General features: G+C 65.4%; 38 protein-coding genes and 1 riboswitch. Of the genes, 14 read left to right on the top strand and 24 right to left on the bottom strand.

Going from position 1 to position 40782, the window contains the following annotated elements; translation table 11 throughout:
- The 9 genes from VFW84_RS03660 to rfbB all read right to left on the bottom strand — a co-directional run.
- Positions 1–344: biotin/lipoyl-binding protein (locus tag VFW84_RS03660; protein WP_329679077.1), on the bottom strand; the 344-nt coding region annotated here is incomplete at its 3' end.
- A complete protein-coding gene (locus VFW84_RS03655) occupies positions 341–2470 on the bottom strand; it encodes a type I secretion system permease/ATPase (protein WP_329679076.1) in 2130 nt (709 codons plus the stop codon). The genes VFW84_RS03655 and VFW84_RS03660, both read right to left, overlap by 4 nt.
- Positions 2467–3267 (bottom strand): PEP-CTERM sorting domain-containing protein, encoded by an 801-nt coding sequence (locus VFW84_RS03650; RefSeq protein ID WP_329679075.1) that lies wholly within the window; start codon positions 3265–3267, stop codon positions 2467–2469. Before VFW84_RS03650 ends, VFW84_RS03655 begins: the two co-directional genes overlap by 4 nt.
- Positions 3268–3296: 29 nt before the next feature.
- Positions 3297–5243, bottom strand: a complete 1947-nt coding sequence (locus tag VFW84_RS03645; protein ID WP_329679074.1) for an SdrD B-like domain-containing protein — start codon at positions 5241–5243, stop codon at positions 3297–3299.
- 157 nt (positions 5244–5400) lie between these two features.
- The gene (rfbC, locus tag VFW84_RS03640) at positions 5401–5964 is read right to left on the bottom strand and encodes a dTDP-4-dehydrorhamnose 3,5-epimerase (RefSeq protein ID WP_329679073.1); all 564 of its coding nucleotides are present in this window, start codon (positions 5962–5964) and stop codon (positions 5401–5403) included.
- 30 nt (positions 5965–5994) lie between these two features.
- Positions 5995–6603 carry a PEP-CTERM sorting domain-containing protein gene (locus VFW84_RS03635; RefSeq protein ID WP_329679072.1) on the bottom strand — a complete coding sequence of 203 codons (609 nt, stop codon included), beginning with the start codon at positions 6601–6603 and terminating at the stop codon, positions 5995–5997.
- 164 nt (positions 6604–6767) lie between these two features.
- Positions 6768–7655 (bottom strand): glucose-1-phosphate thymidylyltransferase RfbA, encoded by an 888-nt coding sequence (gene rfbA / locus VFW84_RS03630; protein ID WP_329679071.1) that lies wholly within the window; start codon positions 7653–7655, stop codon positions 6768–6770.
- Positions 7652–8548, bottom strand: a complete 897-nt coding sequence (rfbD, locus tag VFW84_RS03625; protein ID WP_329679070.1) for a dTDP-4-dehydrorhamnose reductase — start codon at positions 8546–8548, stop codon at positions 7652–7654. The genes rfbA and rfbD overlap by 4 nt, the downstream gene beginning before the upstream one ends.
- A gap of 3 nt (positions 8549–8551) precedes the next feature.
- Positions 8552–9637: a dTDP-glucose 4,6-dehydratase gene (gene rfbB / locus VFW84_RS03620; RefSeq protein ID WP_329679069.1), complete on the bottom strand. Its 1086-nt coding sequence runs from the start codon at positions 9635–9637 to the stop codon at positions 8552–8554.
- 242 nt (positions 9638–9879) lie between these two features.
- On the opposite strand from rfbB, the gene VFW84_RS03615 reads away from it, so the two are divergent.
- Entirely contained in the window at positions 9880–10971 is a 1092-nt protein-coding gene (locus tag VFW84_RS03615) for an NDP-sugar synthase (protein WP_329679068.1), read from the top strand.
- Here VFW84_RS03615 and VFW84_RS03610 read toward each other — a convergent pair whose 3' ends face one another.
- Positions 10972–11631 (bottom strand): NTP transferase domain-containing protein, encoded by a 660-nt coding sequence (locus VFW84_RS03610; RefSeq protein WP_329679067.1) that lies wholly within the window; start codon positions 11629–11631, stop codon positions 10972–10974. It lies immediately after the preceding gene.
- A 153-nt stretch (positions 11632–11784) separates the two neighbouring features.
- On the opposite strand from VFW84_RS03610, the gene pdxH reads away from it, so the two are divergent.
- Positions 11785–12435, top strand: coding sequence for a pyridoxamine 5'-phosphate oxidase (gene pdxH, locus VFW84_RS03605; protein ID WP_329679066.1), 651 nt, complete (start codon positions 11785–11787; stop codon positions 12433–12435).
- 15 nt (positions 12436–12450) lie between these two features.
- Here pdxH and VFW84_RS03600 read toward each other — a convergent pair whose 3' ends face one another.
- The 7 genes from VFW84_RS03600 to VFW84_RS03570 all read right to left on the bottom strand — a co-directional run bounded on the left by VFW84_RS03600 (position 12451) and on the right by VFW84_RS03570 (position 19678).
- Positions 12451–12993, bottom strand: coding sequence for a hypothetical protein (locus VFW84_RS03600; RefSeq protein WP_329679065.1), 543 nt, complete (start codon positions 12991–12993; stop codon positions 12451–12453).
- A 16-nt stretch (positions 12994–13009) separates the two neighbouring features.
- Complete coding sequence (locus VFW84_RS03595; RefSeq protein ID WP_329679064.1) at positions 13010–14263, bottom strand: FtsX-like permease family protein; 1254 nt, start codon at positions 14261–14263, stop codon at positions 13010–13012.
- Entirely contained in the window at positions 14260–14934 is a 675-nt protein-coding gene (locus VFW84_RS03590; protein WP_329679063.1) for an ABC transporter ATP-binding protein, read from the bottom strand. The genes VFW84_RS03595 and VFW84_RS03590 overlap by 4 nt, the downstream gene beginning before the upstream one ends.
- Positions 14931–15485 carry a peptide-methionine (S)-S-oxide reductase MsrA gene (gene msrA, locus VFW84_RS03585; protein ID WP_329679062.1) on the bottom strand — a complete coding sequence of 185 codons (555 nt, stop codon included), beginning with the start codon at positions 15483–15485 and terminating at the stop codon, positions 14931–14933. Before msrA ends, VFW84_RS03590 begins: the two co-directional genes overlap by 4 nt.
- A gap of 38 nt (positions 15486–15523) precedes the next feature.
- Entirely contained in the window at positions 15524–16663 is a 1140-nt protein-coding gene (locus VFW84_RS03580) for a diguanylate cyclase (protein ID WP_329679061.1), read from the bottom strand.
- Positions 16660–17805 carry a GGDEF domain-containing protein gene (locus VFW84_RS03575; protein ID WP_329679060.1) on the bottom strand — a complete coding sequence of 382 codons (1146 nt, stop codon included), beginning with the start codon at positions 17803–17805 and terminating at the stop codon, positions 16660–16662. The genes VFW84_RS03580 and VFW84_RS03575 overlap by 4 nt, the downstream gene beginning before the upstream one ends.
- Before the next feature lie 280 nt (positions 17806–18085).
- Entirely contained in the window at positions 18086–19678 is a 1593-nt protein-coding gene (locus VFW84_RS03570; RefSeq protein ID WP_329679059.1) for a UbiD family decarboxylase, read from the bottom strand.
- A 325-nt stretch (positions 19679–20003) separates the two neighbouring features.
- On the opposite strand from VFW84_RS03570, the gene VFW84_RS03565 reads away from it, so the two are divergent.
- The 4 genes from VFW84_RS03565 (at position 20004) to VFW84_RS03550 (ending at position 24520) form a co-directional block, all read left to right on the top strand.
- Positions 20004–20957 (top strand): lytic transglycosylase domain-containing protein, encoded by a 954-nt coding sequence (locus VFW84_RS03565; RefSeq protein WP_329679058.1) that lies wholly within the window; start codon positions 20004–20006, stop codon positions 20955–20957.
- Between the two features lie 25 nt (positions 20958–20982).
- A riboswitch (ZMP/ZTP riboswitch) is annotated at positions 20983–21117 on the top strand.
- Between the two features lie 36 nt (positions 21118–21153).
- Positions 21154–22404: a serine hydroxymethyltransferase gene (gene glyA / locus VFW84_RS03560; RefSeq protein ID WP_329679057.1), complete on the top strand. Its 1251-nt coding sequence runs from the start codon at positions 21154–21156 to the stop codon at positions 22402–22404.
- 3 nt (positions 22405–22407) lie between these two features.
- Positions 22408–22863, top strand: a complete 456-nt coding sequence (nrdR, locus tag VFW84_RS03555) for a transcriptional regulator NrdR (RefSeq protein WP_329679056.1) — start codon at positions 22408–22410, stop codon at positions 22861–22863.
- Positions 22864–23071: 208 nt separating this feature from the next.
- Positions 23072–24520, top strand: coding sequence for a PEP-CTERM sorting domain-containing protein (locus VFW84_RS03550; protein WP_329679055.1), 1449 nt, complete (start codon positions 23072–23074; stop codon positions 24518–24520).
- A 63-nt stretch (positions 24521–24583) separates the two neighbouring features.
- Here VFW84_RS03550 and VFW84_RS03545 read toward each other — a convergent pair whose 3' ends face one another.
- Genes VFW84_RS03545 through VFW84_RS03520 form a run of 6 tightly spaced genes read right to left on the bottom strand, consistent with a single transcriptional unit; the run spans position 24584 to position 31665 of the window.
- Complete coding sequence (locus VFW84_RS03545; protein WP_329679054.1) at positions 24584–25042, bottom strand: type IV pilin protein; 459 nt, start codon at positions 25040–25042, stop codon at positions 24584–24586.
- Positions 25043–25054: 12 nt separating this feature from the next.
- Positions 25055–28855 carry a pilus assembly protein gene (locus tag VFW84_RS03540; protein ID WP_329679053.1) on the bottom strand — a complete coding sequence of 1267 codons (3801 nt, stop codon included), beginning with the start codon at positions 28853–28855 and terminating at the stop codon, positions 25055–25057.
- An 18-nt stretch (positions 28856–28873) separates the two neighbouring features.
- On the bottom strand, positions 28874–29458 hold the full coding sequence (locus VFW84_RS03535) for a hypothetical protein (protein ID WP_329679052.1): 585 nt from the start codon (positions 29456–29458) through the stop codon (positions 28874–28876).
- A gap of 16 nt (positions 29459–29474) precedes the next feature.
- Positions 29475–30509 (bottom strand): PilW family protein, encoded by a 1035-nt coding sequence (locus VFW84_RS03530; protein ID WP_329679051.1) that lies wholly within the window; start codon positions 30507–30509, stop codon positions 29475–29477.
- The gene (gene pilV / locus VFW84_RS03525) at positions 30506–31087 is read right to left on the bottom strand and encodes a type IV pilus modification protein PilV (protein WP_329679050.1); all 582 of its coding nucleotides are present in this window, start codon (positions 31085–31087) and stop codon (positions 30506–30508) included. The genes VFW84_RS03530 and pilV overlap by 4 nt, the downstream gene beginning before the upstream one ends.
- An 8-nt stretch (positions 31088–31095) precedes the next feature.
- Positions 31096–31665: a GspH/FimT family pseudopilin gene (locus tag VFW84_RS03520; protein ID WP_329679049.1), complete on the bottom strand. Its 570-nt coding sequence runs from the start codon at positions 31663–31665 to the stop codon at positions 31096–31098.
- Positions 31666–31831: 166 nt separating this feature from the next.
- On the opposite strand from VFW84_RS03520, the gene ribD reads away from it, so the two are divergent.
- The 7 genes from ribD to VFW84_RS03485 all read left to right on the top strand — a co-directional run bounded on the left by ribD (position 31832) and on the right by VFW84_RS03485 (position 37971).
- The gene (gene ribD / locus VFW84_RS03515) at positions 31832–32977 is read left to right on the top strand and encodes a bifunctional diaminohydroxyphosphoribosylaminopyrimidine deaminase/5-amino-6-(5-phosphoribosylamino)uracil reductase RibD (protein ID WP_329679048.1); all 1146 of its coding nucleotides are present in this window, start codon (positions 31832–31834) and stop codon (positions 32975–32977) included.
- A gap of 19 nt (positions 32978–32996) precedes the next feature.
- On the top strand, positions 32997–33632 hold the full coding sequence (locus VFW84_RS03510) for a riboflavin synthase (RefSeq protein ID WP_329679047.1): 636 nt from the start codon (positions 32997–32999) through the stop codon (positions 33630–33632).
- An 81-nt stretch (positions 33633–33713) separates the two neighbouring features.
- A complete protein-coding gene (gene ribBA / locus VFW84_RS03505) occupies positions 33714–34841 on the top strand; it encodes a bifunctional 3,4-dihydroxy-2-butanone-4-phosphate synthase/GTP cyclohydrolase II (protein WP_329679046.1) in 1128 nt (375 codons plus the stop codon).
- Between the two features lie 52 nt (positions 34842–34893).
- Positions 34894–35358 carry a 6,7-dimethyl-8-ribityllumazine synthase gene (gene ribH / locus VFW84_RS03500; RefSeq protein ID WP_329679045.1) on the top strand — a complete coding sequence of 155 codons (465 nt, stop codon included), beginning with the start codon at positions 34894–34896 and terminating at the stop codon, positions 35356–35358.
- On the top strand, positions 35355–35858 hold the full coding sequence (nusB, locus tag VFW84_RS03495) for a transcription antitermination factor NusB (protein WP_414638883.1): 504 nt from the start codon (positions 35355–35357) through the stop codon (positions 35856–35858). Before ribH ends, nusB begins: the two co-directional genes overlap by 4 nt.
- Positions 35859–35901: 43 nt before the next feature.
- Positions 35902–37533 carry a serine/threonine-protein kinase gene (locus VFW84_RS03490; RefSeq protein ID WP_329679043.1) on the top strand — a complete coding sequence of 544 codons (1632 nt, stop codon included), beginning with the start codon at positions 35902–35904 and terminating at the stop codon, positions 37531–37533.
- Positions 37534–37536: 3 nt separating this feature from the next.
- Entirely contained in the window at positions 37537–37971 is a 435-nt protein-coding gene (locus VFW84_RS03485) for a TssQ family T6SS-associated lipoprotein (protein ID WP_329679042.1), read from the top strand.
- 12 nt (positions 37972–37983) lie between these two features.
- Here VFW84_RS03485 and ppx read toward each other — a convergent pair whose 3' ends face one another.
- A complete protein-coding gene (gene ppx, locus VFW84_RS03480) occupies positions 37984–39510 on the bottom strand; it encodes an exopolyphosphatase (RefSeq protein ID WP_329679041.1) in 1527 nt (508 codons plus the stop codon).
- A 595-nt stretch (positions 39511–40105) separates the two neighbouring features.
- Here ppx and VFW84_RS03475 point away from each other — a divergent pair.
- The coding region (locus tag VFW84_RS03475; RefSeq protein ID WP_329679040.1) for a ZIP family metal transporter at positions 40106–40782 on the top strand (677 nt) is incomplete at its 3' end.

Raw genomic sequence — 40782 nt, 5'->3', positions numbered from 1 at the left:
TCGATGCGGGCCAGGGCGGCCACGGCGGCCAGCCAGTTCTGGCGGCCTTCGCCCAGCTCGGCCTGGTACTGGGCCGTGTCCAGCCGCACCAGCACCTGGCCGGTGGTGACACGCTGGCCGGCCTGCACGGCCAGTTCGCGCACGATGCCGCCTTCCAGGCTTTGCACCTCCTGCACGCTGGAGGGCGCGACGATCTTGCCCCGGGCGCTGACGGACACGTCCACCGTGCCGACGATGGCCCAGATGATGGCCACCACGCCAAAGGCCACAAGCAGCAGCACCATGACCTGGGCTGCGCGGCGAGGGCCGCGGTCGGGATCGGGGTGGTGCTGGATGGCGCTCATGCCTTGCCCCCGGATGTGGCGGGCTTGCCTTGTTGGGCCAGGGCCTTGAGCACGGCGTCGCGCGGGCCGTCGGCCACGATGCGGCCCTGGTCGAGCACGACCAGGCGGTCCACCAGAGCCAGCATGGCCATGCGGTGGGTGACGAGCAGGATGGTCATGCCCTTCAGAGCGCGCAAGCGCTCGATGAGCTGGTGTTCGGTGGCCGGGTCCATCATGCTGCTGGGCTCATCGAGCAGCAGCACGCTGGGCTGGGTCAGCAGGGCGCGGGCAATGGCCACTGCCTGGCGCTGGCCGCCCGACAGGCGCTCTCCGCGTTCACCCACGGGGGTGGCCAGACCGGCGGGCAATTGGGCGATGACCTCGTCCAGGCAGGCGTTGCGCACGGCCTGCAGCAGGGCCTGGTCGTTGGGCTGGGTGCGTCCGAGCTCGATGTTCTCGCGCACGGTGCCGTGGAACAGGGTGAGGTCTTGCGGCACATAGCCGATCTGGCGACGCAGGCTCAGCGGTTCGAGTTGCGTGGTGACGAGCTTGTCGACCAGCACGCTGCCGCTTTGTGGGCTGTACTGGTTGAGCAGCAGTCGCAGCAAGGTGGTCTTGCCCGAGCCGAGCTTGCCGATGAAGGCCACGCGCTCACCAGGCTGGATGCTGAGCTTGAAGCCATCGAGCACGGGCGGGCTGTTGGGGTAGGCAAAGGTGACGTCGCGGAACTCGATGGCACCCGACAGGGGGGGCGCTTGCACGCTGCCCTGGGCATTGTCGGTGGGGGCGGCCATGACCTGGTTGAGCGCCTCGAAGGACATCTTGGTCTGCTGCCAGCGCACGGCCAGGCCGGTGAGCTGGGTGATGGGCAGCAGGGCCCGCGAGGTGAGCATGGTGACCGCGATGAGTTGGCCCACGGACAGGGCCTGCTCGCCGATCATCCAGGCGCCCGCGGCCAGCAGGATCACGCCTTCCAGCGTGACGATGGCGGCGCTGACGGTGTTGGCGCGGGACAGCAGCTCGCGCGTGCGCATGCTGTTGTCGGTGATGGCCAGGGTGAGGCTTTCCCACTTGCGGCGGCTCCAGGCCTCGATGCCCAGGGCCTTGACGGTGTCCAGCCCGTTCATGGTTTCAAACAGGTGGGCGGTGCGCTGGGCACTTTGTTGCATGCCGGCGTTGACGCTGCGCTGCAGGTCACGGTGCGTGAGCCAGGCCATGAGCACCAGCACGGGGATGGTGACCAGGGGCACCAGCACGATGGGCCCGCCGATGATGCCCACCAGGATCAGAAAGAGCAGCACAAAGGGCAGATCGCCCACCACGGTGAGGGTGCTGGAGGCAAAGAACTCGCGCACGGCTTCGAAGTCGCGCACGACATTGGCCAGCGTGCCGCCCGAGGCGGGGCGGTTGGCGGTGCGCAGGCGCAGGCAGTGGGCAAAGATCTGGCTGGACAGGGCCACGTCCATGCGGCGCGCGGCCGATTCGATCAGGTAGCCGCGCACCAGGCGCATGGCCGTGTCAAAGCCGATGACCACCACGGCGGCCACGGTGAGCACCCACAGGCTGTCGAGCGCGTTGTTGGGGATGACGCGGTCGTAGATGGCGGTGGAAAAGAAGGGGATGATGGCCGCGAAGACGTTCATGGCCAGGCTGCCCAGCAGGGCCCAGCGGAAGATCCAGCGGTTGCGTCCGAAGACATCCCAGAACCAGCGGCTGGGCTGGGGCAGGGTGTAGAGCAGGCTGCGCTGATCCAGGAACAGCGTGGGCCGCACGGCCAGCCAGCGGGCATCGGGGCAGTGGGCGTCGATGTCGGCGCGCTGCAGCCAGACGCTGCCGGCCACGCCGGGTTGGTGGCATTCGTAGCGCTGACCCTGGCGGGCCAGCACCACCAGCACACTGCCCGAGGGGCTGATCAGCAGGGCGGGCAGCAGCGTGGATTTGACGGCGGCCCCGGCGGCCACGTCCAGCGGCGTGGCGACCAGATGGGCCTGGATCAGCAGCTCGTCGAGAACGGCGCTGGCGGACTGATCCTGGCGCGCCCCCAGCACGCCTTGCAGCACATCGGCTGGCAGGGCTTGCCCATGCCATTGCCCCAGGAAGAGGACGGCATCGAGCAGTTCAGAGTGTGGCGGGGGCGTGAGGCTCAAGCGGCTTGGGTCAGGCGACGGCGTTGAGCGAAGGCTACAACACCCAGACCGGCGGCAATCAGTGCATAAGTGGAGGGTTCAGGGATCACACCGGAATTCGAGATCATGGCCTGCGAGTTGGCAGAGTTCCAGACAAGGGTCTGACGTTGAATGCCGCCCACAACCATGTTGTTGGGGTCACCGCCCAACGCCAGCGGGTTGGCTACGTCAGCCAGCATCTGGTTGGCCAGAGCCTTGATGGTGCCATTGATGCCCGAACTGCCGAACGCCTTGAAGGTGCCGCTGTCCATGGAGTAGTCACCAGCGTCTGTGACCAGGTTCCAGATGGCCAATTGCATGGCCGCGCCATATTCGCGTCCTGTTGTGGTGGACGCGGGATCGTAGAGATTGCGATCCAGACTCAGACTGACGCGCCATCCCCACAGATCGAACAGGCGTTGCACTTCAGGGTTCACGCCGGAGGTGGTGGATGTGTAAGTTTCGGTGGTGACACCAAAGTCATTGCCAGCCGCAGCTGACAGCGGGGTCAGCGGTTGCAGGCAGAAGGCCAGGAAGCTGCGTTGAACGGTGTAGTCCTTGACGGTGTACACACCCGCACCTGCGCGAAATGGATTGCTGACAGGGTTGTAGGTACCGATCAACCAGGGAATGGCGGCTTCGTAGGTGCCGCCGTAATTGGTGTCCGCCGTGGCAAAGCTGGTGCCGCCGGTGTAGCGGAAAACTTCCACTTCGTCAGCGTGAGCCACGCTGGTGGAGAGCGCGGCGGCCAGGGCCAGCAGGGCAGGGGTGAATTTCATGATGCGTTCTCTCTGAAGGGGTGTGTGGATCAGCAGGCGGTCAGGCGACGCAGTTCTTCGTCGCAGTTGTAGCTGTACTGCGTGGAGCTGCAAGAATCATTGCTGCTGGTCTGCGAGCCGAAATAGCAGTCCAGCACGTTGTCGACGCACAGCAGATCGCTGAGGCTGGGGCCGCACCAGGATGACGAGGCCTTGACGATGCCGACATCCACGTTCTGGTTGCTCTGGCCCACGCCCAGGTGGATCACATTGCTCAGGCCCAGGCTGTTGACGTCGGAGTCACAGGCGTCGTTGCCGCCACGGTCTTGACCGGTGAACACATAGCCGGAGGGCAGGTTGCCCACATGGACCACATACTGACCAGCTGCCAGATTGCTGAAGCCGTACTGGCCCTGCCAGTTGGTGGTGGTGCAGGCCGTGGTGTCGTCGGCCGTGCCGAACTGGCCGTCCCAGCCCGCGCCCAGCAGGGTGACCTTGACGCCGCTGACACCGCTTTCAAACCAGTCTTGCTGGCCATCGGCGTCGCTGTCCTTCCAGACGCGGTTGCCGATGCAGCCCAGCGGCACGCACTTGATGCCGGCATCCACGGTGTTGTTGTTCTCACCCGCAGCCAGGGTGATGGTGCTGGTCTGGCCCATGCTGTTGGCGTCGGAGTCGCAGGCGTCGTTGCTGCCTGCATCCTGGCGGGTGTAGGCATAACCGGCGCGCAGGGCGCCGAACTGGACCTGGTATTGGCCTGCCGCGAGGTTGCTGAACAGGTAGTTGCCGTTGCTGTTGGTGACCGTGGTGGCGGTGGTGTCATCGGCGGTGCCGAACACGCCGTCCACGCCAGCGCCGCGCAAGGTGACTTGCAGGCAGGCCACGCCCACTTCGCAGCTGTCTTGCAGGCCGTCGCAGTCGCTGTCCTTCCAGACGCGGTTGCCGATGCTGCCGGTGGCTTGTTGCTGCAGGCCGATGTCGACCGAGCTGTTGTGCTCACCCACGCCCAGGGCGATGGTGTCGCTCAGGCCGCTGCTGTTGACGTCCGAGTCAGTGGCGTCGTTGCCGCCAGCATCCTGCCCCGTGAAGTTGTAGCCAGCCAGGGCACCCGCCTGCACGCGGTACAGGCCCGACACGAGTTGGTTGAAGAGGTAATCACCCGATGCGTTGGTGGTGGTGCTGGTGCTGGTGTCGTCAGCGGTGCCGAAGGTGTTGTCCAGGCCTGCACCGATGAGGGTGACGGACACGCCAGCCAGGCCAGATTCGGTGCCGTCCTGCACGCCGTTGCCATTGGCGTCCAGCCAGACGCGGTCGCCCAGGCTGGAGGTGGGGATGCTGAAGGTGATGGTGTTGGGTGTGGCGTCCAGATCGGCGGCATTGCAGCCGGCCAGACCACCGTCGTCACGCACCTGGAAGCCAAAGGACACCTGACCAGAGCTGCCCACGGCGGGCTGGAAGCTGAGCTTGCCGGCGGCGATGTCGGCGGCGCTGACTTCGGTGGGGGTGGTCAGGGCCACGCCGTTGAGCAGCAATGCGCCGGTGGTGGGCAGCGTGGAGATCAGCACGGACTGCAGGTGGTGGCCGTCGATGGCGTCGGTGAAGCCGAAGCTGCTTTCGGTGAGCACGTAGGGCGAGCCGTCGACCAGGGCGATGCTGGCATCGGCGCCCGAGGGGGCGTCATTGACGGGGTCGACAACGACCTGCAGGTTCAGCGTGACGACGTTGAAGCCCGTGTCGATGATCAGGGTGAGGGTGTCGAAGCTGCCGTTGTAGTTGGCCACGGCCGCGGCCGTGACTTCAACGGAGTCGGTGCCCACGGTGCGAAAGAGGGCCGTGGGGGCCTCGACCGGTTCACCGTTCTCAATGACGAAGGCGCCCAGCAATTCGATGGGCTGAACGGGGTAGTAGCCCGCCTGGTTGAGAAGGTCGACCAGCTTGAAGGTCTGGTTGGTGTCTTCACAAACGTGGACAACCGACTGGACGGTGATATCTGACATGGGCGGGCTCCCGGAGGGCGTGACGGTTCGATGTGTTTGGAATGCTCACGAGATCGGGGATTTCGTGACATATGCATCGAACTGTAACCACACCTGTTACAAGGCAGAACACCTGAAACAGGGGGGAACCCTGAAAAACTAGGGGGGACCCAGTGGCTCAGAAGACCTGAGCGTTTTGTAATGTGGGAGCCTGGGCGTCTTTGGGGGCCAGGTTGGGCGTGAGCTTGCCCAGGGGCCACCGGATGCCGATGGCCGGGTCGTTCCACAGCACCGAGCCTTCACACTCTTTGGCGTAGAAGTCGGTGGTCTTGTAGAGGAAGTGGGTGTTGTCTTCCAGCGCCAGGAAACCATGGGCAAAGCCCTCGGGGATCCACAGTTGGCGGTGGTTGGTGGCGCTCAGCTCGACACCCACCCATTGCCCGAAGGTGGGCGAGCCCCGGCGGATGTCGACCGCCACGTCAAAGGCCGAGCCGTGGCTGACGCGCACGAGCTTGCCCTGCGCATGCGGGGGGAGCTGAAAGTGCAGGCCACGCAGCACGCCTGCCATGGAGCAGGAGTGGTTGTCTTGCACAAAGGGTTTGGGGGCGGGCAAGCCGAGCTTGTCGAGCGCGTCAGCAAAGCGCCGCTCGTTGAAGCTTTCCATGAACCAGCCCCGCTCGTCGCCATAGACAGCAGGTTCGACGACCACGACGCCGGGCAGGGTGGTAGGAGTGAGTTGCATGGCCGCATTTTAATACAGCCATGAGCGATGTCAGGCGTGCATCTTGCGGCGCAGGGAGAAGCCGATCACACCCAGGCCAGCCAGGACCATGGCATAGGTTTGAGCTTCAGGCACGGCCACCACGGGTGGGGCGTCGAACGACAGGCTCTGGATCTTCAGCGAATCGGCCGAGCTGATGCGGAAGGTGGTGTCGGCGGGCAGGGCCAGGCCAGAGAAAGCCGTGGCCACATTGGCGCCAATGGTGTAGGCAATGGGCGTGACCGAGCTGCCGATGTACAGCGACACTGCATTGGTGGCTTCGTTGGCGTCTTTGGCGCCACCAGGGCCGGTATCCACGGTATCAAACAGGGAGAAGCCGGTCAGCAACACAGCCTGGTTGAAGGTGAAGACCAGGGACTCGCCGTGATTGAGGCTGTCGTTCATGTTGGCACCGTGCACACCCAGACCACCGGTGGTGGCAGAGACGTTGGAGCCGTTGCCGGTCACCGTCAGGGTGTAGGCACCTTCCGTGAACACCTTGCTGGCAGCCGTGGCGCTGGCGGTGTTGAACGTGATGGTGGCCGCCTGGGCTGCACCCAGAGAGGCCAGGGTGAGCGCCACCGAGGTGGCGACGGTGCGGAGGAGACTGGAGCTGGACATGAACTACATCCTGTAAGGATTCGAGACAGCTTCAGTCTACGGTTACAGAATGTATCTGTGTTCCCTTGCCTGGGGGGGAACCCGACCTTCTTGCCCCCCTCGCCTTGCACAGAGGCCCCCCTTTCACGGGGGTGGCGCAGGAAGATTCCAGTGGACGAAATGTATTAATACACCTTGTCGTTGAGCACCTTGAGCAGGTACTGGCCGTAGCCGTTCTTAAGCATGGGCTGGGCGAGTTTTTGCACTTGTTCGGCGCTGATCCAGCCGGAGCGGTAGGCGATTTCTTCCAGGCAGGCCACTTTGAGGCCCTGGCGCTTTTCCAGGGTGGCAATGAACTGGCCGGCTTCGAGCAGGCTGTCGTGGGTGCCCGTGTCCAGCCAGGCGTAGCCTCGGCCCATGATTTCGACGTTGAGCTGGCCCTGTTCGAGGTAGCGGGCGTTGACGTCGGTGATTTCCAGCTCGCCTCGGGGGCTGGGCTGGATGTCGGCGGCGATGTCGCACACCTGGGTGTCGTAGAAGTACAGGCCGGTGACGGCGTAGTTGCTCTTGGGCTGGGTGGGCTTTTCTTCGATGCTCAGGGCACGTTGCTGGGCGTCGAAGTCGACCACGCCGTAACGCTCGGGGTCGGTCACGTGGTAGGCAAACACGCTGGCGCCTTCGGTGCGTGCGGCGGCGCTGTGCAGCAGGCCCTGGAAGTTGTGGCCGTAGTAGATGTTGTCGCCCAGCACCAGGGCGGAGGGGTTGTTCCCCACATGTTGCTTGCCCAGGATGAAGGCTTGCGCCAGACCGTCGGGGCTGGGTTGCACGCAGTAGCTCAGGTTCAGGCCCCACTGGCTGCCGTCACCCAGCAGGTGCTGGAAGCGGGGCGTGTCTTGCGGGGTGCTGATGAGAAGGATGTCGCGGATGCCGGCCAGCATGAGGGTGCTGAGCGGGTAGTACACCATGGGCTTGTCGTACACGGGCAGCAGCTGTTTGCTGATGGCCAGGGTGGCGGGGTGCAGACGGGTGCCGGAGCCGCCGGCCAGGATGATGCCTTTGCGTGAGGTGGTCATGGTGTGTGCAGATGTTCGGTGAGCATGCGCTCGACGCCCTGCTGCCAGTGGGGCAGATGCAGGCCGAAGGCGTGTTGCAGTTTGCGGGTGTCCAAACGCGAGTTCAGGGGGCGTTGGGCAGGGGTGGGGTAGGCGCTGGTGGGAATGGGTTCGATGGCCTCAGGGGCCACCCGGATGGGCACCTGGCGCGCACGGGCCCATTCGATCACGAAGCGGGCGTAGTCGAACCAGGAGGTTTCACCCCCGGCGACCAGGTGGTAGAGGCCGCAGAGGGATTCAGGCGCAGCGCTGTGGCGAACGGCACGGATGGCGTGGGCGCTGATGTCGGCCAGCAGATCCGCCCCGGTGGGAGCGCCGATCTGGTCGTGGATGACCTTGAGGGCATCACGTTCGGCGGCCAGGCGCAGCATGGTCTTGGCGAAATTGCCGCCGCGTGCGGCGTAGACCCAACTGGTGCGGAAGATCAAGTGATGGCAGCCGCTGGCGGCAATCAGTTGTTCCCCCTCGAGCTTGGTGTGGCCGTAGACGCTCAGGGGGGCCGTGGCAGCGGATTCGTCGCGTGGGGCCTGGCCGCTGCCGTCAAAGACGTAGTCGGTGCTGTAGTGCACCAGCAGGGCACCCAGGGCGGCGGCTTCGCGTGCGATGGCGCCTGGGGTGGTGGCGTTGATGGTGCGGGCCAGTTCAGGCTCGCTTTCGGCCTTGTCGACGGCGGTGTGGGCGGCGGCATTGACGATGACGTCGGGCGCCACCTGGCGCACCAGGGCGGCCACCGCGTCGGGCTGGCTGAAGTCAGCCGTGTCGAAATCATGGGCGATGACGTGGCCCAGGGGCGCCAGGGAGCGTTGCAGCTCCCAGCCGACCTGGCCACCTTTGCCCAGCAGGAGGATGTTCATGGTTCAGGCCTGGCGGTCGGCGTAGTTGGTGGCGATCCAGTCACGGTAGGCGCCTGAGCGCACGGTGCTGATCCATTCGGTGTTGTCCAGATACCAGCGCACGGTCTTGTCGATGCCTGATTCGAAGCTCTCGGCCGGGCTCCAGCCGATGTCGCGCTGGATCTTGGTGGGGTCGATGGCGTAGCGGCGGTCGTGGCCGGGGCGGTCCGTCACGTAGGTGATCTGCGATTCGTAGGGCTGGCCGTCGGCGCGGGGGCGCAGGGCATCGAGCTTGCGGCAGATGGTGGTGACGACGTCAATGTTGCGGATCTCGTTGATGCCACCGACGTTGTAGACCTCGCCCAGGGTGCCTTTGTCAAGGACCTGGCAGATGGCCTCGCAGTGGTCGCGCACATAGAGCCAGTCGCGGATGTTGAGGCCATCGCCGTAGACGGGCAGGGGCTTGCCGTCCAGGGCGTTGAGGATCATCAGGGGGATGAGTTTTTCAGGGAAGTGGTAGGGCCCGTAGTTGTTGCTGCAGTTGGTGGTCAGCGTGGGGAAGCCGTAGGTGTGGTGGTAGGCGCGCACCAGGTGGTCACTGCCGGCCTTGCTGGCCGAGTAGGGGCTGTTGGGCGCGTAGGCCGTGGTCTCACTGAAGGCCGGGTCGGTGTCGGACAGCGAGCCGTAGACCTCGTCGGTGCTGACGTGCAGGAAGCGGAAAGCGGCCTTGGCGTCGCCCTCCAGCGCGTTCCAGTAGGCGCGGGCTTCTTCGAGCAGGCTGAAGGTGCCCACCATATTGGTCTGGATGAACTCGCCGGGGCCGTGGATGGATCGGTCGACGTGGCTCTCTGCCGCAAAGTGCAGGATGGCGCGGGGCTTGAAGCGCTCCAGCGCCTGGCGCACGGCCTCGCGGTCACAGATGTCGGCCTGGATCAGCGTGGCTGCACCGCTGTCGAGCAGGGGCTTGATGGTCAGGGGGTTGCCGGCGTAGGTGAGCTTGTCAAAGACGACCAGCTGTTCTGCGGGCAGGCCCAGGCGTGCACGGCGCTCGAACCAGTGGTGAACAAAGTTGCCGCCGATGAAGCCAGCGCCGCCTGTGATGAGGATCATGGACTGTGTGCCTGAGGTGAGTTTTTTCCAAGCTTCGATTATCTGCGGAGGATGTGACGCTAAGGCGCGTGACCACTAAGGGATATCGCCCGGATGCGGGGTCTGTAGACAGGGGGATCCGCCGGTTTTGCACAACATTTGGACACACACTTGTGGTCCACTAGGGGCCGCAGTCAGAGCGCAAGGCCTGATGTAATGGACGCAATGAACGACAGACGGGACGTTTGGTAATGGCAAAAGCAATGATTCTCGCGGCGGGTCAGGGAACCCGCGTCCGGCCCCTGACCAAGAACCTGCCCAAGCCCATGGTGCCCATCCTGGGCAAGCCGGTGATGGAATACATCATCGAGCACCTGGCGCGCTATGGCGTCAAGGAGATCATGGTCAACGTGGCCTTCAACCACTGGAAGATCGAGAACTACTTTGGCGACGGTCACCGCTGGGGCGTGGAGATCGGCTACTCCTACGAGGGCGGGCGTGAGCACGGCGAGATCGTGCCCAAGCCGGTGGGTTCGGCCGGTGGCATGAAGAAGATCCAGGATTTCAGTGGTTTCTTCGATGAGACCACCCTGGTGCTGTGCGGCGATGCCATCATCGATCTGGACATCAAGGCCGCCCTGTACGAGCACAAGATGAAGAAGGCCCTGGCCAGTGTGGTGACCCTGGAGGTGCCCCTGGACGAGGTCAAGAACTACGGCGTGGTGGTGTCCGACAAGGAGGGCCGCATCACCTCCTTCCAGGAAAAGCCCAAGCCCGAAGAGGCGCTGTCGCGCTTTGCCAGCACGGGCATCTACATCTTCGAGCCTCAGATCCTGGATCTGGTGCCCTCGGGCGTGGAATTCGACATTGGCAGCCAGTTGTTCCCCATGCTGGCTGAAAAGAGCCTGCCTTTCTACGCCCAGACGCGTCACTTCAACTGGATCGACATCGGCCGCGTGTCCGACTACTTGGCTGTGAGCCTGCGGGTGCTGCGTGGTGAGGTGGCACAGATGGACATGCCCGGTACCCAGGTGCGCCCTGGGGTGTGGGTGGGTTTGAACACCCGCATCGATTGGGACACGGTCAACATCACGGGGCCGGTGTACATCGGCTCCGGGGCCTGCATCGAGCCGGGGGTGACCATCGAGGGGCCGGCCTGGCTGGGCCACGGTTGCCGCCTGCGGGCCAACAGCCGCCTGGCGCGCAGTGTGTTGTTTGACTACACGCGCCTGAGCGAAGGTGCGGTGCTGGAGGATGTGGTGGCTTCGCCCCAGTATGTGGTCGACAAGAACGGCAAGACCACCTACCAGGGTGATGAGACCACGTCCTTGCGCTGGGGCGACGCGCGCGCCTGATCAGTTGATCGGGCGCAGGCCGCGCAGGCTGTGATGGGGGCCCGCCAGTTGGGCCCGCCATTGGTCGAGCCCGGCTTGTGATTCCAGGGACAGGTGGATGCCCGGGTCGTCGACATCGACGTCGACGGCGGGGTAGCGTGCGGCCAGGCGCCGCAGATCGTGTTCGCTGTTCAGGCGCACCAGTTCCGAGTAGAGCTCGCCGGCAAAGGCCACCGGGTGACCGCGCAGGTGGCGGTGGCAGGGGTAGGCCATGGGGCCCTGGCTCAGACTGTGGGCCAGCGCCTGCAGCGTGCGGGCCTGGAGCATGGGCATGTCGGCCGGCAGGATGATCCAGCCGGGCGAGAGTGAGCGCGCCATGATGCCCGCCGCCATGCCGCGCACCAGCCAGTCACCCCGGGACTGCAGCAGCGTGGGTGGGCTGAGGGTCAGGATGTCGTCCTGGGGCAGCAGGGTCAGGGCTGCATCGGCCTGCTCGGGTGGCGCCACCAGCAGCATGGGCAGATCGGCGTTCAGGACACGTCGCAACAGGGTGTCGAGCGTGCTGAAGGCCGCCATGGGGCCGCTGGTGTCCGCACGGGTGCGCAGCTGATCCTCGGACAAGGGTTCAGCCAGGATGATGACCGTGGGTGTGGTGCTCATGACAGCAGTGTGAAAGTTCATGCTGCAATGCACCAGAGTGGCTTTCCTTAGGGGCATACCCCTGTTACAAGGTGTTTTCGGACGGTCGTTCGTGACTTTGACCATGGTCCTGATGACATGAGGGATTGACGGCGGTCATTTCAGAGGCGCAGGCATTTGTCCGATACTGATGGGATGGACAGAACACAGCACGAACTGGCGCTGATGCGCCGCAGCTACGAGCAGGCTGCATTGGACGAAACCCACGTGGCCGCCACCCCGCTGGCGCAGTTCCAGAAGTGGTTTGACGAGGCGGTGCACGCCAAGGCGCTGGAGGCCAATGCCATGACGCTGGCCACGGTGTGCCCGCAGGGCCGCCCGTCGACCCGGGTGGTCTTGCTCAAGGGGCTCGATGAGCGTGGCCTGGTCTGGTACACCAATTACCTGAGCCGCAAGGGGCGCGAGCTGGAGGGCAACCACTTCGGGGCCCTGCAGTTCTTCTGGCCTGAGCTGGAGCGGGTGGTGCGCATCGAGGGCACGGTCGAGAAGATCGCGCCCGAGGAGTCGGACGAGTACTACCGCACGCGCCCCTTGGGGTCGCGCATCGGGGCCTGGGCATCGCCCCAGAGCGAGGTGATCGCTTCGCGTGAGGTGCTGGAGGCCCATTGGGCCGACAACCAGGAGCGCCAGGGGCATGACCCGGTGCGCCCGGCCCACTGGGGGGGCTACCGTCTGGCGCCAACCTACTGGGAGTTCTGGCAGGGGCGTCCTTCGCGCCTGCATGACCGCCTGTGCTTCACCCGCCAGGACGATGGCACTTGGTCGCTGGCGCGTCTGGCGCCCTGAGATCGCGGGCTTGCCTCACTTGGCCGGCTTGGCCTCGACCAGCCGGTAGTACAGGCCCATGGCGTCGTCCTGCAGGACGAGCAACTGGCCTTCCATGACGATGGCTTCGGTGGCGTAGGGCACCGGCGTCTTGCTGCGCACTTCGATCAGGCCTTCAGGGCCGGCGGGGACGCAGTAGGGGCAGGTGGTGGGCACCGACGACAGGATGAAGCGGCTCTGCTTGAGCCCGGCTTCGAGCGGCATCATGAAGCCCTGGACCTTGATGGTGTGCCGGTGCAGCGCCTTGACGGCATCAGGGAACACCGGGATCAACTGGTTTTTGACCGGCTTGGTGGTGACGCTGCTCAGCAGCTTCCAGGAGACGATGTCGTCCCGCTCCTGCAGGGGCTTGATGGCGCTCAGGGGGCTGTGATAGCCCGGGCCCTGCCCTGTGGCAAAGGGTGGCGTGCCCACCGTGCCAGGGGCGCTGGCGGGCGTTTGCGCGCCTGCCTGGGGTGTGCCCAGCAGCAGGCTGCTCAGAAGGACGGACAGGAGCAGAGGGCGTGATGCGATCGACATGGGGGCGGACTTCACTTCAGCGGGGCTGCAGCAGGGGCAGCAAGAGGGTGCGGTAGGCACGCCAGGTGGGGCCCAGGCAGGCCAGCAGGGCCAGGCCCACGGCCAGCAGGGGGATCCAGGCTTCCTGGGGTGAGACCCAGGTGCCCGTCAAGGTGATGGATTGTTGCGTGTGCAGCAACTGGCCCACGCCGTGGGTGAGGGCATGGCCCAGGGCCAGGCCCAGCGCAGCACCCAGCAGGGCCAGCAGGAGCGCCTCCAGCACCACGGTGATGGACACGCGGGCCGGGCTGGCGCCGAGCATGCGCATCATGGCCAGTTCGGGCTGGCGTTCGCGCACCGCATGGGTCAGGGCGATGAAGACCGACAGGCCGGCGGCCAGCAGCAGCACGGCGGCAAATCCCTGCAGGACCTCGATGCCCACGCCCACCATCTTGAACAGGCGGGCGGCCTCCAGGGCCGGGCTGGCCGACTGCAGCGGGCCCTGGCTGTTGACCCAGCGCGGCAGGCTCACGGCGGCCAGGGGGCTGCGGTAGCGCACGAGCAGCAGGGTCAGCTCGCGAGGCGGAGCAGGGGGGGCATGGGCGTCGTGATCGTCATGGGCTTCGTCTTCGTCGCCGTGATGGGCCTCGTGCACGGCCCAGACGGACTCGACCGGGGTGAGGATGAGCCGGTCGATCACGCTGCCGGTGGGCTCGAGCACGCCGGTGATGGTGAAGGGTTGATCGGCATGGTCGCTGAGGCTGCCCGCGCCGCTGGCCAGGCCGTGGCTGCCCGCAAAGCGTTGTCCCACGCGCCAGCCCTGGGTGCGGGCCACCTCGGCACCGATGACGGCCTGCAGAGGCTGGGCGCCCCACTGTCCTTCTCGGTAGCGTGCCTTGTACTGATCGGCATAGGCGCTGGTGGTGCCGACGATGCGAAAGCCCTGAGCGGAGTCGCCCAAGGCCAGGGGGATGACCTGGGCCACGAAGGGATGGGCCCGCAGCATGGCCTCGGCGCTGGCGGGGATGTTGCCGGTGGGACTGTCGAGGTGAAAGACCCCCGAGAGGATCAACTGCATGGGGCTGCCCTTGGCGCCGACGACCAGATCGACGCCGGCCAGGTTGCGCTGCAGTTGCTGCTCGGTCTGTTCGCTGGCCAGGATCACGAAGGTGATGGCGCCAAAGCCGAGCACCAGCAGGAGCAGGTTGAGTACGCTCATCAGGGGCTTGGCCCACAGATGGATCCAGGCCAGCCTGGGCAGGGACAGACGCCGACGGGCGGGGCTGCTCATGCCCAGGCTCCCGGCGTGGTGGACGCGGACACGGTGGCCAGTTGCAGGGTTTGGACCTCTGGGCGGCCGCTCAGGTGGTGAACGGCACGGGCGTCGTGTGTGGCGATGACGATGGTGGCCCGGCCAGCCTGCGCTTGCAGCAGGGCCAGGACCTGGTGGGTGTGGGTGTCGTCCAGGCTGGCGGTGGGCTCGTCGGCCAGCAGCACGGCGGGCTGGCGCACCAGGGCGCGGCCCAGGGCCACGCGCTGGGCCTGCCCACCGCTGAGGGTGTGGGCCAGGCGCTCGGCCTGAGGCAGCAGGGCCAGCGCCCGCAAGGTGCGCTCGATGGCCGCCGGGTCGGGGGTGTCCCCCGCGCAGACGTAGGGCAGAGCCAGGTGCTGCCACACGCTCAGGTGCGGGCTGAGCAGGGCGCGCTGGGGCAGCAGCCCGATGGTGGCCCCACGCCAGCGGTCCCGCTTGGCGGGGGGCAGCTCATGGGGGGCGACACCCGCCACCCGGGCCTGCCCCTGGCTGGGTGGCAGCAAGCCCGCCAGGATGGCCAGCAAGGTGGACTTGCCGCTACCGGAGTCACCCCGCAGGATCAGCGTGTGGCCCTGCGGCACATGGGCGTCATCAAAATGCAGTGTGGGGCCTTGCGGGTAACGCAGGCTCAGGCCCAGGAGATCGATCATGCGCGGCGGGTGTCCAGGTCCGGAAAGGCGTGTCGGAATTTGGCCACCTTGGGGGCCACCACAAAGGTGCAGTAGCCCTCGTGAGGGTGGTGCTCAAAGTAGTTGTGGTGGTAGGCCTCGGCCGGGTGGTAGTTGTCCACGGGGGCGACCTCGGTGACGATGCGCGCGCCGCCGTAGGCGCCCTGCTCGGTCAGGGCCGCCATGTGCGCGTGGGCAGCAGCAGCCTGGGCCTCGGAGTGGGTGAAGATGGCCGAGCGGTACTGCGTGCCCGTGTCATTGCCCTGGCGGTTGAGCGTGGTGGGGTCGTGCGTGGTGAAGAACACGTCGAGCAGCTCGTCGTAGCCCACCACGGCGGGGTCAAAGCGCACTTGCACCACCTCGGCATGGCCCGTCTGCCCGGAGCAGACCTTGTCGTAGCTGGGGTGGCGATCGTGGCCGTTGCTGTAGCCAGGCTCGACGTGGACGACCCCGCGGACGCGGCTGAAAACGGCCTCTGTGCACCAGAAGCATCCACCGGCAAAGGTGGCGAGTTCGAGAGGTGAGGTGGTCATGGCGTGGCCCCCGGGGTTTGAGGTCGCCTAGATTACCCCTATTCGGCCACGATGGTGATGTTGCGGCCTTGTTGCTTGGCGCTGTAGAGGGCGTGGTCGGCGCGCTCGACCACGCCATCCATGGTTTCGTTGGGCACGGGAATGGCCACGCCCGCGGAGAACTGCACGCGCAGATCGGGCAGATCGTCGCAGACGATGGCGCCCGCCAGGGTATTGCGCAGGCGTTGCAGGCCGGTGGTGGCGCGCGCGGCAGGTTCCGTGTCGGGCATGAGCACGACGAATTCTTCGCCGCCCCAGCGGCCGATGACATCGGTTTCGCGCAGCACGCTTTGCGCGATCTCGGCAAAGGCCTTGAGCACGGCGTCGCCCACCTGGTGGCCATGGGTGTCGTTGATGCGCTTGAAGTGGTCCAGATCGATGACGACCAGGGCCAGGCCGATGCCTGAGCGTTCGGTGCGGGCCAGTTCACGGTTGATCACGTCGACCATGTGGCGGCGGTTGTACAGGCCCGTGAGGGTGTCGTGGGTGACGATGTGCTCGACCTGGGCCACGGCTTCGCTGAGGTCCTTCTTCTGGGCCCGTACCCGGCTGCGCATCTGGCTGTAGCGGTGCGACATCAGGGTCAGCAGGGTCAGGATGAAGGCGGCCATGCCCAGTTGCAGGGCTTCGCCGGTGGCGTCGAAGGCCCAGATGGGGGCCCACAGGCTGCCACCCAGCCAGGCCATGAAAACGGCAATCACGGCTGCGCCGCCGCCTTGCAGCACTTGCCGTGGCGACAGGCTCAGCAGGCCGAAGACCTGCACCACGCAGATCACCTGCATGAGCGCGCCGCGCGCGTCGGGCACGATGACATAGCCCAGGCAGCAGACCATGAAGGCCATGATCATCTGCGGCAGCACCAGACCGGGGTCGGACAGGCGTGCCGTCAGGCCACTGCGCACCAGGGGGTAGAAGGTGGTCGCGGCGATCAACTCCATGGCCACGAGAAGCCAGCCGCCGGGCTCGGAGATGATCATGTCCGAGCCGGTGCGCAGGGCGCCGATGTTGATGACCAGCCAGAAGGCATAGATGGTGGAGGCCAGCAGGCACAGTCGCACGCGGGTGCGCAGTCGCGGGTCGGTGCCAAAGAGCAGGTCACTCAGTCCCTTGGGGCCGAAGGTGCGGCTGTCGGTGGTCATGGCTCGCTCACCCCGGCAACGCAGCGCACCTGATTGCGCCCATGGGCCTTGGCCTGGTAGAGCGCCTGGTCTGCGCGCTCGACGATGTGGTGGTCAGGCTCTTCGATCAGGCGGTGGTCGGTGACACCGGCTGAAAAACGCACGACCAGACCGGGGGCAATCTGTTCCCAGTCATGGGCTTCCATGTGCTGGCGCAGCCGGTCCACCGTGCTCATGGCCTCATACACCCCTTGCTCGGGCAGCAGGAGCAGGAACTCCTCACCCCCCCATCGGGCCAGGGCATCGGCCGGGGGCAGATGCTCGACGGACAGCTTGGCAAAGGCCTTGAGCACCTCGTCGCCGACGGCATGGCCGAACTGGTCATTGATGGCCTTGAAGTGGTCGATGTCGATGATGGCCAGGCTGAAGCTGCGCCCCTGGCGGGCAAAGCGCTTGATCTCGTGGTTGAGCAACTGCGTCATGTGATGACGGTTGAACAGCCCGGTGAGCGAGTCACGCTGAGAGGCTTCATGCAACTGGTCCAGCGCGGTCTGCAGGCCCACCCGTTGCTGCAACTGGCGTTTGCGCATGGTGCGCACATCGCGCGAGATCATGGCCAGGGCGGCCAGTTGCACGCCGGCCATGACCAGATTGAGCACCTCCGCCCGGGCATTGAGGGCCTCGGGGTGCCTCCACCATGACCACAGCAGGGACAGCATCATGAGCATCACGGCGCTGCTGGCCGCAACGCGCATCTGTGCGGGACTCAGCCGGTGCATGTCGAACACCAGGATCAGACACAGCAGTTGCATGGCGGCCGCGCGGGCCTCGGTGGCCAGGGTGTAGGTCAGGACAACGGCGCTGACGCCAAAGAGCACTTGCTCGAACACCAGGCTCGGATCGCTGCGAGAGTGGCTGCGCCCACTGTGGATCAGGAAGTAGAACACCCCCATGCCCAGCCAGTGGTAGGCCATCTGGCTCAGGCAGACCCAGGCCGGCAGGTAGTTCATCCACCAGGCCAGCAGCAGGAGCAGATCGGCAAAGCCGTAGGTGACCCAGGTGGCCTTGAGCCGCCGCAGGCCCTTGCGGCGAGCGTCGCGATCACCCTGCGCATCGCCGCCACGCACAGGGGCGTGTTCGGGCGGGGGGATCGATTCACTCAAGGTTGGCTGCATGCAGTCGGCTCCACGGATACCGGGATTTCGGCGTGGTGCGGGGCTTCTTGACGGGGGAATCTGTGCAGCATGTCTGAAACATCGTGTCTCAGAAATGACAAACCCCCGGACTAAGCCGGGGGCGAGGTGACGCGAAGGCCACCTAGGGAATGGGCGAAGGGTAAGGTTCGCCGCATCCCCGGACGCAGTGACTGCGCCGCTTTGGGTTGCCTGCTAGACAGGCAAGCTCAGATTAGCCGAGTCGTTCATCGCTGGCAAGTGTTTTGGATCAAGACCCTGCCAACTTGTTGGCGGCCAGGATCCCTTCGATGCGGCGGGTGACCTCGTCAGGCATGGTGATGGTGCGACCCCATTCGCGGCTGGTCTCGCCGGGCCACTTGTTGGTGGCGTCCAGGCCCATCTTGCCGCCCAGCCCGCTGATGGGCGAGGCGAAATCCAGGTAATCGATGGGGGTGTTGTCGACCAGGGTGGTGTCACGCACCGGGTCCATGCGGGTGGTGATGGCCCAGATCACTTCCTGCCAGTTGCGGATGTCCACGTCGTCGTCGACGATGACGATGAACTTGGTGTACATGAACTGACGCAGGAAGCTCCAGAGGCCGAACATCAGGCGCTTGGAGTGTCCGGGGTAGGCCTTTTTCATGCTGATGACGGCCAGGCGGTAGCTGCAGCCCTCGGGTGGCAGGTAGAAATCGACGATCTCCGGAAACTGCTTTTGCAGGATGGGCACGAAGACTTCATTGAGGGCCACGCCCAGCACGGCGGGCTCGTCGGGCGGCTTGCCGGTATAGGTAGAGTGGTAGACGGGGTCCTTGCGGTGCGTCATGCGCTGCACTTCAAAGACCGGGAACCAGTCCTGCTCGTTGTAGTAACCCGTGTGGTCCCCGAAGGGTCCCTCCAGGGCATGCAGGTGGCCACCGCGCTCCATGAGGGGCACGCCGTGTTCGCTGACACCCTTGAAGCCCGGCGCGGCGGTGGGAATGTGGCCTTCCAGCACGAACTCGGCACTGGCGGGCACCTGCAAGAGCTGATCGCCTTCGCCCACCTGGGTGTTGACAACTTCGGTGCGGCTGCCGCGCAGCAGGCCGGCGAACTGGTATTCACTCAGCGAGTCGGGCACGGGGGTGACGGCGCCCAGGATGGTGGCGGGGTCGGCCCCGAAGGCCACCGCGATGGGGAAGGGCTGGCCCGGGTTGGCTTGCGCGAATTCGCGGAAGTCCAGCGCACCACCGCGGTGTGCCAGCCAGCGCATGATGACCTGACGCTTGCCGATCAACTGCTGGCGGTAGATGCCCAGGTTCTGGCGGCGGCGGGGGTTGGGCACTCCTTGAGGGCCTCGGGTGACGACCAAGCCCCAGGTAAGCAGGGGGGCGGCGTCGCCCGGCCAGCACAACTGCACGGGCAGATCGCCCAGGTCGACCTCGGGGCCGGGGATGACCACGTCCTGGCACGGGGCGCGGCTGTGGGTGCTGGGCTTCATGTCCCACAGGGCCTTGGCCATCTGCAGGAGCTTGCCGGCGTCTTTCAGGCCCCGGGGCGGTTCGGGCTCCTTGAGGCTGGCCAGCACGCGGCCGATGTCGCGCAACTCACTGACATCGTCGGCGCCCATGCCCATGGCCACCCGCTTCGGGGTGCCGAACAAATTTGCCAATACGGGAATTTTGTAACTGCGGGCCCCCCCTTGAGTGGGATTGGAACCCCCCGTTGGATGGCTGAACCACAGGGCTGGACCGCCCGCGCGGAGCACGCGGTCACTGAGGGCGGTCATCTCCAGCCGCACAGAGACGGGCTCTGCGACGCGTTTGAGCTCGCCAAGCCGCTCCAGGCCTGCCACGAAGTCCCGCAAATCTCGGTATTTCATCTAATAAAAGGAATAAGAGGTGAGCTTCTTATGCTTGACTGGTTATTTCAAGCCTGCCTAGAATCCGCGCTTGTTTTCGATCCCGGGCATTTTCCTGGGGTTAACCCTCGGCGCTCAACGTGAGCGCCACGCTGCCAGCCTGGAACTGGAAGCCCCCTGTCGATGGGCGCCTCCGAGACCGAGCTGATTATCACCGTTGCCGTATGGCCCCTCAGCCTGGATTGGGTTGAGGAGCACGGAGCGCCAGCGGGCCGACCGGGCCCGCCGCGAGCCCTCTGATGCGTGCAGCGGCCGAGAAAGGAGAGTCATGACAGCGTTCTGGAGTATGAAGGTTTGGCGAGTGGTGGCAGCCGATGTGCTGTTGGGCATCCGCCATGTGAGCCACAACACCCTGGCCCTGGTGGGCCTGTCGGCGGTGGTGTCTGCCGTGTTTTTGTCCGGGCGTGCCGACGTGCGCCATCAACTGGAAGAGCAAGTGCTGGGCTGGCTGGAGCAGCGTGCTCTGGCGCGTACCACCCTGGCGGATGAGGCCGCCCCCAGCGACATCTTGCTGGCCATGGCAGAGCCCGAAGCGATCACACGTGCCACGGCCATGGATCCGGCCGAGCTGAACCGTCAGCAGGCGGCCCTGGTGAGCTGGATCTCGCGCCGCTACAGCGTGGCCCCCGAGCCCATCAGCCGCCTGGTGCAGGAGGCCTGGTCGGTGGGCAAGAAGGCGGGCGTGGAGCCCACCTTGATCCTGGCAGTGATGGCCGTGGAATCGGGTTTCAACCCCTTTGCGCAAAGCCACGTGGGAGCGCAGGGCCTGATGCAGGTCATGACCGGCATCCACCGTGACAAGTACGAGATGTTTGGCGGGCGCCGTGCGGCGTTCGACCCGGTGACCAACCTGCGCGTGGGCGTGCAGGTGCTCAAGGACTGCATTGCCCGTGCGGGCAGCCTGCAAGAAGGCTTGAAGCACTACGTGGGCGCGGCCAACCTGACCCATGATGGCGGTTATGCCAGCAAGGTGCTGGCTGAGCAGGCCTACTTGCGCGAGGTGGTGCAGGGCCGCAAGGTGGCCTTCAACGCGCCCCTGCCTCAGCCGGGTGCGGAGCTGCCGGCGGCTGTGGCCACGCCTGATTCGACCGTGAACGCCCCTCAGGCGGCGGCCCACCCAGCGGCCCCTGCGGCTTCCGGTGCAGTGGCCCCCTTGCCCGCGGTGGCTCCGACGGTGGCGCCCGCCGCCAGCGAAGCCCCCCTGGTTCGCCGGGTGGAACAGGTGGCCCTGGCTCGTTGAGCCGCGCTTGAGTACAATCATCAATTCAACGCCGCGCGACTGGCGATAGACGGTCCTTGACTGGGCCTGAGGTGGTGAACCACCGGGGAGCGCGGCCTGCGGGTGTCTCACACATGCCGTGTGCGGCCCCGTGGTTCAGCCGTTCGCCTGGGCAGCCCCTTTGTGGGTCTTCAACCTTGAAGAGGACTGCCGCGTCATGTTTGACCGTGCCCAACACACCATCGCCCATGTCGACGCCGAGCTGTGGGCGGCCATCCAGGCCGAGAACCAGCGCCAGGAAGACCACATCGAGCTGATCGCTTCCGAGAACTACACCTCGCCCGCCGTGATGCAGGCGCAGGGCTCGCAGCTGACCAACAAGTACGCCGAGGGCTACCCCGGCAAGCGCTACTACGGTGGTTGCGAATACGTGGACGTGGTCGAGCAACTGGCCATCGACCGCCTCAAGCAGCTGTTTGGCGCCGAGTACGCCAACGTGCAACCCAATTCCGGCTCGCAAGCCAACCAGGCCGTGTTCTTCGGCCTCCTGCAGCCCGGTGACACCATCATGGGTCTGAGCCTGGCCGAAGGTGGCCACCTGACCCACGGCATGCCCCTGAACATGTCGGGCAAGTGGTTCAAGGTCGTGTCCTATGGCCTGAACGCCCAGGAAGACATCGACTATGACGCCATGGAGCGTCTGGCCCGCGAGCACAAGCCCAAGCTGATCATTGCTGGCGCCTCCGCTTTCGCGCTGCGCATTGACTTCGAGCGCTTTGCCAAGGTCGCCAAGGAAATCGGCGCCTACTTCATGGTGGACATGGCCCACTACGCCGGCCTGATCGCCGCAGGTGTCTACCCCAACCCCGTGCCTCACGCCGACGTGGTCACCTCCACCACCCACAAGAGCCTGCGTGGCCCGCGTGGCGGCATCATCCTGATGCGCGGTGAAGAGATCGCCAAGAAGATCAACAGCGCCATCTTCCCCGGCATCCAGGGCGGCCCCCTGATGCACGTGATCGCTGGCAAGGCCGTGGCTTTCAAGGAAGCCCTGTCGCCCGAGTTCAAGGCCTATCAGCAGCAAGTGGTCAAGAACGCCGCAGCCCTGGCCGACACCCTGACGAAGCGTGGTTTGCGCATTGTGTCGGGTCGCACCGAGAGCCACGTGATGCTGGTGGACCTGCGGCCCAAGAACCTGACGGGCAAGGAAGCCGAGGCCATCCTGGGCGCCGCCCACATGACCTGCAACAAGAACGGCATCCCCAACGATCCGCAAAAGCCGATGGTTACCAGCGGCATCCGCCTGGGCTCGCCGGCCTTCACCACCCGCGGCTTCAAGGAAGAGCAGGCGGTGCAGGTGGGCAACCTGATCGCCGACGTGCTGGACAACCCGCACGACGAGGCCACCATCGCCCGCGTGCGCGAGCAGGTGTCGGCCCTGACCAAGGCTTTCCCGGTCTACCGCTGATCCATGCGTTGCCCTTTTTGCGGCCATCACGAGACCCAGGTCGTCGAGACCCGGGACTCGGATGAGGGCGACTCGATCCGCCGCCGTCGCCGTTGCAACGACTGCGACAAGCGCTTCACCACCTACGAGCGTGCCGAGGTGGAGTTGCCGGCCATCGTCAAGCGCGATGGCCGCCGCACCGACTACGAGCGCGACAAGCTCAAGTCATCCCTGATGCTGGCATTGCGCAAGCGCCCGGTGGGCGCCGAGGCCGTGGAGACGGCCATTGAGCACATCGAGGCCAAGCTGCGCCAGTCCGGCGACAAGGAAGTCGATTCGACCCTGCTGGGCGAGCTGGTCATGAAAGAGCTGCGCAAGCTGGACAAGGTGGCCTATGTGCGCTTTGCCTCGGTGTACCGCAGCTTTGATGACGTGAGCGAGTTCGTGGCGGCGATCAAGGAAAGCGGCAAGAAGAACTGAGCCAAAGGGAATCCCCCTTAAGGGTTGACGTGCAGGGCATTGTTGCGATGCAGCAAAGGGTTATCCCCCGGATGGGGGTTTCCTCGATGCCGGCCCGGAAGTGGCGCTTGGTTTGTCGCATAGTTGCTCGCTTCTGACGGGCGAGCGCCAGCAATGTGTGTTCGGGCTCAGTGATTCCCGTCAGTTCTTATGAACGGGAGATGACTTGATGAATGTGTACACACGTGTGACCAGCGCGATCGTGCTGGGTGCTGTGGGTTTGCTGGCCAGCCAGTCGGCTTCGGCCGGTGCCGTGCTGACTTATGGTCAGACCACGATTGGCGTGAACGACTCGGGCGAGCTGAATTTCACGACCACGACGGACGCTGGTGATTCCATCACTTATGGCGTGTCGCGCGCTGGGGTGGGGGATGCCATTTCCCCCGGTTGCTTCTGTGAAGGCTGGGGCGTGAGCCTGATCAGCAACGAGCAGAGCTTTGCCACCTGGGCCAACCAGGACAGCGGTTCGGGTGGCTTTGGTCTGGTCAATTCCTTTGGCTCTGTCGGCAACACGGCAACCTCCTTTGTCAGCATGGATGGCGTGGCCGTGACGGTGCGTCAGGCCTATGGCCCTTCGCTGGCGGCTGACGTGTTCCAGAACCAGGTGACCATCACCAACAACACGGGTGCGACCATCGACAATCTGGTCTACCGTCGTTCGATGGACTGGGATGTGCCCCCGACGCAGTTCAATGAATACGTGACGCACTGGGGTGTGCAGGCCAACCTGACCAGCAATGGCGGCAATGTGCTGTACGCGAGTGATGACGGCTTCGTGAGCAGCAACCCGTTGACAGCGGCGTCGCCCATCGATGGCAACACGGTCAATACCGATTTCTACCGCAGCGGTCCGAGTGATCACGGTTCGGTGTTCGACTTTTCCTTTGGCTCGCTGGCCGCAGGTGAAAGCCGCATCTTCAACATCTATTACGGCAGCGCAGCCAATGAGGCTGAAGCGGTCTCGAAGCTGACCTCGTTGGGGGCCAATGTGTATTCACTGGGCCAACGCAGCGAATACCTGCCGGTGGAGGGCGGCGGCGGCGATGTGCCGGCGGCGTCCATGATGGCGGTGTCCTCATCCGATGCGCCGGTGGACCCGGGTGCTGAGCCCACCTTCCTGTTCGGCTTTGGCGGCGTGGCGGGTGTCGAAGTGGGGTCGTCGCAGGATGTGCCTGTGCTGCCATTCAATCCGGCTCCGGGGCAGTTTTTCTTTGACGCGCCGGTGTCTGGCCGTTGGTTTGATCCTCCGTTCGCCGAAGGTTTTGACATCAGCCTGACGGACGCCACCTTCACCAGTGTGACCGCGCCAGAAGGTTTCGAGGACCTGATCCTGCTGGCGGCAGACGGGACCATCCTGGATGACGATTTTGACGCGGGTGAGACCTTCTATTTCGCATCCGGCGTGTCGGTCTTCAAGATCCGCGGCACCCACCTGGACACGGCTTCAGACACGTTCTCGACGGCTTTGCCACTGCGACTGGACTTCACGCCTGGCGCGACGTCCATGACCTGGACGGCTGCCCTGGCACCGGTGCCCGAGCCGAGCAGCTATGCGCTGATGCTGACCGGTCTGGCCGCTCTGTCGCTGACGGTACGTCGCCGCAACAGGCAGAACTGAGCGCCTTTCACTGCGCCAAAAAAAAGCACCTCCTTGGAGGTGCTTTTTTTGTTTGGGGCCGTGTTACTTCCAGCAGTCCGCTACGGTTTTGCCTGATCCGCTGACGCTCTTGGCGTTGCGCTGGTTGATGCTCAGGGCGCCGCAGGCGTCCGTCGCCATGGTGCCTCCTGAGCGGGGTGTGGCTGTCAATACAAAGGTGGTGTCGGTGGCTACGACGGTGATGTCGTAGTTGGGGCTGGCGACATTGAAAGGCACGGTGCGCAGGGACGCAGGCAATTGCGGTTGCGCACCATTGACCAGATAGCCGTTGTTGGCGTTGTACAGCCGTTGCATGAACTGCTGTGCCTCCAGCAAAGCGGCCTGCACTTCGGTGCGACGTCCGCGTTGAACGTGCTGGGTGTAGGTGGGCACAGCGATCGCCGCCAGAATGCTCACGATCGCCACCGCGATGAGAAGCTCAACCAGGGTGAATCCGCGTTTTCCAGGCTCGCGAACTGGGCCGTGTGGGTGCTCGATCAGCATATGCGGGGGTCCTTAACGGGGGTAGTTCTGAATCTGGTGCCAGTAGCGCTGTGTGTAGCGTTTGGCACCGCAGGTCGCGGTCGACAGACCGGAGCCCTCGAGTTGAATGGGTGAACCACCGGCGCAGGGCTGCTCCAAAGGACAGTCCGGGCAGGTGACCTTCTTCTTGATGACGGGCACCATGCGCCCGTCGGAGGTCACCTCGATCACGCCCACCTCGGTGTCCGTGGCGTTGATGACACCGTCACCATTGACGTCGAAGGTCGCGAACTTGGGCATGCCGCCCGTCAGCGGATCGATGGCGAATGTAAAGCCCGCAGAGGTCACGGGATCACAGTCATCGTTGGGGGTGGTCGGTGCGATGGTGTTGAAGAAGGCCAGTCCGCCCAGGATAAAGGGGTCAAAGATGTTGCGCTGACCTGTTGCCAGGGTCATGTTGACGTACCAGCCCCGCTTGGCGCTGCTGCCTGTCCAGATCACGCCGTTTTGCGACACCTTGTAGTACCTGCCTGACTTGCCGATGATGACCGTGGGCGTGATGGTCTGTTGGACCAGTTGGCTGGTGCCCGAAACGCTGACCGTGCTGGCCGATGACTTGCCCACCACGGTGGGATCCCACACGCCATACAAGGTCTGACCATCGGTGTTTTGCTCATCGCCTGTGGCGTAGAGCCGGCCTGTTCCGAACAAGACCATCAGGCCGCCCGAGGGGTGAGGCATGAAGGTGGGGGCCGCTGTGATGGGCTGAGAGCTGGAACCTGCGTAAAGGGGCATGCCACTCAGACCGGCTTTCCAACTGCCCGACGTGGTGGCTTCGAGGTCGAAGCGCCAGAGATTGCCTTTGGCATCGCCGGCATAGGCTGCGACCACCGTGCGCTCGCTGTTCCTGACCAGCGTCACGCCGCCCAGGCCATTGCCGGTGGCGCTGCCAGCGGGGATCGCGGTGATCAGGCTGCCATCGCTGAGGTTGACCACCATCAGATAGGCCTTGCCGTCCGTGCTGTCCAGACCATTGCCAAAGATGGCGGCCCATTGCCCGTTCATCATCCTGCCCACAGCCACCGGGTTGGTGACATAGCCCAGCTTGCTCTTGGCCGTGAAGCCGTTGGAGGCCATGGTGTTGATTTCCCACATCACCGAGTTGGCATTCAGACTGGTCGGGGTGGTCGTGTCCATTTTCAGGGCGAAGACAGACTTGCCGCCAGCGCCGGTGCTGCCCACCAGGACGTTGGTCCAGGTGCTGCCCAAATAGGCGTCCGATTCGGTCATGGGGCCATCGACGAAATAGCGATGGGAGTTGGTGGCCACTTCGTCGGTCGTGCCGCCGTAGTTGATGTCCGCCAGCCGAGCCAGATTGCCCATCACGGCCTGAGGGATGAAGGCAAAGACTTCCTTGCCGTTCGAGTCGTCGAAGGCGTGCAACATGCCGTCATTGGCACCCACGAACAAGGCACCGACGCTGCGCTTCTTCTTGGAGGACACGAAGCTGCGGTAGGTGCTGCGACCCGCAGCGCCGCTGGGCAGGAACTCGTAGCTGAGGTCCACATTGCCCTTGATCAGGGTGGGCATGCTGTTGACCACATCGCCGAGCAGGCCGCGGTTTTCTTCACCGGTCTTGCGCACGCTGCAGACGGTGGTGCCAGGCATGTCGCCGCGACAGCGATAACCGTTGCCCTCCAGGCTGCGGTCACCGCGCAGGAAGTTGATCAGACTGTCCGGCGCATCGGCCGCCAAGTTCCAGAGTGCTGCAGCACGCATGTCGGTTGACAGCGTGTTGTTGAACTCCACGGCGGATGCGCCGTTCCAGATGAAGATATTGCGGAGGTTGGCCGCGGGCAGTTGCTCGGATGCCTTCCAGACGATGCCGCCAGTGCTGCCTGTGGACATGTCATAGGCCGTGATGTCTCCGATCCATTGCGGTTGAGAGAAACTGGGCACGTACTTCTTGCTGCCACTGGTGATCACAAAGGACGACACCGCCACGCCTGAAGGTGCCGTTTGGTCGTCGAAGATTTCGCGGAGCGTCGCGTCCAGAGCGTCCTGGAACTCCTGCGGATTGGATGCGCTGAGGTACTTGCCACGCCCATTGACGGCGGCATGCCACAGGTCATCCACGGCCGTGGCGCCATCAGAGACGGGCGCAGGCCAGCCGCCAGAGGGGGGGGCTCCCAGCGCAGGGTCCTTGGTGCCTGTGATGCCCAGCCCCACGGTGAAGGTGGTCAGGTGTTGCCAGAAGGCGTGGTCCAGTCGGTCAATGCCTTTGGCAGCACTGTAGAAAGGCTTCTTGAGATTGTCTTCGTACATCTCGACGGACAGGTTGTTCTTGATGTCCGGGCGCAGATCATTGACCCAGTAGTACTGGGCCACGTCGGCCAATGTGCCTGTGTTGCCGTCCTTGTACGGAGAGGTCGCTGCAATGCCATCGGTGGCAGCCGTGGAGTAGGTGTAAGTGCGTCCGTCCCGGTTGTCGGCGATTGCGGTGCCGTTGTTGCCGTCCCAGTTCGTGCCGTTGATGGTCGATCGGGCAGCGTCGAGGTTCCAGTAGCCATCGGTCATGAAGATGTGATAGCTCTTGCGGCAACTGAGGTGGCTGCTGGTGTCTTCGACGCCAGAGCCGGGTGTCTTGCCCCAGGGGCCTTTGCTGTCTTTGACCATGAAATACTGGCCAACGTCATCCATGGCGCGACGCAAGGGGGTGCCGCCGTTGTATGGCACGGTATAGAGCCACGAGAAGAAATTGGCCCGTGGGGTCGTGCTGACCTTGAAGTCACGCACCCCGGACACGATGGTCTTGCTGGGGGCGCCAGAGATGTTGTCCACCGAGGTGCTGCCGCTGTAGTTGATGCGGCCGTAACCCAGGCGGAACGGTTCGGTGAGCTTGGAGAAGGCCAGGCTGGTGGCGCCCCGTGCCAGCAAGCTGCGTGTGCGGTAGTAAGTGAACCAGTTGGCAAAGTTCTGCCGCTCTTCAGCCAGGGAGCACTTGCCGTCGGCCCGCGAGACGCAGTCGGTGCGGCGGTCGCCTTTGGTGCTGGCGGTCGTGTCGTCGATGAAGGTTTTTTCGTCAGTATTCAGATTGACCAGGACGTAGTTGTTGACGTCGTTGATCTGTGTGGCTGTGGCCGTGGCAGGGTTCAGTTTGAACCGGAAATAGACCGCAGGATTGAAGCTGGCGGGGGCCGTGGTGGTGGCATTGTTGGCCGTGCACCACCCCTTGGGGCCGGTGCCTGATCCACTGGGGGCGGTGGGTACCGGTGACGTGGTGCTGAGGTTGACGGTGACATTGGATGCATCGCTGTCACCGGTGTTCCAGATGTAGCGGGGATCGATCCGCGCAGCGGTGTAGGACGCATTGCCGAAGTCTGGGTCGGTGGGGTTGGCTTTGGCCCAGGGACGATAGCGCACGGCCGGGTTGTAGTAGATCTTGTTGAATTGCGGAGAGCGCAGGCGGAGATTGGACGTGCCAAAACTGCTGGAAACGTCTGTGCGAACCACGCAGGTCTGACGGATCACATAGCTCGAAGGAATAAAGGAGGGCAAGCGCGACAGATTGTCACTGGGATGGAAGAGCGGAAAGATGTTGTTCGACATGCCGGCCCAGACCGAGTCCGGGGCATGCGAGAAGGCCATCGAACCTGAATCGTCCAGCGTGTAGAAGATGTTGGGGTCGGTCTTGCCGCTGGCTCGGCTGAGCAGTGATTTCTGAGAGGGGGCGGCGGTGGCGGCCGACCAGAGGCCTGCCATCAGCAGCAGGCAGGTCAGTTGAAGGGCCGAGCGAACGCTCGCGGCGGCACGGGAGTGATGAGTGCGGTACATGGATCGACTCCTGCGGGATCAAAAAAGTGGGATCGAGAGGATGGACTGCAGCCAGACCTCACCGCCGGTGGAATTGGCGCCACGGCGGTAGTCTGGGCTGAACCCCCGGACAGTGATCAGCAAAAGCTCGTTCTGATCCTTGATGGATGGGGCACCGGCGGTTTCGGCCATCAGCGGAGGGGGCAGCGAAAAGCGCTGGACCAGGCATTCAGGCGTACGCGGGTAGCTGATCAGGCCATTGGTGGCCAGGATATTTTGGGGAACGCTGGCCACGAGGGCGTCATCGCTGAAATTGTTGCGGTTGCGCCAAAGCTCCAGGCCCTCCCCAGTCTCCTCCTGAATCACCACAGCGGAAACGTTGCCCCGGACCGCCAGGCGCGCCTGAAGCTCGCACCAGCGCAAGCCGGCTTCGGCCGCCTGCATGGCCAGACTGTTGCCACGCAGGCTGGCGGCAATCTGCCCACTCGACATGGCCAGCTTGATGGCAATGGCGGAGCCGGCGGCAATCACCCCCATCATGATCAGGGCGATGACCAGGACGATGCCCTGCTGTGGTGCGCGAGATGGAACCGAGGTCCGGCTGGAATGTGGTTGGGTGGTCATGATCTGGACGGCGCCATCAGAAGGCGCACCTGCTGGGGTTGGGCCTGGCGGCGCCGGGGGCTGCGGTGGCATCTGCGCAGGCAGGGGTTCGGTTCTTGAAACCGGTGTTGATCGAGACGGTGCGGTAGAAGCGCAGGTCATTGGGCACGACCCGCACCCCGTTGCAGTCCACATAGGGGGTGGGTTGATCCATGGCGTTGGGCTCGGAGGCCATCAGCAGGCAGATATTGATGCTGACAACCCGCCGCCAGTTGTCGATCGGCAGGTTGGTGGTGGGAGGCGAGGCAGGCAAGGCCAGCACTTGGGCGGCGGTCAGGTACATGACCGGCTCAAAGAAGGGCACTTGCAGCAGGTCTGCCTGGGCGGCGGTGGGAACATCGGCCACACCGTAGGTGATCTGCATGTCCAGCACGTTGTCGACCAGCGGTTGCCCAGCGCCGACGTTGCCGCTGCCGGCGCAATACAGGGCATTCATGCCGGTTTGAGGATTGGGTGCGATGTAAAAGCGGTTCTCTGCCAGCCGGTAGTTGACGCCCGTGCCCATGTCGGACGGTGTGGTGGCAGGAACGGCCTGCCCCAGGCAGTCGGTGGGCAGACCCGCTCCGGTGGGGATGGTGTTGAAGTTGTCGGCCTCATACATGACGGCCACGGCATCAGGGGCGGCCCCAGGGGCGCCGCCGTTGCAGTTGATCGCCGTGTAGTTGGGGGCATTGAGGTTGGCGATGCCGTTTTCGCAGCCCAGAACGGACGGGCCGGCAAAGTGGGTGTTGGGGGTTCCCGCTAGATTGCCCGCTGGGGACATGTAGGTGCGCATCGTGCTGTAACCCGCGACACGCAAGTGCCAGTTCAGGACGTTGGCGATGATGGCGGCTTCGTCGTCGAGCCGGGCCTGGGCGCTCTGGCGCGCGCCTGACTGGTTGCCTCCCACCGAGGACAGCATCACGGCGCCCAGGATGACAAAGCCGATCACCAGCGCCACCATGAGTTCGATCAGGGTGCGGCCAGCCTGAGTGGGAGCCATGCTGCGGCTCAAGGTCGGGGTGCCGTTCATAGCTGGATCCTGAAGAGCATGCATTGGGGGCGAGGATTGGGATTGCCCATGGCGGCCGGGCAGTTCGTGGTCAATTGCTGGGTGGCTGCGTCAGCCGCATCGTCGGCTTCCGCGCCCAGCCAGAGCACCCACAGGTCAATCACGGGCGCCTGGACGTTCGGGGGAGGGACTGTCAGGGTGGAGATCAAACCACCGCCCGGCAGGGCTTGTCTGGCCGCCTCTCGCCATTGAGCCAGGTCCACGGCAGCCAGTTGCACCGGTGTGCAGGGGATGGCCGTGTTGCATGGTTGTGCCGGTGGCGGAACAGCCGCCCGCAGGGGAGCGTAGGGGACGGTATAGACATAGCCACCGGCCTGGGCGCCCGCCGTGTTGGCGCGCACCATTTCGGCAAAGCTGCTGGCCAGTTCGGTGGCCATGCTTCGGCTTTGCGCGTCCTTGCTGAGTCGGGTGGCTGTGGCCTGGATGCCCACCATGGCCAGCAGACCAATGGCCAGCAGCAGGGCCGCCACCAGCACTTCGATCAAGGAGGCGCCCCGGTGTTGTCGGTGAGGGCGCAGGAGGGGGGTGGAACCGTACATGCGGGTGCTCATGGGTTGAGGAGTGCGATACGTGCTCTGCCAACGACGTCGATGACAACCGTCTTGCTGAGCTTGCTGGAGAGCTTGTCCGAACTGTCGGGATAGATCGTGAACGTCGTGTTCGGGAAGGGGGCCCCGCGTACGGGCAGGCCATTGCCCTGGAAGGTGATGAAGTAGCCCGCCGTGTTGACGATGACACCTCCGCTGCGCGGAAAGGCACCCTGAGATGAAATGATGGTGTCGCCAGCATCGATCACGCCACGGGCGCCGGCCTGGGGGTCGTCCTCAAAGACAATCCAGCCCGAGGCCCAGCCCAAGGTGCCACCACCAGCCGAGCAGGTCGGGGCGGCAGCGTCCGGGTTGTCACTGGGGCAGACCGTGACCAGACGGCCGCGGCGGATGGCCTCGGCGCGGGCGAGCCGGAAGCTGCTGGCCAGACTGGCGACCTGACTGTCGACGAGTTTGCGGTTGCTGAAGTTCTGCAGTTGCGGTATGCCAATGGCCGCCAGCGTGCCGATGAGGGCCAGAACCACCAGGGCTTCCAGAAGCGTGAAGCCCCGAGCGATGCGGGGGAGCATGGACGCAGATGGGAGTGGAGACTTGTGCATGGCTTGATTATTGGAGAGGCGAGGGCCAGGGCGGGGCGGCAGTTGGACGAACGGTTGTCTGGTGGTGACGAGCGGAGCATCGCCAGCGTGGACAATGGACACTTGGCAACATTTTTTCAACCTGAGGACATCACGGATGCGGGCGCAAGAGACGGGGGAAGGGGTGGATCGGTGGCCTGAGGCCCTGGCCCTGGCACGCCGGGCCATTGCCCTGTCCGAGCCCAATCCCCGGGTGGGCTGCGTGATCACGTCCCCCCAGGGCGAGCTGATCGGCCAGGGCCACACCCAGCAGGCGGGTGGCCCCCATGCCGAGGTGATGGCCTTGCGGGATGCCCAGGCACGAGGCCGGTCCGTCCAGGGGGCGACCGCCTGGGTGACGCTGGAGCCCTGTGCCCATTTCGGGCGCACCCCGCCGTGCGCCGATGCCCTCGTGAAGGCCCAGGTGGCCCGTGTCATGGTGGCCCTGGCCGACCCCAATCCGCTGGTGGCGGGGCAGGGGGTGGCGCGGCTGCGCGCGGCGGGCATCGCGGTCGATGTGCTGCCCACCGACCACCCGGCAGCCGTTGAGGCGCGGGAGCTGAACATCGGTTTTCTGTCCCGCATGAGCCGCCAGCGCCCCTGGGTGCGCGTGAAGATGGCGGCCTCGCTGGACGGGCGCACCGCCTTGCCGGACGGCCAGAGTCAGTGGATCACCGGGGAGGCGGCGCGGGCCGACGGCCATGCCTGGCGGGCCCGGGCCACGGCGGTGCTCACGGGCATCGGCACGGTGCTGGCCGACAACCCCCGCATGGATGTGCGCGCCCTGAGCGTGGCGCGGCAGCCCTGGCGGGTGGTGCTCGACTCGCACTGGCGCCTGCCCCTGGATGCGGCGCTGCTGGGACAGACGCCGGGCGACGTGCTGGTGCTGGGGCTGGCCGAGCAGGCGCCCGAGCGTCAGGCCGCCCTGGCGCAGGCAGGGGTGCAGGTGGTGCCCCTGGCGGCCGATGCGGCGGGCCGCCACCCGGATCTGGCCCAGGTGCTGGCCGAGCTGGCGCGCCGGGGGGTGAACGAGTTGCACGTGGAGGCAGGCGCAGCCCTCACGGGGTCTTTGATCCAGGAGGGCTGGGCCGACGAGCTGCTGGTGTATCTTGCGCCCAAGCTGCTGGGGCCCGGACGGGCGCTGGCGGATCTGGCGGTGCTGCCCAGCCTGGCGCAGGCGCCTGAGTTTGTCTGGCGTGAGGTGGCGATGGTGGGCGGCGATGTCCGACTGCTGGCGCGTCGCCCCGGCGCCGATCATTTCTGAGTCTCAAAGGATTGTTTTCATGTTCACCGGCATCATCACTGGCGTGGGCCAGATCGTCGACTCCCAACCATTGGGTGATCAGGCCAGCCACGGCCGCCGCCTGACGGTGCAAGCCCCTGCGGGCTACCTGGATGACGTGGGCCTGGGCGACAGCATTGCCCACAACGGCGCCTGCATGACCGTGACCACGTTCGATGCGGCCACGGGGCGCTACACCATCGATGTGTCGGCCGAGAGCCTGGCGCGCACGGCCGGCCTGGATGGGCTGGGCCGCGTCAACCTGGAAAAAGCCTTGCGCGCCAACGACCGCCTGGGGGGACACCTGGTCTCCGGCCATGTGGATGGGGTGGGCGAGGTCAGTCGCTTCGAGCCTGTGGGCGAGTCCTGGGAGTTGCGCATCCGCGCCCCGAAGGCCCTGGCGCGTTTCCTGGCCTACAAGGGCTCGATCGTGGTCAACGGCGCCAGTCTGACGGTCAACAGCGTGTCGGACGCGCCGGACGGCAGTGCCGAGTTCAGCATCAACCTGATCCCACACACCATCGAGAACACCTCGCTGGGCGATCTGAAGGCCGGCACCCGGGTCAACCTGGAGGTGGACCTGATCGCCCGTTATGTGGAACGCATGTTGTCGGTCGAAGGCAAATTGCCGTCCTGAGTCGGCCACAAGGGCCGCCGCTTCGTGGGGCTGCCCTGGTGTTTTCCCCAAAACAGGGTGGCGCCCCCCTACAATGTCGGGATGGCCATTTCTCCTATTCCTGAACTGATCGCCGAGTTGGCAGCGGGCCGCATGGTCATCCTGGTGGATGAAGAAGACCGCGAAAACGAAGGCGACCTGGTGCTGGCGTCCGATCACGTGACGCCAGAGACGATCAATTTCATGGCCAAGTACGGCCGTGGGCTAATCTGCCTGACCCTCACGCGCGAGCGCTGCGAGCAGCTGCAGTTGCCGCCCATGGTGTCTCGCAACGGCACCAAGCATGGCACGGCGTTCACCGTGTCCATCGAGGCACGCGAGGGCGTGACCACCGGCATTTCCGCCGCCGACCGTGCGCGCACGGTGGCCGCTGCCGTGGCGCGCCATGCCAAGCCGGCCGACCTGGTGCAGCCGGGGCACATCTTCCCGCTTCAGGCTCAGGATGGCGGCGTGCTGATGCGCGCGGGGCACACCGAAGCCGGTTGCGATCTGGCAGGCATGGCCGGGCTGACCCCGTCGTCGGTGATTTGCGAGATCATGAACGACGACGGCACCATGGCGCGCCTGCCCGATCTGGAGGTGTTTGCCAAGGAGCATGGGCTCAAGATCGGCACCATTGCCGACCTGATCGAGTACCGCAGCCGCAACGAAACCATCATCGAAGGGTTGGGCTCGCGCACGCTGCAGACGCCTGAAGGTCCCTTCGAGACCCGTGTGTTCCGTGACCGCACTGGTGCCGTGCATCTGGCGCTGACGCTGGGCATGACCCCGGGCAGCCTGAAGGCCGACGACGAAGTGCTGGTGCGCGTGCACGAGCCCTTGTCGGTGATGGACTGGCTGGATGCAGGCAGCCGCGCGCACTCCTGGCCGCTGGCCAAGGCGTTGGCCCAGATCCGCGAGGCGGGGCGGGGCGTGGCGGTATTGCTCAATGTTGGCGACGACAGCGAGCGCCTGCTGGAGCAGTTGCTGCCGGCCCCCACCGAGGAAGCCCCCAAGGCGGCCATGGACCTGCGCACCTACGGTGTGGGTGCCCAGATCCTCAAGGCTCTGGGCGTGCACCGCATGCGCTTGCTGGGCAATCAGCGTCGCATGCCCAGCATGGTGGGCTTCGGGCTGGAGGTCACAGGTTTCCTGACGGCGGACGGGCAAAGCCTGCCGCCAGGGCATTGAAGACGCCCCTTGAATTGTTCTTTGACGCTTGTTCTTTTGGGATTGAATCACTATGCAAGGCGCTGACAAAGGCCAGGCCGCCAACCTTGATGGGCGTGACCTGCGTATCGGCATCGTCCAGGCCCGTTTCAACGACGCGCTGACGGGTCAACTGGCCCAGGTATGTACCGATGAACTGCTGGCCCTGGGCGTGCAGCGCAAGCACATCCAGCATGTGACCGTGCCAGGCGCCCTGGAGGTGCCCGTGGCTCTGCAGGCCATGGCCGACAGTGAGCGCTTTGACGCACTGGTGGCGCTGGGCTGCATCATCCGTGGCGAGACTTACCACTTCGAGCTGGTCGCCAATGAGAGCGGCGCGGCGGTCACGCGTGTCAGCCTGGATCACCACATCCCCATTGCCAACTGCATCCTGACGGTTGAAAACGAAGCCCAGGCTGTCGCCCGGGTCGAGGAAAAGGGCCGAGATGCGGCCCGCGTGGCCGTCGAGATGGCCAACTTGCTGGACGAACTGCTGTGAACGACCGCGTGGACCCCACCCCCCAGACGACTCGCAAGAGCGCCCCGGTGCGCGATCGCACCAAGTCGGCACGCCGCCGCGCCCGCGAGTTCGCCTTGCAGGGCCTGTACGAGTGGCAGATCAACCCGCGTGAGGTGTCCTCGGTCGAGGCCAATATCCGTGAGCTCGAAGAGTTCGCCAAGTGCGATCGCATGCACTTCGATGCCTTGCTCAAGGGCTGCATCGAGTTGCGCGAGACCCTGGACACGCACCTGTTGAAGTTCCTCGATCGGCCGCTGGAAGAGTTGTCGCCCGTGGAGCACGCGGTGCTGTGGGTGGGTGCCTATGAGCTGGCCCACTGTCTGGATGTGCCCTACAAGGTGGCGATCAATGAGGCGGTCGAGCTGGCCAAGAGCTTTGGCGGCACCGATGGTCACAAGTATGTCAACGGGGTGCTGGATCATCTGGCCCCTGTGTTGCGCCCCGATGAGGTGAAGGCGACCCGACCCCAGCGGGGCTGATGGCCGTTTGCTTGAGCGCTGTTTTGTCTGCCAGGGAGGTGGCATGGTGAACACACCGCAGGATGATGATGCTGAACCTGTGATCCTGGAGCACGATGACCAGGACACGGTGGCTGCGACGCGCCCTTTGCCCGAGGCTGAGCCGACCGAGCAGCAGCGCACCGCGCCCGAAGCACTGCCGACCATCGGCCATGTGGGGCGCTATGCCCTGAAGTACTGCATCGGCGAGGGGGGGCTGGGCACGGTCTATGCCGCCCATGACCCGCTGCTGTCGCGCCTGATCGCCATCAAGACGATGCAGGTGAGCCTGCCCGAGCAGGACCGCGAGCAGTTCAATGCCTTGTTCCTCAACGAGGCCAAGGCGGCAGGCAGCCTGAGTCATCCGCACATCGTGACCGTGTACGACGCGGGTGCGGGTGCGCAGGGCACTTACATCGCCATGGAGTTGCTGCGTGGCAAGGACCTGCGGCAGTTGCTGGCCATTGGCTGGCGGCCCACGCCGGGGCAGGCCGCGCTGATCGTGCGCCGGGTGGCCGATGCCCTGTCCTACGCCCACCACAAGGGCGTGATCCATCGGGACGTCAAGCCCGCCAACATCTTCATGGTCGGGCGCACGCAGCCGCGGGTGCTGGATTTCGGGATCGCACGCATCCGTCAGGTCGAGTCCCAGGTCAGCGATGGCATGAGCCGTTTTGGTGAGCTGGTGGGCGGATCACCCCACTACATGGCGCCGGAGCAGGTTCGCCGCGAGCCGGTGGATCGGCGTGCCGATGTGTACTCGCTGGGGGTGGTGCTCTATGAATTGCTCACGGGGCGCAAGCCCTTCGGGGGCAGCGATCTCGATGAGATCACCACGGAGGTGCTGACCAAGGCGCTCCGTCCGCCGCATGAGCTCAATCCCGAGGTGCCCCAGGCCCTGTCGGAGATCGCCATGCGGGCGATGGCGCGTGACTTGGTGCAGCGCACGCGCTCGGCGCGCACCTTGTCTCAGGAGTTGCGCGAGTGGCTCGATGGGCAGGCCGATGCCGGTGTGGCCACGGTGGGCAAGTCTGGCAAGGCAGAACCCAAGGCAAGCCGTCAGGCGGCACAGCCGTCGGTGGCGTCTTCTGGAGCGGGATCTCGCACCGTCATCTTGGCGGGGGCGGGTGCGGTGGCCGCGGCCTTGCTGGTGGGGATCGCCTGGGTCGGTTGGGGGCAGGTCAGCAAGGGGCCGGTCAAGCCGGCCAGCGATGTGTCTGCTGCCTCACAGGCGCAGCCTGTGGTGGCGCGGCCGGCGGTGGTGGCTCCAGTGGTGGTGCCGCCCGTGGCCGCGGCGGCCTCGGTGGCGCAGCCCGCAGGTGGTGCTGCGCCCTTGGCCGTGTTGCAGCAGGCGCCTGCTGCCGCCGTGCCCGCACCGGTGTCACAGGCGCCCGCGCCTGTTCAGCCGCCTGCGACGGTGGCGCCCGTGGCAGTGGCTGCCAAGCCGGTGCCCACAGGCACGGTGCGTCTGGCGATCAGCCCCTGGGGGCGGGTCTTCGTGGGGCGCCGCGCCATGGGGGTGACACCGCCGCTGACCCAGTTCTCGCTGCCGCAAGGCCAGCACACGATCACGGTCCGCAATGATGACTTCCCGGCGTACACGCAGACGGTGGATGTCAAGGCGGGCCAATCCGTCACGGTGACCCACAGTTTCTGAACCATGAACGCTCACGCTCTTGCTGCCTCTCCTGCCCGTTGGGGGCTCAGTGCCTTGATGGTGGCCTTGATGGCCGGTTGCGCCACGCCGCCCCCGCCAGCGACGCGCCCTCCCGCCGACATGCCGGCCGAGCGCGTGGCGGCGCCGGGCGAAACCGCTCTGGCATTGGGGGTCAAGTCTTACCAGAGTGCGCAGTATGTCGAGGCCGAGACCCAGCTCAAGGCCGCACTGCAACTGGGCTTGTCGATCGGGCCTGATCGGGCCAGTGCCCACAAGTACCTGGCCTTCATCTATTGCACGAGCCGGCGCGAGAGTCTGTGTTCAGCCGCCTTCAAGGCTGCGCGTCAGGCGGACCCGGCCTTTGCCTTGAGCAAGTCCGAGGCCGGGCACCCGATGTGGGGCCCGGTGTACCGCAAGGCGCTGCCGCCCGCGCCCTGATCGCCGCGGGCCTCAGGCCAGATGGATGATCAACTGGCGGTCGCCATGCTGCGACCAGCGGGCTGATTCTTCGGCCAGCAAATGGAGGGTGCGAGGGTGTTGTTCGGCCCAGCGCCGCTGCAGTGTCAGTTCCGTGCGACCGCGGCCCTGTTTCAACTGGGCCAGCCGTGGCGGCAGGTCCAGGCGGGCGTGATGCAGGATGGCGGCCAGCCGCAGACACAGCACCTGATTCATCACGGTACGGTCGTGGCGGTGTTCGGCCAGCTTGGTGAGTTCGCCGCGCTGACCCAGCACCAGGGTGGCCAGGCGACGCAGTTGGGACTGCGAGAAACCGGCGGCGTCCACATGGCTGAGCAGATAGCTGCTGTGACGGTGGTGGTCGTGGTGGGAGACCATCATGCCGATCTCGTGCAGATCCCCGGCCCAGCCCAGTTCACGGGCTGCTTCACCATTGACGCGGCTGCGCCCTTCATGGAGGCTGGCCCACAGCAGCAGCGCGCGACGGCGCACACGATCGGCCTGCACGGTGTCGGCATGGAAGCGCCGTTGCAGTTCGCGCACGGCGGCGTCGCGCGGGTCGGGCAGGCGGTGGTTGCGGTTGGCTTCGATGCGCTCTTCGAGGTCGAAGATCACGCCCTGGCGCAAGGCTCCTTTGGCGGGATGCATGATCTCGATGTCGAAATGCATGGCCAGGGTGTAGAGAATGGACAGGCCACCGCCGAGCACGGCTTTGCGATCGGCTTTGAGACCTGGCAGTTCAAGCAGGTCCATGTGGCCGGCCTTGAGACATTGCTCGATGCACCAGCGCAGGCTGGCCGGGGTGATGCTGCCATCGGTGATGCCGCTGGCCTGCAGGATCTGCGAGATGGCGCCCACGGTGCCCGATGAGCCCAGGGCTTCGCGCCAGTGGTTGCGGGCAAAAGGCAGCAGGGCTTCTTCGAGTTCGGCGCCGGCTTCGATCTGGGCGGCACGGAAGGCTTCGCGCGTGAAGCGGCCGTCCGGGAAGTGTTTCATGGACAGGCTGACGCTGCCGATGCGGAAGGACTCTGCCTGAGAGGCAGCGCGGCCGCGGCCGAGGATCATCTCGGTGGAGCGCCCGCCGATGTCGATGACCAGGCGGGGGAGTTCGCTGGGTTGCAGGCGAGCCACACCCTGGTAGATCAGGCGGGCTTCTTCGCGACCGGAGATCACTTCAATGGGGTGACCGAGCACGGCATTGGCGCGGTGCAGGAAGGCATCGCGGTTGCGGGCTTCGCGCAGGGTCTGGGTGGCCACGGCACGCACTTGTTCGGGGGCAAAGCCCTTGAGGCGGCTGGCAAACAGGCTGAGGCAGTCCAGGCCACGTTGGGCGGCCTCGTCGGTCAGCATGCCGTGTTCGTCGAGCCCGGCGCCCAGGCGCACGGTCTGCTTGAGGTAGTCGATCCGCTTGTAGCGACCCCGGCTGATTTCAGCGATTTCGAGCCGGAAGCTGTTGGAGCCGATGTCGATGGCGGCGAGGACGTCGGGTCGACGGGGGGAGGTGCGGGTGCCTGCGGTCATGGGGAAGCATTGTCCCCGAAGATGATGACGCTTGAATTGGGTGGTCTGACGGGTGGCGGGTTGAGCGTTTTGGCGTGAGAGCGTGGGGCGCGGGCCGAGGGGGCCTCTGTCCGGGCTTCACGGGGGCGGTCCCGCTACGCGCGCCCACCCCGACGCTCCGCTGCTCGGCGCCCCCGAGGCGCCCGGCCAGAGCCCCCCTCGGCCCTTCATCGCCCCACTGGTGGCATGCGAAGAGCCCGTACGCCATGCCGTCGTGAACGCGCTTGGGGCCTATGCATGCCACGAGCAGGGCGACCAAGGGCGGAGGGGGCCTGTCGGGCGGGCGCCTGAGTGGGTGCTGAGGAGCGGAGGCGGGAGGCAGGCGTGCGTAGCACGCATCAAGCTCAAACTCGTTGGCGTTGTTTGAGCGAAGAGCCCGCAGGGCGCGCAGCGAGTTCGCCAACGCTGCCTCCTGCCGAGCACCGCAAGGCAGTCCCGCGCAGCGGGACCACCCACTTGAAGCCCGGACGACAGGCCCCCTCCGACCCAGCCCTGCGCTCCCCCGACAAAGCGCTCAAACCCGCAGCCCGCTTGACAGGATTGCTAAGATGAAGCCATGACGCTTGTATATATCCTGTTGGCCACCCTGCTGGGGGGTGTCGTGTCCGTGGTGCTGGCAGCAGCACTGTCGGCCCCCTTGCTTGGCCTGATCGTGCGTCACCTGGTGAGCCTGTCCACCGGGGTGCTGCTGGGCACGGCCTTGCTGCATGTGTTGCCAGAAGCCTTCCAGACCCATGCGCCACCCGATGCCTTGTTCCTGACCCTGCTGGGGGGCTTGATGTTCTTCTTCCTGCTGGAGAAGGCCGAGCTGTATCGGCATGGTCACCACCATGAGCACGATGACCACCACCACCACCATGGCTTCGATCAGCAGCAGGCGGGGCGTGGGGGCTTGAGCGTGCTGGTGGGCGACAGCATCCACAACTTCTGTGATGGGGTGCTGATCGCCGGGGCCTTCCTGCTCGACCCTCAACTGGGCGTGGTGACCTCGCTGGCGATCATCGCGCACGAGATCCCGCAGGAGGTGGGCGACTACATCGTGCTGCTGAACGCCGGCTTCAGCCGGGCCAAGGCGCTGGTGTACAACGCGCTGTCGGGGCTGGCCTCGGTGCTGGGCGGCGTGCTGGGCTACCTCATCGTGGGCCCGTGGGAGGCGCTGTTTCCCTACCTGCTGGTCGCCGCCTCCAGCAGCTTCATCTACGTGGCCGTGGCCGACCTGCTGCCGCAGTTGCA

The organism is Aquabacterium sp., assembly GCF_036279655.1.
Lineage (GTDB): Bacteria > Pseudomonadota > Gammaproteobacteria > Burkholderiales > Burkholderiaceae_C > Aquabacterium.
The sequence above is the reverse complement of the archived record's forward strand: the minus strand, read 5'-3'. Positions and strand labels throughout refer to the sequence as shown.

Bases quoted from the DNA above. Each gene is read 5' to 3' on its own strand.
- glyA (WP_329679057.1), top strand. From the start codon at position 21,154: ATGTTTGACCGTGCCCAACACACCATCGCCCATGTCGACGCCGAGCTG.
- VFW84_RS03485 (WP_329679042.1), top strand. From the start codon at position 37,537: ATGAACGCTCACGCTCTTGCTGCCTCTCCTGCCCGTTGGGGGCTCAGT.
- VFW84_RS03520 (WP_329679049.1), bottom strand. From the start codon at position 31,665: ATGCTCCCCCGCATCGCTCGGGGCTTCACGCTTCTGGAAGCCCTGGTG.
- VFW84_RS03535 (WP_329679052.1), bottom strand. From the start codon at position 29,458: ATGACCACCCAACCACATTCCAGCCGGACCTCGGTTCCATCTCGCGCA.
- pdxH (WP_329679066.1), top strand. From the start codon at position 11,785: ATGGACAGAACACAGCACGAACTGGCGCTGATGCGCCGCAGCTACGAG.
- VFW84_RS03540 (WP_329679053.1), bottom strand. From the start codon at position 28,855: ATGTACCGCACTCATCACTCCCGTGCCGCCGCGAGCGTTCGCTCGGCC.
- VFW84_RS03490 (WP_329679043.1), top strand. From the start codon at position 35,902: ATGGTGAACACACCGCAGGATGATGATGCTGAACCTGTGATCCTGGAG.
- VFW84_RS03600 (WP_329679065.1), bottom strand. From the start codon at position 12,993: ATGTCGATCGCATCACGCCCTCTGCTCCTGTCCGTCCTTCTGAGCAGC.
- VFW84_RS03565 (WP_329679058.1), top strand. From the start codon at position 20,004: ATGAAGGTTTGGCGAGTGGTGGCAGCCGATGTGCTGTTGGGCATCCGC.
- VFW84_RS03545 (WP_329679054.1), bottom strand. From the start codon at position 25,042: ATGCTGATCGAGCACCCACACGGCCCAGTTCGCGAGCCTGGAAAACGC.
- VFW84_RS03645 (WP_329679074.1), bottom strand. From the start codon at position 5,243: ATGTCAGATATCACCGTCCAGTCGGTTGTCCACGTTTGTGAAGACACC.
- rfbB (WP_329679069.1), bottom strand. From the start codon at position 9,637: ATGATCCTCATCACAGGCGGCGCTGGCTTCATCGGCGGCAACTTTGTT.
- ribD (WP_329679048.1), top strand. From the start codon at position 31,832: ATGCGGGCGCAAGAGACGGGGGAAGGGGTGGATCGGTGGCCTGAGGCC.
- VFW84_RS03580 (WP_329679061.1), bottom strand. From the start codon at position 16,663: ATGACCACCGACAGCCGCACCTTCGGCCCCAAGGGACTGAGTGACCTG.
- VFW84_RS03570 (WP_329679059.1), bottom strand. From the start codon at position 19,678: ATGAAATACCGAGATTTGCGGGACTTCGTGGCAGGCCTGGAGCGGCTT.
- ribH (WP_329679045.1), top strand. From the start codon at position 34,894: ATGCAAGGCGCTGACAAAGGCCAGGCCGCCAACCTTGATGGGCGTGAC.
- VFW84_RS03615 (WP_329679068.1), top strand. From the start codon at position 9,880: ATGATTCTCGCGGCGGGTCAGGGAACCCGCGTCCGGCCCCTGACCAAG.
- msrA (WP_329679062.1), bottom strand. From the start codon at position 15,485: ATGACCACCTCACCTCTCGAACTCGCCACCTTTGCCGGTGGATGCTTC.
- VFW84_RS03610 (WP_329679067.1), bottom strand. From the start codon at position 11,631: ATGAACTTTCACACTGCTGTCATGAGCACCACACCCACGGTCATCATC.
- ppx (WP_329679041.1), bottom strand. From the start codon at position 39,510: ATGACCGCAGGCACCCGCACCTCCCCCCGTCGACCCGACGTCCTCGCC.
- VFW84_RS03510 (WP_329679047.1), top strand. From the start codon at position 32,997: ATGTTCACCGGCATCATCACTGGCGTGGGCCAGATCGTCGACTCCCAA.
- rfbD (WP_329679070.1), bottom strand. From the start codon at position 8,548: ATGAACATCCTCCTGCTGGGCAAAGGTGGCCAGGTCGGCTGGGAGCTG.
- pilV (WP_329679050.1), bottom strand. From the start codon at position 31,087: ATGTACGGTTCCACCCCCCTCCTGCGCCCTCACCGACAACACCGGGGC.
- VFW84_RS03530 (WP_329679051.1), bottom strand. From the start codon at position 30,509: ATGAACGGCACCCCGACCTTGAGCCGCAGCATGGCTCCCACTCAGGCT.
- ribBA (WP_329679046.1), top strand. From the start codon at position 33,714: ATGGCCATTTCTCCTATTCCTGAACTGATCGCCGAGTTGGCAGCGGGC.
- VFW84_RS03595 (WP_329679064.1), bottom strand. From the start codon at position 14,263: ATGAGCAGCCCCGCCCGTCGGCGTCTGTCCCTGCCCAGGCTGGCCTGG.
- VFW84_RS03650 (WP_329679075.1), bottom strand. From the start codon at position 3,267: ATGAAATTCACCCCTGCCCTGCTGGCCCTGGCCGCCGCGCTCTCCACC.
- nrdR (WP_329679056.1), top strand. From the start codon at position 22,408: ATGCGTTGCCCTTTTTGCGGCCATCACGAGACCCAGGTCGTCGAGACC.
- VFW84_RS03550 (WP_329679055.1), top strand. From the start codon at position 23,072: ATGAATGTGTACACACGTGTGACCAGCGCGATCGTGCTGGGTGCTGTG.
- rfbA (WP_329679071.1), bottom strand. From the start codon at position 7,655: ATGACCACCTCACGCAAAGGCATCATCCTGGCCGGCGGCTCCGGCACC.
- VFW84_RS03590 (WP_329679063.1), bottom strand. From the start codon at position 14,934: ATGATCGATCTCCTGGGCCTGAGCCTGCGTTACCCGCAAGGCCCCACA.
- rfbC (WP_329679073.1), bottom strand. From the start codon at position 5,964: ATGCAACTCACTCCTACCACCCTGCCCGGCGTCGTGGTCGTCGAACCT.
- VFW84_RS03635 (WP_329679072.1), bottom strand. From the start codon at position 6,603: ATGTCCAGCTCCAGTCTCCTCCGCACCGTCGCCACCTCGGTGGCGCTC.